The organism is Streptomyces sp. NPDC030991 (assembly GCF_055571235.1).
In genome coordinates this window covers 133266-190936 of sequence record NZ_JBVIFR010000010.1, presented here as the reverse complement: position 1 = coordinate 190936, position 57671 = coordinate 133266, and the positions used below count along the sequence as shown (strand labels likewise).

General features: G+C 73.7%; 24 protein-coding genes (2 of these 24 cut by a window edge). 20 read left to right on the top strand and 4 right to left on the bottom strand.

Translation table 11 applies throughout. From position 1 onward, the window contains the following. The 14 genes from ACZ45E_RS20575 to ACZ45E_RS20510 all read left to right on the top strand — a co-directional run. A protein-coding gene (locus ACZ45E_RS20575; RefSeq protein ID WP_468222480.1) for a type I polyketide synthase crosses the window boundary here: on the top strand, nt 1-308 show its final stretch. The gene continues 16795 nt to the left of window position 1, outside the view; 308 of the gene's 17103 nt are visible here — the last part of the coding sequence; its start codon lies off the left edge, out of view; its stop codon occupies nt 306-308. Then, nucleotides 305-11071, top strand: coding sequence for a type I polyketide synthase (locus tag ACZ45E_RS20570; protein ID WP_468222599.1), 10767 nt, complete (start codon nt 305-307; stop codon nt 11069-11071). Before ACZ45E_RS20575 ends, ACZ45E_RS20570 begins: the two co-directional genes overlap by 4 nt. Continuing rightward, nucleotides 11068-21930 carry a type I polyketide synthase gene (locus ACZ45E_RS20565; RefSeq protein WP_468222598.1) on the top strand — a complete coding sequence of 3621 codons (10863 nt, stop codon included), beginning with the start codon at nt 11068-11070 and terminating at the stop codon, nt 21928-21930. The genes ACZ45E_RS20570 and ACZ45E_RS20565 overlap by 4 nt, the downstream gene beginning before the upstream one ends. Nucleotides 21931-22026: 96 nt before the next feature. Next, a complete protein-coding gene (locus tag ACZ45E_RS20560; RefSeq protein ID WP_468222596.1) occupies nt 22027-27642 on the top strand; it encodes a type I polyketide synthase in 5616 nt (1871 codons plus the stop codon). Nucleotides 27643-27692: 50 nt separating this feature from the next. Beyond that, a complete protein-coding gene (locus ACZ45E_RS20555; RefSeq protein ID WP_468222478.1) occupies nt 27693-38339 on the top strand; it encodes a type I polyketide synthase in 10647 nt (3548 codons plus the stop codon). Between the two features lie 43 nt (nt 38340-38382). After that, nucleotides 38383-39180: an arylamine N-acetyltransferase gene (locus ACZ45E_RS20550; RefSeq protein WP_468222477.1), complete on the top strand. Its 798-nt coding sequence runs from the start codon at nt 38383-38385 to the stop codon at nt 39178-39180. Between the two features lie 2 nt (nt 39181-39182). After that, nucleotides 39183-40526 carry an NAD(P)/FAD-dependent oxidoreductase gene (locus ACZ45E_RS20545; RefSeq protein WP_468222475.1) on the top strand — a complete coding sequence of 448 codons (1344 nt, stop codon included), beginning with the start codon at nt 39183-39185 and terminating at the stop codon, nt 40524-40526. A gap of 7 nt (nt 40527-40533) precedes the next feature. Further along, nucleotides 40534-41592, top strand: a complete 1059-nt coding sequence (locus tag ACZ45E_RS20540) for a 3-dehydroquinate synthase family protein (protein ID WP_468222473.1) — start codon at nt 40534-40536, stop codon at nt 41590-41592. Then, nucleotides 41589-42878: a 3-deoxy-7-phosphoheptulonate synthase gene (locus ACZ45E_RS20535; protein ID WP_468222471.1), complete on the top strand. Its 1290-nt coding sequence runs from the start codon at nt 41589-41591 to the stop codon at nt 42876-42878. The genes ACZ45E_RS20540 and ACZ45E_RS20535 overlap by 4 nt, the downstream gene beginning before the upstream one ends. Then, a complete protein-coding gene (locus ACZ45E_RS20530; protein ID WP_468222470.1) occupies nt 42875-43687 on the top strand; it encodes a shikimate dehydrogenase family protein in 813 nt (270 codons plus the stop codon). The genes ACZ45E_RS20535 and ACZ45E_RS20530 overlap by 4 nt, the downstream gene beginning before the upstream one ends. 55 nt (nt 43688-43742) lie before the next feature. Beyond that, nucleotides 43743-44903 carry an aminotransferase class I/II-fold pyridoxal phosphate-dependent enzyme gene (locus ACZ45E_RS20525; RefSeq protein ID WP_468222468.1) on the top strand — a complete coding sequence of 387 codons (1161 nt, stop codon included), beginning with the start codon at nt 43743-43745 and terminating at the stop codon, nt 44901-44903. After that, entirely contained in the window at nt 44900-46003 is a 1104-nt protein-coding gene (locus tag ACZ45E_RS20520) for a Gfo/Idh/MocA family protein (protein WP_468222466.1), read from the top strand. The genes ACZ45E_RS20525 and ACZ45E_RS20520 overlap by 4 nt, the downstream gene beginning before the upstream one ends. A gap of 107 nt (nt 46004-46110) precedes the next feature. Continuing rightward, entirely contained in the window at nt 46111-46740 is a 630-nt protein-coding gene (locus ACZ45E_RS20515; RefSeq protein WP_468222594.1) for an HAD-IA family hydrolase, read from the top strand. Continuing rightward, nucleotides 46733-47656 carry an ROK family protein gene (locus ACZ45E_RS20510; RefSeq protein ID WP_468222464.1) on the top strand — a complete coding sequence of 308 codons (924 nt, stop codon included), beginning with the start codon at nt 46733-46735 and terminating at the stop codon, nt 47654-47656. The genes ACZ45E_RS20515 and ACZ45E_RS20510 overlap by 8 nt, the downstream gene beginning before the upstream one ends. 131 nt (nt 47657-47787) lie before the next feature. Here ACZ45E_RS20510 and mhpA read toward each other — a convergent pair whose 3' ends face one another. After that, complete coding sequence (mhpA, locus tag ACZ45E_RS20505) at nt 47788-49461, bottom strand: bifunctional 3-(3-hydroxy-phenyl)propionate/3-hydroxycinnamic acid hydroxylase MhpA (RefSeq protein WP_468222463.1); 1674 nt, start codon at nt 49459-49461, stop codon at nt 47788-47790. Nucleotides 49462-49740: 279 nt separating this feature from the next. Between mhpA and ACZ45E_RS20500 the strand changes: the two genes are divergently transcribed. Both ACZ45E_RS20500 and ACZ45E_RS20495 read left to right on the top strand, forming a co-directional pair. Continuing rightward, the gene (locus ACZ45E_RS20500; RefSeq protein ID WP_468222462.1) at nt 49741-51000 is read left to right on the top strand and encodes a cytochrome P450 family protein; all 1260 of its coding nucleotides are present in this window, start codon (nt 49741-49743) and stop codon (nt 50998-51000) included. Nucleotides 51001-51070: 70 nt separating this feature from the next. Continuing rightward, complete coding sequence (locus ACZ45E_RS20495) at nt 51071-51877, top strand: class I SAM-dependent methyltransferase (protein WP_468222461.1); 807 nt, start codon at nt 51071-51073, stop codon at nt 51875-51877. Here the strand turns inward: ACZ45E_RS20495 and ACZ45E_RS20490 are convergent. Continuing rightward, nucleotides 51874-52068 carry a ferredoxin gene (locus tag ACZ45E_RS20490; protein ID WP_468222459.1) on the bottom strand — a complete coding sequence of 65 codons (195 nt, stop codon included), beginning with the start codon at nt 52066-52068 and terminating at the stop codon, nt 51874-51876. The two genes, ACZ45E_RS20495 and ACZ45E_RS20490, sit on opposite strands and share 4 nt — an antisense overlap. A gap of 240 nt (nt 52069-52308) precedes the next feature. On the opposite strand from ACZ45E_RS20490, the gene ACZ45E_RS20485 reads away from it, so the two are divergent. From ACZ45E_RS20485 to ACZ45E_RS20475, 3 genes are read left to right on the top strand one after another with little or no spacing between them, the layout of a single operon-like run. Beyond that, nucleotides 52309-53094 (top strand): thioesterase II family protein, encoded by a 786-nt coding sequence (locus ACZ45E_RS20485; protein ID WP_468222457.1) that lies wholly within the window; start codon nt 52309-52311, stop codon nt 53092-53094. A 1-nt stretch (nt 53095) separates the two neighbouring features. Continuing rightward, nucleotides 53096-54436: a cation:proton antiporter gene (locus ACZ45E_RS20480; protein ID WP_468222455.1), complete on the top strand. Its 1341-nt coding sequence runs from the start codon at nt 53096-53098 to the stop codon at nt 54434-54436. A gap of 41 nt (nt 54437-54477) precedes the next feature. Beyond that, the gene (locus ACZ45E_RS20475) at nt 54478-55317 is read left to right on the top strand and encodes a metallophosphoesterase family protein (protein WP_468222454.1); all 840 of its coding nucleotides are present in this window, start codon (nt 54478-54480) and stop codon (nt 55315-55317) included. A 34-nt stretch (nt 55318-55351) separates the two neighbouring features. Here the strand turns inward: ACZ45E_RS20475 and ACZ45E_RS20470 are convergent, their stop codons facing one another. Then, complete coding sequence (locus ACZ45E_RS20470; protein ID WP_468222452.1) at nt 55352-56467, bottom strand: helix-turn-helix transcriptional regulator; 1116 nt, start codon at nt 56465-56467, stop codon at nt 55352-55354. A gap of 487 nt (nt 56468-56954) precedes the next feature. Between ACZ45E_RS20470 and ACZ45E_RS20465 the strand changes: the two genes are divergently transcribed. Then, nucleotides 56955-57443: a type II 3-dehydroquinate dehydratase gene (locus tag ACZ45E_RS20465; protein ID WP_468222451.1), complete on the top strand. Its 489-nt coding sequence runs from the start codon at nt 56955-56957 to the stop codon at nt 57441-57443. Here ACZ45E_RS20465 and ACZ45E_RS20460 read toward each other — a convergent pair. Beyond that, nucleotides 57391-57671: the 3' end of an NDP-hexose 2,3-dehydratase family protein gene (locus ACZ45E_RS20460; protein WP_468222450.1), read on the bottom strand. Its footprint extends 1096 nt past the window's final position; the window shows 281 of its 1377 coding nt (coding positions 1097-1377); its start codon lies off the right edge, out of view — the gene reads right to left on this strand; the stop codon is at nt 57391-57393. The genes ACZ45E_RS20465 and ACZ45E_RS20460 overlap by 53 nt on opposite strands.

The following is a 57671-nucleotide window of genomic DNA, read 5'->3' as shown; positions in this document are numbered from 1 at the left end:
TCTTCGACTACCCCACCCCGGAGGCGCTGGTCGGATATCTCCGCTCCGAGCTGCTGCGCGAGGACGACGACGGCCCCGACGCGCGCGAGGACGACCTCAGGCAGGTGCTGGCGTCCGTGCCGTTCGCCCGGTTCAAGGAAGCCGGGGTCCTGGAGGCCCTCCTCGGCCTCGCCGACGACAGCGGACCCGCCGCCGACCCCGCGCGGGAGCCGGCCGGCGAAGCGCCGACGGCCGGCGGCAACGAGGAACTGATCGACGCCATGGACGTTGCCGACCTGGTGCAACGAGCCCTGGGCAAGACGAGCTGACCCTGATGAACGAACCGTGGAGGATGGTTATGTCCGCGCCGGACAAGCAGGTCGTCGAGGCCCTGCGGGCCTCGCTGAAGGAGAACGCACGGCTTCAGCAGGAGAACAGCGAACTCGCGGCCGCGGCCACGGAACCCATCGCGATCGTCTCGATGGCCTGCCGGTACGCGGGCGGAGTCCGAAGCCCCGAGGACCTGTGGCGGGTGGTGTCCGAGGGCACCGACGTCTACACCGCCTTCCCCGAGGACCGCGGCTGGGACGTCGAGGGCCTCTACCACCCGGACCCGGACAACCCCGGTACGACGTACGTGCGTGAGGGCGCCTTCCTGCACGAGGCGGGCCGGTTCGACGCCGCGTTCTTCGGCATCTCGCCGCGCGAGGCCATGGCGATGGACCCCCAGCAGCGGCAGCTGCTCGAAGTGTCCTGGGAGGCCATCGAACGCGCCGGCATCGACCCGCACTCGGTGCGGGGCAGCGACATAGGCGTCTTCGCCGGCATGGTGCACCAGGACTACGCCCCCGACCTCAGCGGCTACGAGGACTTCCTCAGCCTGGAGCGCGCCCTCGGCACCGCGGGCGGTGTCGCCTCGGGACGCGTCGCCTACACCCTCGGCCTGGAGGGACCGGCGGTCACCGTCGACACCATGTGCTCCTCCTCGCTGGTGGCGCTGCACCTCGCCGCGCAGGCGCTGCGCCGCGGCGAGTGCTCGATGGCGCTCGTCGGCGGGGCCACGGTGATGGCGACACCGGGCGGCTTCGTCGGCTTCGCCCGGCAGCGGGCCCTCGCCTTCGACGGGCGCTGCAAGTCCTACGCGGCGGGCGCCGACGGCTCCGGCTGGGCCGAGGGCGTCGGCGTGCTGCTCGTGGAGCGGCTCTCGGTGGCCCGCGAGCGCGGCCACCGCGTCCTCGCGGTGGTCCGGGGCAGCGCCGTCAACCAGGACGGCGCCTCGAACGGCCTGACCGCGCCCAACGGCCCCGCGCAGCAGCGGGTGATCCGCAAGGCCCTGGCCGCCGCCGGGCTCTCCCCGGCCGACGTCGACGCGGTCGAGGGACACGGCACCGGCACCGTCCTCGGCGACCCGATCGAGGCGCAGGCGCTGCTCGCCACCTACGGACAGGGCCGCGACCCGCGAAAGCCCCTGTACCTCGGCTCGGTGAAGTCCGTCATCGGCCACACCCAGGCGGCGTCCGGCGTGGCCGGGGTCATCAAGACCGTGCAGGCGCTGCGCCACGGCGTGCTGCCCAGGACCCTGCACGTGGACGCGCCGACGCCCCAGGTCGACTGGTCCGCGGGCGCGGTGGAGCTGCTGACGCGGGCGCGGGAGTGGCCGCGTGAGGACCGTCCGCGCCGCGCCGGTGTCTCCTCGTTCGGCGCGAGCGGGACGAACGCGCACCTGATCCTGGAGGAGGCGCCCGCCGAGGAGACGGCGGAGCCCGCGGCGAAGGACCCGGGCGGCGTGGTGCCGCTGGTGGTGTCGGCGGGCACCGGCACGTCCCTGACGGCCCAGGCCGATCGCCTGGCTGCCTTTGTCGAGCACACCGACGGGGTGTCGCTGACGGACGTCGCGGGCGCCCTCGTGACGGGCCGCGCGGTCCTCGGGGAGCGCGCGGTCGTCCTGGCCGGCTCCCCGGCGGAGGCGCTCTCCGGGCTGCGCGCCCTGGCCGCCGGCGAGAGCGCGGCCGGTGTCGTCCGCGGTGCGGGGACACCGGGCAAGATCGTCTGGGTGTTCCCGGGCCAGGGCTCCCAATGGGTGGGCATGGGCCGGGAGTTGATGGACTCATCGCCCGTCTTCGCGGAGCGGATCGCGCAGTGCGCGACCGCCCTGGAGCGGTGGGTCGACTGGTCCCTTGTCGACGTGGTGCGCGGCGACGCCGACCCCGAGCTGCTCGACCGGGTGGACGTCGTCCAGCCCGCGAGCTTCGCCGTCGTGGTCGCCCTGGCGGCCGTCTGGTCGTCCGTGGGCGTCGAGCCCGACGCGGTGCTCGGCCACTCACAGGGCGAGATCGCGGCCGCCTGTGTCTCCGGCGCGCTGTCGCTCGACGACGCGGCCCGGGTGGTCGCGCTGCGCAGCCAGCTGATCGCCTCCGAACTGGCCGGGCGCGGCGGCATGGCCTCGGTCGCCCTGAGCGAGGACGAGGCGGTCGCCCGTCTGGAGCGCTGGGCGGACCGGGTCGAGGTCGCCGCCGTCAACGGCCCGCACTCCGTGGTGATCGCGGGCGACGCACAGGCCCTGGACGACGCCCTGGACACCCTGGAGGACCAGGGCGTACGAGTCCGGCGCATCGCCGTCGACTACGCCTCGCACTCGCGCCACGTGGAGCGGATACGGGACGCCCTCGCCGACGCGCTGGCCGGCCTCACCGCGCAGGCACCGGCGATCCCCTTCCTCTCCACCGTCACCGGCAGCCTGGTCGAGGAGGCCGGCGTGCTGGACGGCGGCTACTGGTACCGCAACCTGCGCGGCCAGGTGAAGTTCGGCCCCGCCGTCGCCGAGCTCATCGAGGACGGCCACGGCGTCTTCGTCGAGATCAGCGCCCACCCGGTCCTCGTCCAGCCCATCACGGAGATCGCGTACGCGGCCGAGGGCGACGCCGACGTACTGGCGACCGGCTCGCTGCGCCGCCAGGAGGGCGGCCTGCGGCGATTGTTCGCCTCGATGGCCGAACTGTTCGTCCGCGGCGTGCCCGTGGACTGGGCCGCGATCCTGCCCGCCCGCACCGGCGTGGCACCCGTCGACCTGCCCACGTACGCCTTCGACCAGCAGCACTTCTGGCTCCGGATGGGCGGCTCGGCCACCGACTCGGCCTCCCTCGGCCTGGTCGGCACCGACCACCCGCTGCTCGGCGCCGTGGTCCAGCTCCCGCACTCCGACGGCCTGGTCTTCACCTCGCGCCTCTCCCTCCAGTCGCACCCCTGGCTCGCCGGGCACGCCATCGGCGGCGTCGTCATCGTCCCGGGCACCGCCTACGTCGATCTCGCCGTCCGCGCGGGCGACGAGTTCGGCTACGGCGTCCTGGACGAGCTCGTCATCGAGGCGCCGCTGGCCCTGCCCGAGCGCGGCGGCGTGCGGGTCCAGGTCGCGGTGAGCGGCCCGGACGCGACCGGCCGGCGCACCGTCGACGTCTACTCGCTGCGCGAGGACGCCGCCGACGAGAACGGCACCGGCCCGTGGACCCGGCACGCCACCGGACTCCTGTCGGCCGACCTCAGGTCCCCGCAGGCCGAGACCGACTTCACCGCGTGGCCGCCGCCCGGCGCCCAGCCGGTCGACGTCGAGAACTTCTACGCCGACCTGACCGAGCGCGGCTACGCCTACGGCTCCGCCTTCCAGGGCATGCGGGCGGTGTGGCGGCGCGGCGACGAGGTCTTCGCCGAGGTCTCCCTGCCCGACGAACAGCGCGACGAGGCGGGCAAGTACGGCATTCACCCGGCGCTCCTCGACGCGGCGCTGCACACCAACGCCTTCGCCAACCCCGACGACGACCGCAAGGTGCTGCCGTTCGCGTGGAACGGTCTCGTGCTGCACGCCGCGGGCGCCTCCGCGCTGCGGGTACGCGTCGCACCGTGCGGCCCCGACGCGCTCTCGTTCCAGGCCGCCGACGAGACCGGCGGCCTCGTGGTGACCATGGACTCGCTGGTCTCCCTGCCGGTCTCCGCCGACCAGCTCGACGCCGCGGCGGCGGACGACGGCCGCGACTCCCTCTTCGGCGTCGAGTGGACCGAACTCCCCCCGGCCCAGAACACGGTGGCCGCACCCGCGTGGGCGCCGCTGACCACGGCCGAGGACGTGACGGCGCTCACCGCCGACGCGTCGGTGGCGGTCCTGGAGGCGGTGGGCGGGGACGGCGAGGACGCCGTGCTCGCCCTGTCCGTACGGGTACTCGGCGTCCTCCAGAGCTGGCTGGCCGCGGTGGGCACCGAACAGTCCCGGCTCGTCGTCGTGACCCGGGGCGCGGTGCCCGCCGGTGACGGCGTGGTGTCCGACCCGGCCGGATCGGCGGTGTGGGGTCTCGTGCGCGCCGCGCAGGCGGAGAACCCGGACCGGATCGTCCTGCTCGACACCGACCCGGCGGCCGGCACCGGCACCGAGGGACTCGAAGGGGTCCTGGGCGCGGCGCTCGCCGCCGACGAACCGCAGATCGCGGTGCGCGGCACCACGCTCACCGCACCCCGCCTCGCCCGCGTCACCGGGCAGGCCCCGGACGAACCCGACGTGTTCGGCCCGCAGGGCACGGTGCTGCTCACGGGCGGCACCGGCTCCCTCGGCGCCCTCCTCGCCCGCCACCTCGTGACCCGGCACGGCGTACGCCACCTGCTCCTCGCCGGCCGCCGCGGCCCCGCCGCCGAAGGCGTGCAGGAGCTGGTCGCCGAACTCGCCGAGCAGGGCGCCGAGGTCACCGTCGTGGCCGCCGACGTCTCCGAGCGGCGCGGCGTCGAGACCTTGCTCGCCGCCGTACCGGACGAGCACCCGCTGACCGGCGTGGTGCACCTCGCCGGTGTCCTGGACGACGGCGTCATCGCCACCCTCACCCCGGAGCGTCTCGCCGGCGTCTTCGCGCCCAAGGTCGACGCGGTGCGCCACCTCGACGAGCTGACCCGCGGCCTGGACCTGGACGCGTTCGTCGTGTTCTCGTCCGCCGCCGCCCTCATGGGCTCGGCCGGCCAGGGCAACTACGCCGCCGCCAACGCCTTCCTCGACGGACTGATGGCCGAGCGCCGCGCGGCCGGGCTGCCCGGACTCTCGCTGGCCTGGGGCCTGTGGGAGCAGAGCGACGGCCTGACCGCGCACCTCAGCGCCGTCGACCAGGCCCGCATGAGCCGCGGCGGCGTCCTCGCGCTGAGCCCGGCCGAGGGCCTGCGCATCTTCGACACGGGCCTGCACATGGGCCAGCCGCTCCTCGTACCGATCAAGCTGGACCTCAAGACGCTGCGCGGCCAGGCCGCGTCCGGCGGGGGAGTGCAGCACCTGCTGCGCGGTCTGGTCCGGGCCGGCCGCCGCACCGCGCGGGCCGCCGCAGGGGACAGCGGCGCCCTGGTCCGCAGGCTCGCCGGGCTCTCCCAGAACGAGCAGGAGAGCGTCCTGATCGCCCTCGTCCAGGCCGAGGCGGGCGCCGTGCTCGGCTTCACCAGCCCCGAACTGACGCAGGGCACCACCGGGTTCAGCGACATCGGCTTCGACTCGCTGACCGCCGTGGAGCTGCGCAACCGGCTCAGCGCCGCGACCGGCGTCAAGCTCCCCGCCACGCTCATCTTCGACTACCCGACCCCGCAGGCCCTCGCCCGCTACCTGCGCGAGGAGCTCGGCGACAGTACCGCCGCCGACGCCTCCGCCCCGGCCGAGGCCGCCGTCGCGGACCCCGGCGAGCCCATCGCGATCGTCGGCATGGCGTGCCGCCTGCCCGGCGGGGTCACCGGCCCCGACGCGCTGTGGCGCCTGGTGCGCGAGGGACGCGAGGGCATGTCCCCGTTCCCCGACGACCGCGGCTGGGACCTGGACACCCTCTTCGACGCCGACCCCGACAAGGCGGGCACGTCGTACTCCACCAAGGGCGGCTTCCTGGAGGGCGCCGGACTCTTCGACGCGGGCTTCTTCGGGATCTCGCCGCGCGAGGCGCTGGCCATGGACCCGCAGCAGCGGCTCCTCCTGGAGACCACGTGGGAGGCGCTGGAGAGCGCGGGAGTCGACCCGGCCTCGGCGCGCGGCGACAGCATCGGCGTCTTCTCCGGCGTCTCCATCCACGACTACGTCGAGTCCCTGACACACCTGCCCGCGGAGCTCGAAGGCTTCGCCACGACCGCCACCGCCGGGAGCGTGGCATCGGGCCGCGTCTCGTACGTCTTCGGCTTCGAGGGCCCGGCCGTCACCGTGGACACCGCCTGCTCGTCGTCGCTGGTGGCGATGCACCTGGCCGCGCAGTCACTGCGGCAGGGCGAGTGCTCGATGGCGCTGGCCGGCGGGGTCGCCGTGATGGGTTCGCCCATCGGTGTCCTCGGCATGTCGCGCCAGCGCGGCCTGGCCGCCGACGGCCACTGCAAGGCGTACGCGGACGACGCCGACGGCACCGTCCTCTCGGAAGGTGTGGCCCTGGTCGCCCTGGAGCGCCTGTCGGTGGCCCGCGAACGCGGCCACAAGGTCCTCGCGGTGCTCCGCGGCAGCGCCGTCAACCAGGACGGCGCCTCCAACGGCCTCACCGCCCCGAACGGACCCTCGCAGCAGCGCGTCATCCGCAAGGCGCTGGCCGGGGCCGGGCTCACCCCGTCCGAGGTGGACGTCGTGGAGGGCCACGGCACGGGCACGGTCCTCGGCGACCCGATCGAGGCGCAGGCGCTCATCGCGACGTACGGACGTGACCGTGACCCGCGACAGCCCCTGTACCTCGGCTCGTTGAAGTCCAACATCGGTCACACGCAGGCCGCCGCCGGCGTCGCCGGTGTGATCAAGATGGTGCAGGCGCTGCGCCACGGCGTACTGCCGCCGACGCTGCACGCGGGGGAGCGCACAACGAAGGTGGACTGGTCGGACGGCTCCATCGAGCTTCTGACGGAGGCGCAGGAGTGGCCGCGCGAGGGCCGACCGCGCCGCGCCGGTGTCTCCTCGTTCGGCATCAGCGGAACGAACGCGCACCTGATCCTGGAGGAAGCGCCCGAGGAGACGCCGAAACCCCGGGCGACGGACGACGGGGGTGTGGTGCCCCTGGTGGTGTCGGCGCGCGGTACCGCTTCGCTGGCGGGTCAGGCCGAGCGCCTCGCGGCATTCGTCGAGGGCGCCCCGGAGCTCTCACCTGCGTCGCTGGCCGACGCTCTGGTGACGACCCGGGCGTTGCTGGGGGAGCGGGCGGTGGTTGTGGCCGGTTCGCGCGAGGAGGCGCTGTCCGGGCTGCGAGCACTGGCGGCGGGGGAGAGCGCGGCTGGTGTCGTCTCCGGTGCGGGGACGTCCGGCAAGGTCGTGTGGGTGTTCCCCGGCCAGGGTTCGCAATGGGCCGGTATGGGCCGGGAGTTGTTGGACACCTCGCCTGTGTTCGCGGAGCGGATCGCCGAGTGCGCGGCCGCCCTCGACCCGTACATCGACTGGTCGCTCGTCGAGGTGCTGCGCGGAGAGGCTGCCCCGGAGCTGCTGGAGCGCGTCGATGTGGTGCAGCCGGCGAGTTTCGCGGTGATGGTGGGTCTGGCGGCGGTGTGGTCGTCGGTGGGTGTGCTGCCGGATGCGGTGCTCGGTCACTCGCAGGGTGAGATCGCGGCCGCCTGTGTGTCTGGTGCGTTGTCGTTGGAGGACGCGGCGCGGGTGGTGGCGTTGCGCAGTCAGGCGATCGGTGAGCGGCTTGCCGGGCGGGGCGGTATGGCGTCGGTCGCGCTGAGCGAGGACGAGGCTGTTGCGCGTCTGGTGCGGTGGGCGGACCGGGTCGAGGTGGCCGCGGTCAATGGTCCGAGTTCAGTGGTGATCGCCGGTGATGCCGAGGCTCTGGACGAGGTGCTCGAAGCCCTTACGGAGGACGGTGTCCGGGTGCGCCGGGTCGCGGTGGACTACGCGTCGCACACCCGCCACGTCGAGGACATCGAGCAGATCCTCGCCGAGAGGCTCTCCGGTATCGAGGCGCAGGCGCCATTGGTGCCGTTCTACTCGACGGTGACGGGCGGCTGGGTCGAGGACGCCGATGTGCTCAACGGGCGTTACTGGTACGGGAATCTGCGCGGTCAGGTCGGGTTCGGTCCGGCCGTCACCGAGCTGGTCCGGCAGGGCCACGGTGCGTTCGTCGAGGTCAGTGCGCACCCGGTGCTGGTGCAGCCGATCACCGAGATCCTGGACGGCAGCGAGACGGTCACCGCCTCGGTCGTGACCGGGTCACTGCGGCGCGAGGAGGGGGGTCTGCGCCGACTGCTGACCTCGATGGCCGAGTTGTTCGTCCGCGGTGTCCCCGTCGACTGGAGCGGAGTGCTCCCCGCCGGAACCACCGCGGCAGGCGTCGACCTGCCGACATACGCCTTCGACCACCAGCACTACTGGCTCCACACGGCACGGGCCACCACCGACGCGGCGTCGCTCGGCCAGGCGGCCGTCGACCACCCGATCCTCGGGGCGATGCTCCAACTGCCGCACTCCGAGGGCCTGTTGTTCACCTCGCGGCTTTCGCTCAAGTCACATGCCTGGCTGGCCGACCATCTCGTCGGCGGGGCCTTCGTCTTCCCCGCCACCGGCCTGGCCGAGCTGGCGGTACGCGCCGGTGACGAGGCCGGGTGCGGCGTACTGGAAGAGCTCGTGACCGAGGCGCCCCTGATCGTGTCCGAGCAGGGCGGCGTACGGATCCAGGTCGCCGTCGGCGGACCGGACGAGAACGGCACGCGCACCCTGGAGATCTACTCGCAGCGCGAGGACACCGCCGGCGACCGCGACACGTGGACACGGCACGCCACCGGCACGCTCTCGGCTCAGGCGCCCCACCGCGAGGCGGAGTTCGACTTCACCGTCTGGCCCCCGGCCGGCGCGGAGAGCGTCGACGCCGACGACTTCTACTCCGGTCCGGCCGCACAGGGCTACGAGTACGGCCCCGCTTTCCAGGGCGTCCGCGCGCTGTGGCGGCGCGGCGACGAACTCTTCGCCGAGGTCGCCCTGCCCGAGGAACACCGTAAGGACGCCGCCGGTTTCGGCATTCACCCGGCGCTGCTCGACGCCGCCCTGCACGCCCACACGCTGGGCGGCGCGGCGGCCGACGGTGACGGGATCCGCCAGCCCCTCGACTGGACCGGCCTGGTGCTGCACGCCGCCGGCGCCTCGGCGCTACGGGTCCGCCTGCGGCGCAGCGGCTCCGGACTGCTGGCGCTCGATGCGGCGGACGAGACCGGTGGCCTGGTGGTGTCGGCGGACTCGCTGTCCCTGCGGGAACTGACCGCCGAGCAACTGGCCGGCGCCGGGGACCCGGCCGTGACCGCCGAGTCGCTGTTCCAGGTGGACTGGACCCAACTGCCAGCACAGCAGACCCCGTCGGCGGCTCCGGAGTGGGTGTCGGTGGTCTGCGCGGAGGATGTGGCGGCGTTGTCCGCCGATGTGCCCGTGGTGGTTGTGGAAGCGGTGGGCGGTGACGGCGCGGATGCGGTGCTCGCTCTGTCCTCGCGGGTGCTGGGTGTGGTGCAGGCGTGGCTGGCTGGCGATGGTCTCGACGAGGCGCGGTTGGTGGTGGCGACGCGCGGTGCGGTGCCCGCCGGTGATGGTGGGGTGTCCGATCCTGCGGGGTCGGCGGTGTGGGGTCTGGTGCGTGCGGCGCAGGCGGAGAACCCCGGCCGGATCGTCCTGATCGACACCGATCCGGTGGCCGAGACCGGTACTGAGGGGCTCGTGGGCATCCTGGGTGCGGCGTTGGCCGGTGGTGAGCCGCAGGTCGCCGTGCGCGGGACGGTTCTGTCCGTGCCGCGTGTCGCGCGCGCTCACGTCGCTGACGGGGCGCGGGTGTTCGGTCCGGAGGGGACGGTTCTTGTCACGGGTGGTACGGGTTCGCTGGGTGCGCTGGCGGCCCGGCATCTGGTGGCGCGGTACGGCGTGCGGAGTCTGGTGCTTGCCAGCCGCCGGGGTCCGGAGGCCGAGGGGGCCGGGGAGTTGGTCGCCGAGCTGACCGGGCAGGGTGCGGTGGTCTCCGTCGTGGCCTGCGACGTCTCCGACCGTGACCAGGCGAAGGATCTGCTGGCCTCGATACCCGACCTGCGCGGAGTCCTGCACACGGCCGGTGTCCTGGACGCCGGTGTCATCGAAACACTGACACCGGAGCGCCTGGCGAGGGTGTTCGGGCCGAAGGTCGACGCCGTACGCCATCTCGACGAGCTGACCCGCGGCCTGGGTCTCGGCCTCGACGCATTCGTCGTCTACTCCTCCGTCTCGGGCGTCTTCATGGGTGCGGGCAGCGGCAGTTACGCGGCGGCCAACGCCTACCTCGACGGCCTGATGGCCAACCGCCGCGCGGCCGGGCTGCCCGGACTCTCCCTGGCCTGGGGGCTGTGGGAGCAGAGCGGCGGCGGCATGGCGGCCGACACCGACGACCTCGTCAGGTCCCGGATGGGCCGGCGCGGTGGTCTCCAGATCATGAGCCCGGCCGACGGCATGCGGCTCTTCGACGCCGCGGTCGGGTCCGCGCGGTCCCTGCTCGTCCCCGCCAAGCTGGACCTGCGCGCCGTACGCGCCGACGCGGCGGCCGGCACCGCAGTGCCGCACATGCTGCGCGGCCTGGTCCGCGCGGGCCGCCAGCAGGCGCGGGCCGGCTCCGTCAGGGACGGCGAACTGCTGCGCCGCCTCTCCCGGCTCAGCGCCGCCGAACAGGAGAAGACCCTCGTCGACCTGGTCCGCACCCAGGCCGCGCTCGTGCTCGGCCACGCCGGAGCGGACGGGGTGCCGGCGGACATCGCGTTCAAGGACACGGGCTTCGACTCGCTCACCGCCGTGGAACTGCGCAACAAGCTGCGCGAGGCGACCGGCCTGAAACTGCCCGCCACCCTGGTCTTCGACTATCCGAACCCGCAGACCCTGGGCCGCCACCTGCACACCGAACTCGTCCCGGACGGCACCGCCGGCCCGGACGTGGACGAGGTGCGGCTGCGGCACGCACTCGCCTCACTCCCGCTGGCGCGGTTCCGGGAGGCCGGACTGATGGAAGCCCTGGTCGGCCTTGCCGCCCTCGGCGACGGCGATCCGGCGGCCGCCGCGCCGGACGACGCGGGCGAGACGGCGGTCGCCGATCTCAACGTCGACGACCTCGTCCACCTGGCGCTCGGCGACAACTGACTCCGCGACACCGGACTGATTGGGGATTTCAAGTGAGTGCGTCGTACGAAAAGGTCGTCGAGGCGCTACGGGCATCGCTCGAGGAGGTCGGTTCGCTCAAGAAGCAGAACCGCCGGCTCATCGACGCGTCCCGCGAGCCGGTGGCCGTGGTGGGCATGGCATGCAGGCTGCCCGGGGAAGTGGCGGGTCCCGAGGACCTGTGGAGCCTGGTAAGGGACGGCCGCGACGCCGTGACCGGCTTCCCGGAGGACCGGGGCTGGGACCTGGAGGGCCTGTTCGACCCGGACCCCGAGCGCGCGGGTACCTCGTACACGGACCGGGGCGGCTTCCTCCACGAGGCGGGCCTCTTCGACGCCGGGTTCTTCGGGATCTCGCCCCGCGAGGCGCTGGCGATGGACCCGCAGCAGCGGCTGCTCCTGGAATCCTCCTGGGAGGCCCTGGAGAGCGCGGGCATCGACCCGCTCTCGCTGAAGGGCGCCGACGTCGGCGTGTTCACGGGGCTGTTCGGCCAGGGCTATGTCGCCCCCGGCGCCAGCGTGGTGACGCCCGAACTGGAGGGCTTCGCGGGCACCGGCGGTTCCACCAGCGTGGCGTCGGGCCGTGTCTCCTACGTCCTCGGCTTCGAGGGCCCGGCCGTCACCATCGACTCGGCGTGCTCCTCGTCCCTGGTGGCGATGCACCTGGCCGCGCAGTCGCTGCGGCAGGGCGAATGCTCCATGGCGCTGGCCGGCGGCGCGACGGTCATGGCCAACCCCGGCGCGTTCGTGGAGTTCTCCCGCCAGCGCGGCCTCGCCTCCGACGGCCGCTGCAAGGCGTACGCGGACGGCGCCGACGGCACCGGATGGGCCGAGGGCGTCGGCGTGGTCGTCCTGGAGCGCCTGTCGGTGGCCCGCGAGCGCGGCCACCAGATCCTCGCGGTGCTGCGCGGCAGCGCCGTCAACCAGGATGGCGCCTCCAACGGCCTGACCGCCCCGAACGGCCCCGCCCAGCAGCGCGTCATCCGTGGCGCGCTGGCCAACGCGGGTCTCACCGCGTCGGACATCGACGTCGTGGAGGGCCACGGCACGGGCACGGTCCTCGGCGACCCGATCGAGGCGCAGGCGCTGCTCGCCACGTACGGCAAGGACCGTGATCCCCAACAGCCCCTGTACCTTGGCTCGTTGAAGTCCAACATCGGTCACACGCAGGGTGCCGCCGGCGTGGCCGGTGTCATCAAGATGGTGCAGGCGCTGCGCAAGGGCGTGATGCCCGCGACGCTCCACGTGGACGCCCCGACGTCCCAGGTCGACTGGTCGGCGGGCGGGGTCGAGCTGCTGACCGAGGCCCGCGCATGGCCGGGCGAGGACAGCCGCCCGCGCCGGGCCGGCGTCTCCGCGTTCGGCGTGAGCGGGACGAACGCACACCTGATCCTGGAGGAGGCGCCCGCCGAGGAGGCGCAGGCCGGGACCACGGACGACGGCGATGTGGTGCCGCTCGTGGTGTCGGCGCGCGGCACCGCCTCGCTGGCGGGCCAGGCCGAGCGCCTCGCGGCGCTCGTCGAAGGCGCCCAGGGCACCGAGGAGGTGCCGCTTGCGGCGCTCGCCGGGTCCCTGGTCTCCCACCGCGCACTGCTGACCGACCGTGCGGTGGTCGTCGCCGGTTCGCGCGAGGAGGCGCTGTCCGGGCTGCGAGCGCTGGCGGCCGGGGAGAGCGCGGCCGGTGTCGTCTCCGGTTCGGGGGCGTCGGGCAAGGTCGTCTGGGTGTTCCCCGGGCAGGGTTCCCAATGGGTGGGCATGGGCCGGGAGTTGCTGGATTCCTCACCGGTGTTCGCCGAGCGGATCGCCGAGTGTGCGACCGCCCTCGACCCGTATATCGACTGGTCGTTGGTCGACGTGTTGCGCGGAGAGGCTGCTCCGGAGCTGTTGGAGCGGGTGGACGTGGTGCAGCCCGCGAGTTTCGCGGTGATGGTGGGCTTGGCCGCGGTGTGGTCCTCGGCCGGGGTGCGCCCCGACGCGGTGCTCGGCCACTCGCAGGGCGAGATCGCGGCGGCGTGCGTGTCCGGCGCGTTGTCGCTGCCGGCCGCGGCGAGTGTCGTGGCCCTGCGCAGCCAGGCCATCGCTGTGGAACTGGCCGGGCGCGGTGGCATGGCGTCGGTCGCCCTGAGCGAGGACGAGGCGGTCGCCCGTCTGGAGCGCTGGGCGGACCGGGTCGAGGTCGCGGCCGTCAACGGCCCGCACTCGGTGGTGATCGCCGGTGACGCGGAGGCGCTGGACGAGGCGCTCGCCTTCCTCTCCGCGGAGGGTGTCCGGGTGCGCCGGGTCGCCGTGGACTACGCCTCGCACACCCGCCACGTGGAGGACATCAAGAACATCCTGGCCGAGACGCTCTCCGGCATCGACGCGCAGGCGCCCGCGATCCCCTTCTACTCGACGGTGAAGAGCGGCTGGGTCGAGGATGCCGGTGTCCTGGACGGCGGCTACTGGTACGGGAATCTGCGCGGCCAGGTGAGGTTCGGCCCGGCCGTCGCCGAGCTGGTCCGGCAGGGACATGGCGCCTTCGTCGAGATCAGCGCGCACCCGGTGCTGGTGCAGCCGATCACTGAGATCCTGGACGGCAGCGAGACGGTCACCGCACCGGTCGTGACCGGTTCGCTGCGGCGTGAGGAGGGCGGCCCGCGCCGCCTGCTGACCTCGATGGCCGAGCTGTTCGTCCGCGGCGTCCCCGTCGACTGGGCCGGAGTCCTGCCCGCCGACGCCGCCGCATCGCGGGTCGAGCTGCCCACGTACGCCTTCGACCACCAGCACTACTGGCTCCACGAGACCGGGGCGGTGACCGACGCCGCCTCCCTCGGGCAGTCGGCCGCCGACCACCCGCTGCTCGGTGCCGTGGTGCGGCTGCCGCACTCCGACGGCCTGGTCTTCACCTCACGGCTCTCGCTCAAGTCCCACCCCTGGCTCGCCGACCACGCCGTCGGCGGCACCGTCATCCTCCCCGGCTCCGGCCTGGTCGAACTGGCCGTGCGCGCCGGTGACGAGGCCGAGTGCGGCGCCCTCGACGAGCTCGTGATCGAGACGCCGCTCGTCGTGCCCCCGCAGGGCGGCGTACGCGTCCAGGTCGCCCTGGGCGCACCCGACGACCACGGCGCCCGCACGGTCGAGGTCCACTCCCAGCGCGAGGACGCCCCCGAGGACGACGGAGCGTGGACGCGGCACGCCGCCGGCACGCTGGCGCCCGCACCCGCGGCGCCGGAGACCGACGCCGACTTCACCGCCTGGCCGCCGCCCGGCGCCGAACAGGTCGAGGTCGGCGACTTCTACCGCGACCTGACCGAGCGCGGCTACGGCTACGGCCCCGCCTTCCAGGGCGTACGCGCGGTGTGGCGGCGCGGCGACGAGGTCTTCGCCGAGGTCGCCCTCCCCGACGAACTGCGCCAGGAGGCCGGCAGGTTCGGCGTCCACCCCGCCCTCCTCGACGCGGCCCTCCAGGCCGCCACGATCGGGAACGCTGCGGGCGGCGAACCGGACGACTCCGGGGCGCCCGTCCTGGCCTTCGCGTGGAACGGCCTCGTGCTGCACGCCTCGGGCGCCTCGGCGCTGCGCGTCCGCATCGCGTCGAACGGCCCGGACGCCCTGTCCGTCCAGGCGGCCGACGAAGCCGGCGGGCTCGTGGTGACGCTGGACTCGCTGGTGTCCCGGGCCGTCTCCGCCGAGCAGCTGGAGACACCGGCGGGCGGGACGGCCGCCAACGCGCTCTTCCGCCTCGAATGGGCCGACCTGCCCGCGCCGCCCGACTCGGACCTCCCGCCGTCGTGGCTGCCGGTGACCTCGGCCGAGGACGTGGCGGCCGTGGCCGCGAGCGGCGCCGCACCGGCCGTCGCGGTCCTGGAGGCCATCGGCGGGGACGGCGACGACGCCGTACTCGCCCTGTCCACCCGCGTACTGGGCGTGCTGCAGGCGTGGCTGGCCGAGGACGGCCTGGAGGAGTCGCGGCTCGTCGTCGCGACCCGGGGCGCGGTGGCCGCGGGCGGTACCGCCGTCACCGACCCGGCCGGAGCGGCGGTGTGGGGCCTCGTACGCGCCGCACAGTCCGAGAGCCCGGACCGGCTCGTCCTCCTCGACACCGACCCCACCGCCGACGGCGGCGTGGACTCGGTCATCGACTACGTCCTCGGCCCCGTGACGGCCACCGGCGAACCCCAGGTCGCCGTCCGCGGCGGCTCGGCCATGTCGGTCCCCCGGCTCGCCCGACCCACCGGGCAGGCCGCCGACGAACCCGCGACGTTCGGCCCCGAAGGCACCGTCCTGATCTCCGGCGGCGGTTCGCTGGGCGGCGTCGTCGCCCGGCACCTCGTCACCCGGCACGGCGTACGGCGGCTGGTCCTGGCCAGCCGCAGGGGCCCGGCGGCCGACGGCGCCCGCGCACTCGCGGACGAACTCGCCGAGAGCGGCGCGGCCGTCTCGCTCGTCGCCTGCGACCTCTCCGACCGCGACAGGACAGAGGCGCTCCTCGCCTCCCTGCCCGACCTGCGGGGCGTCGTGCACACGGCCGGCGTCTTCGACGACGGGCTCATCGCGGACCTCACCCCGGAGCGCCTCGCCAAGGTGTACGCGCCGAAGGCCGACGCCGTACGCCACCTCGACGCGCTCACCCGCCACCTGGACCTGGACGCGTTCGTCGTCTTCTCCTCCGTGGCGGGCCTCTCCGGAGGCGCGGGTCAAGGCAACTACTCGGGCGCCAACGCCTTCCTCGACGGCCTGATGAGCACCCGCCGCGCGGCGGGCCTGCCCGGCCTGTCCCTGGCCTGGGGGCTGTGGGAACAGTCCCTCGGCATGGCGAGCCACCTCAGCGCGGTCGACCAGGCGCGGGCCGGCCGCAGCGGAGTCCTGGAGATCACGGCGGCCGACGGCATGGCACTGTTCGACACCGCCCTCGCCTCCGACGAGGCACTTCTCGTACCGGTCAAGCTCGACCTGAGGAGCGTGCGGGCCGACGCGGCGGCGGGCGCCGCCGTACCGCACCTGCTGCGCGGTCTCGTCCGGGCCGGCCGGCAGCAGGTCCGCGCGGCGAGCACCGCCGGCGGCAGCCAGCTCTCCGACCGGCTGGCCGGGCTCACGGCCGCCGCGCAGGAGGAGTTGCTGCTCGACCTGGTACGCACCCAGGCCGCGGTCGTCCTCGGCCACAGCGGCGCGGACGCCATCCGCCCGGACATCGCGTTCAACGAGGCCGGCTTCGACTCGCTGACCTCGGTCGAACTGCGCAACAGGCTGCGCGAGGCCACCGGCCTGAAACTGCCTCCCACGCTCGTCTTCGACTACCCGAGCCCTCTGGTCCTCGCCCGGTTCCTGCGCGGCGAGTTCGACGAGCCCGCGGCGGTCGAGCCCGAGACGCGAGCGGCCGCCACCGGCGACACGGACGAGCCGCTGGCCATCGTCGGCATGGCGTGCCGCCTGCCGGGCGGTGTCACCTCGCCGGAGGAGCTGTGGAAGCTCGTCGTCGACGGGGTCGACGCGATCTCCGACTTCCCCGAGGACCGCGGCTGGGACCTGGAGGGCCTCTTCGACCCGGACCCGGACCACGCGGGCACCTCGTACGTCAGCCAGGGCGGATTCCTGCGCGGCGCGGGCCTGTTCGACCCCGGGTTCTTCGGGATCTCGCCGCGCGAGGCGCTGGCGATGGACCCGCAGCAGCGGCTCCTCCTGGAGACCTCCTGGGAAGCGCTCGAAGGGGCGGGCATCGACCCGTTCGCGCTCAAGGGCACGGACATCGGCGTGTTCTCCGGCGTCTCGGGCCAGGGCTACGGGACCGGGGCCATCGCCCCGGAGGTGGAGGGTTTCGCGGGTACGGGCCTCGCGTCGAGCGTGGCGTCGGGCCGTGTCTCGTACGTCTTCGGCTTCGAGGGCCCGGCGGTGTCGGTCGACACGGCCTGCTCCTCCTCGCTCGTGGCCATGCACCTCGCAGCGCAGTCGCTGCGGCAGGGCGAGTGCTCCATGGCGCTCGCCGGCGGTGCGATGGTGATGGCGACCCCCGCCACCTTCATGGCGTTCTCGCGCCAGCGCGGCCTGGCCGGCGACGGCCGGTCCAAGGCGTTCGCGGACGGCGCCGACGGCATGGGCCTGTCCGAGGGCGTGGGCGTCGTACTCCTGGAGCGCCTGTCGGTGGCCCGCGAACGCGGCCACCAGGTCCTCGCGGTACTGCGCGGCAGCGCCGTCAACCAGGACGGCGCCTCCAACGGCCTCACCGCCCCGAACGGACCCTCGCAGCAGCGCGTCATCCGCAAGGCGCTCGCCAACGCGGGCCTCTCGGCGGCGGACGTCGACGTGGTGGAGGGCCACGGCACCGGCACGGCGCTCGGCGACCCGATCGAGGCACAGGCGCTGCTCGCCACGTACGGCAAGGACCGCGACCCCCAACAGCCCTTGTGGCTCGGCTCGTTGAAGTCGAACATCGGCCACGCGCAGGCCGCGTCCGGCGTCGCCAGCGTCATCAAGATGGTGCAGGCACTGCGCCACGGTGTACTGCCGCCGACGCTGCACGCGGACCGGCGCACGTCCCAGGTCGACTGGACGGCGGGCGCGGTGGAGCTGCTCACGGAGGCCCGCGAGTGGTCGGCCGACGGCCGTCCGCGCCGGGCCGGAGTCTCCTCGTTCGGCGTCAGCGGGACGAACGCGCACCTGATCCTGGAGGAGGTCCCGGACGAGGACGGAACGCCCGCCCCGGAGCCGCAGCAGCCGCTGGTCTCCGCGGACGTGGTGCCGCTGGTGGTGTCGGCGCGCGGTACCGCTTCGCTGGCGGGGCAGGCCGAGCGCCTCGCGTCGTTCGTCGAAGACGCTCGGGAGCTCTCGCCTGCGTCGCTGGCGGCGTCCCTCGTGTCCCAGCGCACTCTGCTGGGGGAGCGGGCGGTGGTTGTGGCCGGTTCGCGCGAGGAGGCGTTGTCCGGTCTGCGAGCGCTGGCGGCTGGGGAGAGCGCGGCTGGTGTCGTCTCCGGTTCGGGGGCGTCGGGCAAGGTCGTGTGGGTGTTCCCCGGTCAGGGCTCGCAGTGGGTGGGTATGGGCCGGGAGTTGTTGGACACCTCGCCTGTGTTCGCGGAGCGGATCGCCGAGTGCGCGGCCGCCCTCGACCCGTACGTCGACTGGTCGTTGGTCGACGTGTTGCGCGGAGAGGCCGCCCCGGGGTTGCTGGAGCGCGTCGATGTGGTGCAGCCGGCGAGTTTCGCGGTGATGGTGGGTCTCGCGGCGGTGTGGTCGTCGGTGGGTGTGCTGCCGGATGCGGTGCTCGGCCACTCGCAGGGCGAGATCGCGGCCGCCTGTGTCTCCGGCGCGTTGTCGCTGGAGGACGCGGCCCGTGTGGTGGCGTTGCGCAGTCAGGCGATCGGTGAGCGGCTTGCCGGTCGGGGCGGTATGGCATCGGTCGCGTTGAGCGAGGCGGAGGCGGTTGCGCGTCTGGTGCGGTGGGCGGGCCGGGTCGAGGTGGCCGCGGTCAATGGTCCGAGTTCGGTGGTGATCGCCGGTGACGCGGAGGCGTTGGACGAGGCGCTCGAAGCCCTTACGGAGGACGGTGTCCGGGTGCGGCGGGTCGCGGTGGACTACGCGTCGCACACCCGCCACGTCGAGGACATCGAGCAGGTCTTGGCCGAGAGGCTCTCCGGTATCGAGGCGCAGGCGCCATTGGTGCCGTTCTACTCGACGGTGACGGGCGGCTGGATCGAGGACTCCGGTGTCCTGGACGGCGGTTACTGGTACGGGAATCTGCGCGGTCAGGTCGGGTTCGGTCCGGCCGTCACCGAGCTGGTCCGGCAGGGCCACGGCGCGTTCGTCGAGGTCAGCGCGCACCCGGTGCTGGTGCAGCCGATCAGCGAGATCCTGGACGGTGCCGAGGACGTTGGCGGCACGGTGGTGACCGGGTCGCTGCGCCGCGAAGAGGGGGGTCTGCGGCGGCTGCTGACCTCGATGGCCGAGCTGTTCGTCCGCGGCGTTCCCGTCGACTGGAGCGGGGTGCTGCCCGCCGGGTCCGCGCGCCTCGCCCTGCCGACGTACGCCTTCGACCACCAGCACTTCTGGCTCCACACGGCCCCGGCCCACACCGACGCGAACTCCCTCGGACTCGCCGGAGCCGGTCACCCGCTGCTCGGCGCCGTGGTGCGGCTGCCGCACTCCGACGGCCTGGTCTTCACCTCCCGCCTGTCGCTCAAGTCGCACCCCTGGCTGGGCGACCACGTGGTCGGCGGTCTGGTCCTCATCCCCGCCACCGGCCTGGTGGAGCTGGCGGTACGCGCCGGTGACGAGGCCGGGTGCGGCGTACTGGAAGAGCTCGTGACCGAGGCGCCCCTGATCGTGCCCGAGCAGGGCGGCGTACGCGTCCAGGTCGCCGTCGGCGGACCGGACGAGAACGGCACGCGCACCCTGGAGATCTACTCGCAGCGCGAGGACACCTCCGGCGACCGCGACACATGGACACGGCACGCCACCGGACTCCTGTCGGCCGCGGCCACGACGCATGCCACCGACTTCGACTTCGCCGCCTGGCCCCCGGCCGGCGCCGAACAAGTGGAGCTGGACACCACCGAGTTGTACGAGGGACTCCTTGAGCGCGGGTACGCGTACGGCCCCGTGTTCCAGGGCGTCCGCGCGGTGTGGCGGCGCGGCGACGAACTCTTCGCCGAGGTCGCCCTGCCCGACGACGAGCGCAAGCAGGCCGGCGGCTTCGGCCTCCACCCCGCGCTGCTCGACGCGGCCTTGCAGGCAGGGACGTTCGCCGCTTCGGACGCGCCCGGCGAGGAGGGCGCCGGGCAACCGGTGATGCCCTTCTCCTGGAACGGCCTGGTGCTGCACGCCGCGGGCGCCTCTGCGCTGCGCGTGCGGGTCGCGCCGAACGGCGCGGACGCACTGACGGTCGCGGCGGCGGACGAGACCGGCAGCCCCGTCCTGACGATGGACGCGCTGGTCATGCGCGCCGTCTCCATCGACCAGCTGGGCGCCACGGCGGCGCAGGAGAGCCGCGACTCACTGTTCGCGGTCGAGTGGACCGACCTCTCCGCGGCCCGGTCCTCGGAGCCCGCCCCGCCGTGGGTGCCGGTGACCTCGGGCGACGACGTGACGGCCCTGACCGGGGGCGGCGCTGTACCGGCGGCCGTGGTCGTGGAGGCCGTCGGCGGCGACGGGGACGACGCCGTCCTCGCGCTGACCTCCCGGGTGCTGGGCGTGGTCCAGGCATGGCTGGGCGCCGAGGGCGTCGAGGAATCGCGCCTGGTGGTCGTCTCCCGGGGCGCGGTCGCCGCGGGGGACGGCGTGGTGTCCGACCCGGCCGGATCGGCGGTGTGGGGCCTGGTGCGCGCCGCCCAGTCCGAGAACCCCGACCGGATCGTCCTGATCGACGCCGACCCCGGCGCCGACGGCGGCCTGGAACCGGTCCTCGACTCCGTACTCGCCGACGTGCTGGCGGGCGGCGAACCGCAGGTCGCGGTGCGCGGCGCCGCCCTCGCCGTGCCCCGGCTCGCCCGGGTCGCCGACGGGACCGTCCGCCCGCGGGAGGTGTTCCGGGCCGACGGGACCGTCCTGGTCTCGGGCGGCGGCTCGCTCGGCGCCCTCGCGGCCCGGCAGTTGGTCACCCGCAACGGAGTGCGCCACCTCGTCCTCGTCAGCCGCCGCGGCCCGGCCGCGCCGGGCGTACCGGAGCTGGTCGCGGAACTCACCGAGCTGGGCGCGACGGTCTCCGCCGTCGCCTGCGACGTGTCGGACCGTACCCAGGTCGAGGCGCTGCTGACCGCGGTCCCGCAGGACCACCCGCTGCGCGGCGTGGTGCACACGGCCGGCGTGTTCGACCCGGGTGTGATCGGCGCGCTGACCCCGGAGCGGCTGGCCACGGTCTTCGCGCCGAAGGTCGACGCCGTACGCCACCTCGACGCGCTCACCCGCGGCCTGGACCTCGACGCGTTCGTCGTCTACTCCTCCGCCTCGTCCGTCTTCATGGGTGCGGGCAGCGGCAACTACGCGGCGGCCAACGCCTTCCTGGACGGCCTCATGGCCCACCGCCGCGCGGCGGGCCTGCCCGGACTCTCCCTGTCCTGGGGCCCGTGGGAGCAGGTCACCGGCATGGCAGGCAACATCGACGACCTCACCAGGACCCGGATGGGCCGGCGTGAGGGGCGCGGTGGCGTGCTGGCGCTGCCGTCCGCCGAGGGCATGGAGCTGTTCGACGCCGCGCTGGGCTCCGAGCACGCGCTCCTCGTCCCGCTCAAGCTGGACCTGCGGGCGGTCCGCGCCGACGCGGCGGCGGGCGGGGGAGTGCCGCACCTGCTGCGCGGTCTCGTCCGCGCGGGCCGCCAGCAGGCACAGTCCGCCGGCAGCGGCGGCGAGCGGCGGCAGCTGGCCGACCGGCTCGCCGGGCTGCCCACCTCGAAGCAGGAGGCACTGCTCCTCGACGTGGTCCGCGCACAGGCCGCGGTCGTCCTCGGGCACAGCGGCGCCGAGAGCGTCCGCCCGGACACCGCGTTCAACGAGGCCGGGTTCGACTCGCTGACCTCGGTGGAGCTGCGCAACCGGCTCCGGGAGGCGACCGGCCTCAAGCTCCCCGCCACGCTCGTCTTCGACCACCCGACCCCGCAGGCGCTCGCCCGTTACCTGCGGGCCGAACTCGCCGTTGACGAGGCCTCGCCCGCCGACGCGGTCCTCGCCGGTCTCGCCGGCCTGGAAGCGGTCATCGAGTCCGCGGGCCCCGACGCGGAAGCACGCGACCGGATCACCGCGCGCCTGCGCGAACTGCTGCGGGCCGCCGAGGCCGCGGACGCCGCGGGCCCGGCGGGAGCGGCGGACACCTCGGGCGAAGGGGACCTGGAGAACGCCAGCGACGAGGAACTGTTCGCGCTCTTCGAGCAGCTCGACTGAACCACCGCCATGCGGGCCGGCCCCCTGGCGGTCCGGCCCGCACGGCACGCACGTACCTCGCGCAAACGTGTACGACCCCGCACGGACAGTGCGGACATCCACATAGGGCAATCGCGCACATCCACCACCTGGGGGTTGAATCAAGTGGCCGACGAGACAGAACTCCGCGACTATCTCAAGAGGGCCATCGCCGACGCCCGCACGGCCCGCAAGCGGCTGCGCGAGGTCCAGGACCAGGCGCGCGAGCCGATCGCCATCGTCTCCATGGCGTGCCGTTACCCCGGTGGCGTCTCCTCGCCCGAGGAGCTGTGGCAGCTGGTCGTCGACGGCGGCGACGCCGTCGGTGACTTCCCCGACGACCGGGGCTGGGACCTGGAGGCCCTGTTCGACGCGGACCCGAACCACACCGGGACGTCGTACGTCACGCAGGGCGGATTCCTGCGCGGCGCGGGCCTCTTCGACGCCGGGTTCTTCGGGATCTCGCCGCGCGAGGCGATGGCCATGGACCCGCAGCAGCGGCTGCTGCTCGAAACGTCCTGGGAGGCGCTGGAGCGCGCGGGCCTCGACCCCGTCTCGCTCAAGGGCACCGACGTGGGGGTCTTCTCCGGCCTCTCCGGCCAGGGTTACGGGGCCGGCGCCGGCGTGGTGACCCCGGAGTCCGAGGGTTTCGCGGGCACGGGCGCCTCGACCAGTGTGGCGTCGGGCCGGGTCTCGTACGTCCTCGGCTTCGAGGGCCCCGCGGTCTCCCTGGACACCGCGTGCTCCTCGTCGCTGGTGGCGATGCACCTGGCGGCGCAGTCGCTGCGGCAGGGCGAGTGCTCGATGGCGCTGGCCGGCGGCGCGATGGTGATGTCGACGCCCGGGAACTTCGTGGCGTTCTCGCGCCAGCGCGGCCTGGCCGCCGACGGCCGCTGCAAGGCGTTCGCGGACGGCGCCGACGGCATGGGCCTGGCGGAGGGCGTGGGCGTCGTACTCCTGGAACGGCTCTCACTGGCCCGCGAGCGCGGCCACAAGGTCCTCGCGGTACTGCGCGGCAGCGCGGTCAACCAGGACGGCGCCTCCAACGGTCTCACCGCCCCGAATGGGCCCTCGCAGCAGCGCGTCATCCGCAAGGCGCTCGCCAACGCGGGTCTCTCGGCGGCGGACGTCGACATGGTGGAGGCCCACGGCACGGGCACCGCCCTCGGTGACCCGATCGAGGCGCAGGCGCTGCTCGCCACGTACGGCAAGGACCGCGACCCGCGAAAGCCGCTGTATCTCGGCTCGTTGAAGTCCAACATCGGTCACACGCAGGCCGCGGCGGGCGTGGGCAGCGTCATCAAGATGGTCGAGGTGCTGCGGCACGGCACGATGCCCGCCACGCTGCACGTGGACGCGCCCACGACCGAGGTCGACTGGACGGCGGGCGCGGTGGAGCTGCTGACGCAGGCGCGCAAGTGGCCGCGCGAGGGCCGTCCGCGCCGCGCCGGTGTCTCCTCCTTCGGGGTCAGCGGGACCAACGCGCACCTGATCCTGGAGGAGGCGCCGCCCGTGGAGGAGGCGCCGGAGGTGGCCGCGACCGCACCCGCCGGGGTCGTACCGCTGGTCGTGTCGGCGCACAACGCCGATTCGCTGCGGGGCCAGGCCGAGCGGCTCACCGCCTTCGTCGAGGGGACCGACAGCGCGTCCCCGGCGGACATCGCGGCGGGGCTGGCCACGGGCCGCGCCGTCCTGGCCGAGCGCGCCGTGATCGTGGCTGGTACGCGTGCGGAGGCGCTGTCCGGGCTCCGGGCGCTGACAGCCGGCGGGAGCGACGCCGGTCTGGTCGCCGGGGGCGCGGGCTCGGGCGGCCCCGGCAAGGTCGTGGGGGTGTTCCCGGGCCAGGGCTCCCAATGGGTGGGCATGGGCCGGGAGTTGATCGACTCCTCACCAGTCTTCGCCGAGCGGATCGCGGAGTGCGCGACCGCTCTTGACCCGTATATCGACTGGTCGTTGGTCGAGGTGTTGCGGGGTGAGGCTGCTCCGGGGTTGTTGGAGCGCGTCGATGTGGTGCAGCCGGCGAGTTTCGCGGTGATGGTGGGTCTCGCCGCGGTGTGGGCGTCCGTGGGCGTCGAGTTCGACGCCGTGCTCGGCCACTCGCAGGGCGAGATCGCGGCGGCGTGTGTGTCCGGCGCGTTGTCGTTGGAGGACGCGGCCCGTGTGGTGGCGTTGCGCAGTCAGGCCATCGGTGAGCGGTTGGCCGGGCGCGGCGGTATGGCGTCGGTGGCGCTGAGCGAGGACGAGGCGGTCGCCCGTCTGGTGCGGTGGGCGGGCCGGGTCGAGGTGGCCGCCGTCAACGGCCCGCACTCGGTGGTGATCGCCGGTGACGCGGAGGCGTTGGACGAGGCGCTCGCCTCCCTCTCTGCGGAAGGTGTCCGGGTGCGCCGGGTCGCGGTGGACTACGCCTCGCACACCCGCCACGTCGAGGACATCGAGGAGGCCCTGGCCAAGACCCTGTCCGGCATCGACGCGCAGGCGCCCGCGATCCCCTTCTACTCCACGGTGACGGGCGGCTGGGTCGAGGACGCGGATGTGCTCAACGGGCGTTACTGGTACGGGAATCTGCGCGGCCAGGTGAGGTTCGGCCCGGCCGTCGCCGAGCTGGTCCGGCAGGGGCATGGCGCGTTCGTGGAGGTCAGCGCGCACCCGGTGCTGGTGCAGCCGATCACTGAGATCCTGGACGGCAGCGAGACGGTCGCGGCCCCAGTCGTGACCGGGTCGCTGCGGCGTGAGGAGGGTGGCCCGCGCCGCCTGCTGACCTCGATGGCCGAGCTGTTCGTGCGCGGCGTCCCCGTCGACTGGGCCGGAGTCCTGCCCGTCGGCGCCGCCGCATCGCGGGTCGAGCTGCCCACGTACGCCTTCGACCACCAGCACTACTGGCTCCAGGGCTCCGCGGCCGGCGGCGACGCGGGCTCCCTCGGACTCGCCGGGACCGACCACCCGCTGCTCGGCGCGGTGGTGCGACTCCCGCACTCCGGCGGCCTGCTGTTCACCTCGCGGCTCTCGCTCAAGTCCCACCCCTGGCTCGCCGACCACGCCATCGGCGGCCTGCCGCTCCTCCCGGGCACCGGCCTGGTGGAACTCGCCGTGCGCGCCGGTGACGAGGCCGGCTGCGGCGTACTGGAAGAACTCGTCATCGAAGCGCCCCTGATCGTGCCCGAGCACGGTGGCGTGCGGCTTCAGGTCGCCGTCGACGCGCCCGGCGAGCACGGTTCGCGCACCGTCGAGATCTACTCCCAGCGCGAGGACGCGGGCGACGAGCAGCCGTGGACGCGGCACGCGACCGCCACGCTGACCGCCTCGGCCCCGAACCCGCCCACGGACTTCGACTTCGCCGCCTGGCCGCCGCGGGGCGCCGAGACCGTCGCGGTCGACGACTTCTACGCCGAACTGCGCGCCCGCGGCGTCGGCTACGGCCCCGCCTTCCAGGGCGTACGCGCGGTGTGGCGGCGCGGCGACGAACTCTTCGCCGAGGTCGCCCTCCCCGACGAACAGCGCAAGGACGCCGACAGGTTCGGTATCCACCCCGCCCTGCTCGACGCGGCCCTCCAGACCGGTTCGTTCCGCGCAGCGAGCGACGCGGCGGCGGAGGGCGAGCCCGGGCAGCCGCTGCTCGCGTTCTCCTGGAACGGCCTGGTGCTGCACGCCTCGGGCGCCTCGGCGCTGCGCGTGCGCGTCGCGCCGAACGGTCCTGACGCCCTGTCGGTCGACGCGGCCGACGAGACCGGTTCGCTGGTCGTGACCATGGAGTCGCTGGTGTCGCGGGCGATCTCCGCCGAGCAGTTGGAGACCGCGGCGGACTCGGCGGCGGCCGACTCCCTGTTCCGGGTGGACTGGACCGAACTGCCGCAGCCCCCGAAGCCGGCGGCCGCTTCCGCGTGGACGCCGGTGGTCACCGCGGACGATCTCGCGGCGCAGGCCCCCGAGATACCGGTGGTGGCCGTGGTCGAAGCCGTCGGCGGGGACGGCGCGAACGCTGTACTCGACCTGCCCGTACGGGTGTTGAGGGTCGTGCAGACCTGGCTGGACGTGGACGGACCGGAGGAGTCGCGGCTCGTCGTCGTGACCCGGGGCGCGATGCCCGCCGGTGACGGCGTGGTGTCCGACCCGGCCGGATCGGCGGTGTGGGGTCTCGTGCGCGCCGCGCAGGCCGAGAACCCGGACCGGATCGTCCTGCTCGACACCGACACCGACAGTGGCCTCGGTACCGACACCGGCACCGGCAGTGGCTTCGGGCGGCTCCTGGGCGCGGCCCTCGCCACGGGAGAGCCGCAGCTCGCGGCGCGCGGCCCGGCCCTTCTCGTGCCCCGGCTCACCCGCGCCACCCCTGCCCAACTCCGCGACGGAACAACGGCGTTCAAGCCGGAAGGCACCGTCCTCGTCTCGGGCGGCGGCTCGCTGGGCGAGCTCATCGCCCGGCACCTGGTCGTCGCGCACGGTGCACGTCACCTGATGCTCGCCAGCCGCCGCGGCCCCGACGCCGCCGGCGTGCCGGAGCTGGTCGCCGAACTCACCGGGCACGGCGCGACCGTCTCCGTCGTGGCCTGCGACGTCTCCGACCGCGCCCAGGTGAAGTCCCTGCTCGCCTCGGTGCCGGCCGCGCACCCGCTGACCGCCCTGGTGCACACGGCCGGGGTGTTCGAGGCGGGGCTCGTCGGGACCCTGACCCCGCAGCGCCTGGCCCGGGTCTTCGCGCCGAAGGCCGACGCCGTACGCCACTACGACGAGCTGACCCGGGGCCTGGACCTGGACGCGTTCATCGTCTACTCCTCCGCCTCGTCCGTCTTCCTGGGCGCGGGCAGCAGCGGCTACGGGGCGGCCAACGCCTACCTGGACGGCCTGATGGCCCAGCGCCGCGCGGCGGGCCTGCCCGGCCTCTCCCTCTCCTGGGGCACCTGGGCGTACGCCACCAACATGACCACCCACCTCAGCACCGACGACCAGGCGAGCATGAGCCGCCGCACGAGCCGGGACGGCGTCGTGGCCCTCGAACCCGCGGAGGGCATGGAACTGTTCGACGCCGCGGTCGGCTCCGACGAGTCGCTGCTCGTGCCGGTCAAACTGGACCTGCGGGCGGTCCGCGCCGACGCGGCGGCCGGCGGTACGGTGCCGCCGCTGCTGCGTACGCTCGTACCGGCGGGGCGGCAGCAGGCGCGCGCGGCCGGCGCGAAGGACGGGGACCTGCTGCGGCGTCTGTCCGGGCTGGCCGACGAGGAGCAGGAGGCGCTCCTGCTGGACCTGGTGCGCACCCAGGCCGCGGTCGTGCTCGGGCACAGCGGGCCGGACGGTGTCCGGCCGGACACCGCGTTCAAGGACGTGGGCTTCGACTCGCTCACGTCGGTGGAGCTGCGCAACCGGCTGCGCGAGGCGACCGGCCTCAAGCTCCCCGCCACGCTCGTCTTCGACCAGCCGACACCGCTCGTGCTCACCCGTCATCTGCGGGACGCGCTCGGCATCGGCGACGACGTGCTCTCCCGGGTGACCGCAAAGATAGAAGACGTCGAGTCGTTGCTTGCTGCCGTGAGCCTCGACGAATCCATGAGCGCGACTATCGCGCTCCGTCTTCAGGGCCTGGTGGCCCGCTGTAATGGGGTCGTCGAGCGGACGGACGTCGCCACGGTGGCCGAGAAGCTGGACAACGCGTCGGCCGACGAAGTCCTCGACTTCATCCATGAGGAACTCGGGCTCGTGTGAATCCGGTTCAGGGCATCCGGCTCCATCAACATTCTCGTGAGGACTGACGCATGGCCACGGACGAGCAACTCCTCAACACCCTCAAGCGCGTCACCACCGAACTGCACAACCTGCGCAAGCAGGGCGCGTCGCACGCGGGCGAGCCCATCGCCGTCGTCGGCATGGCCTGCCGGCTGCCGGGCGGCGTGAGTGGCCCGGAGGACCTGTGGCGGTTGGTGCGCGAGGGCGGCGACGCCGTGTCGGGGTTTCCCGACGACCGCGGCTGGGAGCTGGACGGCCTGTTCGACCCGGACCCCGAGAACCCCGGCACCTCCTACACCGACCAGGGCGGATTCCTGCGCGGCGCGGGCCTGTTCGACCCCGGCTTCTTCGGGATATCCCCGCGCGAGGCGCTCGCCGTCGACCCGCAGCAGCGCCTCCTCCTGGAGACGTCCTGGGAGGCCCTGGAGCAGGCGGGCATCGACCCGCTCTCGCTCAAGGGCACCGACGTGGGCGTCTTCTCCGGGGTGTCCAGCCAGGGGTACGGCTCCGGGAGCGGCGGGGTCGCGCCCGAGCTGGAGAGCTTCACCGGCACCGGCGTGGCGTCGAGCGTGGCCTCGGGCCGCGTCTCGTACGTCTTCGGCTTCGAGGGGCCGGCCGTCTCCGTGGACACGGCCTGCTCGTCGTCGCTGGTCGCCATCCACCTGGCCGCGCAGGCACTGCGCCAGGGCGACTGCTCGCTGGCGCTGGCCGGCGGCGCGATGGTGATGGCGACGCCCGGCACGTTCGTGGTCTTCTCCCGGCAGCAGGGCATGGCATCCGACGGCCGCTGCAAGGCGTTCGCGGACGGCGCCGACGGCATGGGCCTCTCCGAGGGCGCCGGTGTCGTCGTCCTGGAACGCCTTTCGGTGGCTCAGGAGCGCGGCCACAAGATCCTCGCGGTACTGCGCGGCAGCGCCGTCAACCAGGACGGCGCCTCCAACGGCCTCACCGCCCCGAACGGACCCTCCCAGCAGCGCGTCATCCGCAAGGCGCTCGCCGGCGCCGGACTGGTCCCGGCGGACGTCGACATCGTGGAGGCGCACGGCACCGGCACGGCGCTCGGCGACCCGATCGAGGCGCAGGCGCTGCTCGCCACGTACGGGCAGGGCCGCGACCCGCGAAAGCCGCTGTACCTCGGCTCGTTGAAGTCGAACATCGGGCACACGCAGGCCGCCGCCGGTGTCTCAAGCGTCATCAAGATGGTCGAGGCGCTGCGCCACCGCGTACTGCCCCCGACACTGCACGCGCAGGTCCCGACGACCGAGGTCGACTGGTCGGCCGGCGCGGTGGAGCTGCTCACGGAGGCCCGCGAGTGGCCGGACGAGGGCCGCCCGCGCCGGGCCGGTGTCTCCTCGTTCGGCATCAGCGGCACCAACGCGCACCTGATCCTGGAGGAGGCGCCCGAGGACGCGGCGCCGGAGCCCACCGCGCAGGAGACGGCGCCCGGCGGCGTGCTGCCCCTGGTGGTGTCGGCCCGCAGCGAGCGGTCCCTGGCGGGCCAGGCCGAGCGGCTCGCCGGACTCCTCGCGGACGCCGGCGAGACACCCCTGCCGCGCGTGGCCCGCGCCCTGCTCGCGGAGCGCGCCCTGCTGACCGAACGCGCGGTGGTCCTGGCCGGTTCGCACGAAGAGGCCCGCGCCCGGTTGACGGCGCTGGCGCGGGGCGAACGTCCGGCCGGTGTCGTGACCGGCAGGGCCGCCGGCTCGGGCGGCCCCGGCAAGGCCGTCTGGGTCTTCCCCGGCCAGGGCTCGCAGCGCGTGGGCATGGGCAGCGAACTGTACGACCGCCACCCGGTGTTCGCCCGCGCCCTGGACGAGGCGTGCGCGCACCTGGACGCGGCCCTCGCGGGCCGCGTCGACCACCCGGTGCGGGACGTGGTCCTCGGCAGGCTGAGCGGCAGCGCGGACCTGCTGAACCAGACGGTCTTCACCCAGGCGGGCCTGTTCGCCGTCGAGACCGCCCTGTTCCGGCTCGTGGAGTCCTGGGGCGTGCGCCCCGACGCGGTCGTCGGCCACTCGATCGGTGAGATCACCGCGGCGCACGCGGCGGGCGTCCTGTCGCTGGCCGACGCGGCGCGCCTGGTCGCGGCCCGGGGCCGCATGATGCAGGCCCTCGAGCCGGGCGGCGCGATGGTCGCGGTGGCCGCGAGCGAGGCGGAGGTCGCAGGACTGCTCGGCGACGGAGTCGAGATCGCGGCGGTCAACGGCCCGTCCTCGGTGGTCCTCTCCGGCGACGAGGACGCGGTCCTCGCGGCGGCCGGGCAACTGCGCGAGCAGGGCCGCAAGACGAAGCGCCTGGTGGTCTCGCACGCGTTCCACTCCCGGCGGATGGAACCCATGCTGGCCGGTTTCACCGCGGAGCTCGCCGGCCTGGAATGGCACGCCCCGCGCATCCCGGTGATCTCCAACGTGACCGGGCGCCTCGCCGCGCCCGGCGAACTCGCCTCCCCCGAGTACTGGGCGTCCCACGTACGCCGGCCGGTGCGGTTCGCCGACGGCATCGCGGCGGCCGTCGGTCTCGGCGGCGCCCTCTTCGTGGAGCTGGGCCCGGGCGCGGCCCTGACCGGCCTCGTCGAGGAGACGGCCACCGCCGCGGGCGCCGAGGCGACCTGTGTGGCGGCGCTGCGCGACGGCCGCCCGGAGGAGCAGAGCCTGCTCGCCGCACTGGCCGGACTCTTCGTGCGGGGCACCCCGCTCGACTGGGGCACGCTGCTCCCGGCCACCGCCGCCACGACGGCGCGCGTGGACCTGCCGACGTACGCCTTCGACCACGAGCACTACTGGCTCAGGACCGCGGAGGCGGCCACCGACGCGGCCTCGCTCGGACAGACCGCGGCCAACCACCCGCTGCTCGGCGCGGTGGTGCGACTCCCGCACTCCGACGGCCTGTTGTTCACCTCACGGCTGTCGCTCAAGTCGCACCCCTGGCTCGCCGACCACTCCGTCGGCGGCGTGGTGCTCGTCCCGGGCACTGGCCTGGTGGAGCTGGCGGTACGCGCCGGTGACGAGGCCGGCTGCGGCGTCCTGGAAGAGCTCGTGATCGAGGCGCCGCTGGTCCTGCCGGAGCAGGGCGGTGTACGCGTGTCGGTCACCGTGGGCGCGCCGGACGGTTCCGGTGCGCGCCCCGTCGAGGTGCACTCCCTGCGCGAGGACGCCTCCGGCGACGGCGAGACGTGGACCCGGCACGCGGCCGGCACCCTGTCGGCCCCCGCGGCGACCCGGGCCGCGCCCTTCGACTTCACCGCCTGGCCGCCGCCCGGCGCCCGGCACGTCGACGTCGGCGACTTCTACGCCGGTCTCGCCGAGCGCGGCTACGGCTACGGCCCCGCGTTCCAGGGCCTGCGGGCGGTGTGGCGGCGCGGCGACGAGATCTTCGCCGAGGCCGCCCTGCCCGAGGAGCACCGCGACGGCGCCGACCGGTTCGGCCTCCACCCGGCGCTCCTCGACGCCGCCCTGCACGCCGGGATGTTCGGCGCCGGACCGGACACGGCCTCGCAGGACGCCGCCTCGCAGGACGCCGCAGGGGAGGAGACCGGGCAGCCGGTTCTGCCGTTCGCCTGGAACGGCCTGTCGCTGCACGCCGGGGGCGCCGCCGCCCTGCGGATCCGGCTGACCTCCGCCGGACCCCGCGCCGTGGCGCTCCAGGCGGCCGACGAGACCGGCGGCCTCGTCGTGACCCTGGACTCCCTGGTGTCCCGGCCGGTCTCCGCCGAACAGCTGGAGACGGCGGCGGGCCCGACGGCGGCGGCCGAGTCGCTGTTCGAGGTGGACTGGACCGAACTGGCCCTGCCCGAGGCCCCGCCGACGGCTCCGGAGTGGGTGCCGGTGGTCTGCGCGGAGGATGTGGCGGCGTTGTCCGCCGATGTGCCGGTGGTGGTCGTGGAGGCGGTGGGCGGTGACGGCGCGGATGCGGTGCTCGCTCTGTCCTCGCGGGTGCTGGGTGTGGTGCAGGCGTGGCTGGCGGCCGATGGTCTCGACGAGGCGCGGCTGGTGGTGGCGACGCGGGGTGCGGTGCCCGCTGGCGACGGTGGGGTGTCCGATTCCGCGGGGTCGGCGGTGTGGGGTCTGGTGCGTGCGGCGCAGGCGGAGAACCCCGACCGGATCGTCCTGATCGACGCCGACCCGGCCGCCGAGGACGGCGTACTGCCCGTACTCGGACTCGCCCTCGCGTCCGGCGAGCCCCAGACCGCCGTGCGCGGCAGGACGCTCTCGGCCCCTCGCCTCGTCCGCTCCACCGCGCAACCCCCGTCCGCCGAGACCCTGTTCACCCCGGACGGCACCGTTCTGATCACCGGCGGTACGGGATCCCTCGGCGCGCTCATGGCCCGGCACCTCGTCACCCGGCACGGCGTACGCCACCTGGTCCTCGCCGGCCGCCGCGGCCCCGACGCCACCGGCGCACGGGAGTTGACCGCGGAGCTGACCACCCTCGGCGCGACCGTCTCCGTCGTGGCCTGCGACGTCTCCGACCGCGACCGGACGGCCGCCCTGCTGTCCTCGATATCCGGCGAACACCCCCTGCGCGGCGTCATCCACACCGCGGGCGTACTGGACGACGGCGTCCTCGGGGCGCTCACCCCCGAGCGCCTGGCCACGGTATTCGCACCGAAGGTCGACGCCGTGCGCCACCTCGACGAACTCACCCGCCACCTGGACCTCGACGCGTTCGCCGTGTTCTCGTCGGCCTCGGGCGTGTTCGGCTCGGCGGGCCAGGGCAACTACGCCGCCGCCAACGCCTTCCTCGACGGCCTGATGGCCGAGCGCCGCGCGGCAGGGCTGCCCGGACTCTCGCTGGCCTGGGGCCTGTGGGAGCAGGACGCGGGCATGACCGCGCACCTCGGCGACACCGACCAGGCGCGGGCGGACCGCAGCGGTGTCCTGGCGATCTCGGCCACCGAGGGCACAGAGCTGTTCGACACCGCCCTCGCCTCCGGCCGGGCGCTGCTCGTACCGATCAAGATGGATTTGCGCGGTGCACGGGCGGGCGCCGCCGCCGGCACCCCGGTCCCGCACCTGCTGCGCACCCTCGTACCGGAGGGCCGCCGGCAGGCGCGGGCCGCCGCCGGGAAGGACAGCGACCTGCCCCGCCGCCTCGCCGGCCGCACCGAGGCGGAGCGGGAAACCCTCCTCCTCGACCTGGTGCGCACCCAGGCCGCGCTCGTGCTCGGCCACGGCGGCGCCGAGGGCGTACGGCCGGACACGGCGTTCAACGAGGCCGGGTTCGACTCGCTGACCTCGGTCGAACTGCGCAACCGGCTGCGCCAGGCGACCGGCCTCAAGCTCCCGGCGACGCTGATCTTCGACTACCCGACCCCGCAGGCCCTCGCCCGCTACCTGCGCGAGGAGTTCGGCGACACGGCGGCGCCCGGCGCGGTCACCACGACGCCGGTCACCGCCACCGACCCGGACGAGCCCATCGCGATCGTCGGCATGGCGTGCCATCTGCCCGGCGGGGTCACCGGCCCCGACGCGCTGTGGCGCCTGGTGCACGAGGGGCGCGAGGGCATGTCCGACTTCCCCGGCGACCGCGGCTGGGACCTGGACGACCTGTTCGACGCCGACCCGGAGAGCGTCGGCACCTCGTACGCGACCCAGGGCGGCTTCGTCCAGGGCGCGGGCTCCTTCGACTCCGCCTTCTTCGGGATCTCGCCGCGCGAGGCGCTGGCGATGGACCCGCAGCAGCGGCTGCTCCTGGAGACCACGTGGGAGGCGCTGGAAAGCACGGGCGTCGACCCGGCCGTCCTCAAGGGCACGGACGTCGGCGTGTTCTCCGGCGTCTCCAACCAGGGGTACGGGGCCGGGGTCGTCGCGCCGGAACTCGAAGGCTTCGCGAGCACGGGCACCGCTTCGAGCGTCGCGTCCGGCCGCATCTCGTACGTCTTCGGCTTCGAGGGCCCGGCCGTCACCGTGGACACCGCCTGCTCGTCGTCGCTGGTGGCGATGCACCTGGCCGCGCAGTCGCTGCGGCAGGGCGAGTGCTCGATGGCGCTGGCCGGCGGGGTGACCGTCATGGCGACCCCCGTCAGCTTCGTGGAGTTCTCCCGCCAGCGCGGCCTGGCCGGCGACGGCCGCTGCAAGGCGTACGCGGACGGCGCGGACGGCACCGGATGGGCCGAGGGCGTCGGCCTGGTGGTCCTGGAGCGCCTGTCGGTGGCCCGCGAACGCGGCCACCAGATCCTGGCAGTGCTGCGCGGCAGCGCCGTCAACCAGGACGGCGCCTCCAACGGCCTCACCGCCCCGAACGGACCCTCGCAGCAGCGCGTCATCCGCAAGGCGCTCGCCAACGCGGGCCTCTCCACGGCGGACGTCGACGTCGTCGAGGGCCACGGCACCGGCACGGCGCTCGGCGACCCGATCGAGGCACAGGCACTGCTCGCCACGTACGGCAAGGACCGCGACCCCCAACAGCCCTTGTGGCTCGGCTCGTTGAAGTCCAACATCGGTCACACGCAGGCCGCCGCGGGCGTCGCCAGCGTCATCAAGATGGTGCAGGCACTGCGCCACGCGGTACTGCCGCCCACCCTCCACGTGGACGCCCCTTCGTCGCAGGTGGACTGGTCGGCGGGCGCGGTGGAGCTGCTCACGCAGGCGCGGGAGTGGTCGAGCGAGGGCCGTCCGCGCCGCGCCGGTGTCTCCTCCTTCGGTATCAGCGGGACCAACGCACACCTCATCCTGGAGGAGGCGCCCCCGGAGGCCGCCCGTCCCGTGCCGCACGCGACCGGCGTCGTACCGCTGGTGGTGTCCGCACGCAGCGCGGCCGCCCTGGCGGGACAGGCCGACCGGCTCGCCGCTCTCCTGGAGAGCGCCGAGGAGACACCGCTCGCCGGTGTCGCCGGGGCGCTGGTCGCCCGCCGGGCCCTGCTCGGCGAGCGGGCGGTGATCGTGGCCGGCTCGACCGAGGAAGCGGCCGCTGGGTTGCGGGCGCTGGCACGGGGCGAGAACCCGGCGGGCCTGGTCACGGGCAGGGTCGGAGTCACGGGCGGCCCGGGCAAGGTCGTGTGGGTGTTCCCCGGCCAGGGCTCGCAATGGGCCGGTATGGGCCGGGAGTTGCTGGACACTTCGCCGGTGTTCGCCGAGCGGATCGCGGAGTGCGCGGCCGCCCTCGACCCGTATATCGACTGGTCGCTGGTCGAGGTGTTGCGGGGCGAAGCGGCCCCGGAGCTGCTGGAGCGGGTGGACGTGGTGCAGCCCGCGAGTTTCGCGGTGATGGTGGGGCTGGCCGCCGTCTGGTCATCGGCCGGGGTACGCCCCGACGCGGTGCTCGGCCACTCGCAGGGCGAGATCGCGGCGGCCTGTGTCTCCGGTGCGCTGTCGCTGGAGGACGCGGCCCAGGTGGTCGCCCTGCGCAGCCAGGCCATCGCTGGGGAACTGGCCGGTCGCGGCGGCATGGCGTCGGTCGCCCTGAGCGAGACCGAGGCGGTCGCCCGTCTGGAGCGCTGGGCGGACCGGGTCGAGGTCGCCGCCGTCAACGGCCCGCACTCGGTCGTGATCGCCGGTGACGCGGAAGCCCTGGACGAAGCGCTCGCCTACCTCTCTACGGAGGGTGTCCGAGTGCGCCGGGTCGCCGTTGACTACGCCTCCCACACCCGCCACGTCGAGGACATCAAGAACACCCTCTCCGAGACGCTCTCCGGCATCGACGCGCAGGCGCCCGCGATCCCCTTCTACTCGACGGTGAAGAGCGGCTGGGTCGAGGATGCCGGTGTCCTGGACGGCGGCTACTGGTACGGGAATCTGCGCGGCCAGGTCAGGTTCGGCCCGGCCGTCGCCGAGCTGGTCCGGCAAGGACATGGCGCGTTCGTCGAGATCAGCGCGCACCCGGTGCTGGTGCAGCCGATCACCGAGACGGCGTACGAGAGCGGCGCGGACGTGGTCGTCACCGGGTCGCTGCGCCGCGACGAGGGCGGCCCGCGCCGCCTGCTGGCCTCGATGGCCGAGCTGTTCGTCAGCGGTGTCCCCGTCGACTGGGCGGACGCCCTGCCCGCCGGCGCCACCGAATCCGGCGTCGAGCTGCCCACGTACGCCTTCGACCACCAGCACTACTGGCTCCACTCGACGGAGACCCGCACCGACGCGACCTCCCTCGGGCTCGCGGGCACCGACCACCCGCTGCTCGGCGCCGTGGTGGAGCTGCCGGGGTCCGACGGGCTGGCGGCCACCTCACGCCTCTCGCTCAAGTCGCACCCCTGGCTGGCCGACCACCGCGTCGGCGGCGTGGTGCTCGTCCCGGGCACGGGCCTGGTCGAACTGGCGGTACGCGCCGGTGACGAGGCCGGCTGCGGCGTCCTGGAAGAACTCGTCATCGAGGCACCCCTGGTGGTGCCGGAGCAGGGCGGCGTACGCGTCCAGGTCGCCGTGGGCGGCCCGGACGGGAACGGCTCCCGCACCGTGGAGGTGTACTCGCGCGCCGAGGACGCCGAGAGCGGCGCGGACGCCTGGACCCGGCACGCCAGCGGAATGCTGACCGCCGCGCCGCAACCGGGCGGTGACGCGGCCGGGTTCGATTTCACGGCCTGGCCGCCGCCCGGCGCGGAACCGCTGGAGACCACCGGTGGCTACGACCTGCTCACCGGCGTGGGCTACGGCTACGGCCCCGCCTTCCAGGGCGTCCGCGCCCTGTGGCGGCGCGGCGACGAGATGTTCGCCGAGGTCGCCCTGGCCGAGGAACACCGCAAGGACGCCGCCGGGTTCGGCATTCACCCGGCGCTGCTCGACGCCGCCCTGCACGCGCCGCTGCTGCGGATCGCGAGCGCGTCGGCGGACGACAGCGACGGCGAGCCCGGTGCGCGGGGGCAGGAGTTGAGGCTGCCGTTCGCGTGGAACGGTCTGGTGCTGCACGCCGCCGGGGCGTCCGCGCTGCGGGTGCGCCTCGCCCAGCCGGAGCCCGGCGCGCTGTCGCTGGCCGCGGCGGACGAGACCGGCACCCTGGTCGTGTCGATGGAGTCGCTGACGTCCCGGGTGGTCTCCGCCGAGCAGCTGGACGCGGCGGCGGGCGCCCCGCGCAACGACTCGCTGTTCCACGTCGAGTGGAACGAACTGCCGGTGCCCCACGGGCCGGAGCCCGTGGCGTCGTGGGTCCTCGTGGCCACTGCGGAGGACGTGGCGACCCTGGCCGACGACGTGGAGTCGGGCGCCGCCGGGGCCCCGGCCGCGGCGGTCCTGCGGGCCGTCGGCGGCGAGGGCGAGGGAGCCGTGCTCGAACTGGCCACCCGCGTCCTCGAAGTCGTGCAGTGCTGGCTGGACGGGCCCGGCCTGGAGGAGACGCGGCTCGCCGTGGTCACCCAGGGCGCCGTCCCCGCCGGTGATGGTGGGGTGTCCGATCCTGCGGGGTCGGCGGTGTGGGGTCTGGTGCGTGCGGCGCAGGCGGAGAACCCCGGCCGGATCGTTCTGATCGACACCGATCCGGTGGCCGAGACCGGTACCGAGGGGCTCGTGGGCATCCTGGGTGCGGCGTTGGCCGGTGGTGAGCCGCAGGTCGCCGTGCGCGGGACGGTTCTGTCCGTGCCGCGTGTCGCGCGCGCTCACGTCGCTGACGGGGCGCGGGTGTTCGGGCCGGAGGGGACGGTTCTTGTCACGGGTGGTACGGGTTCGCTGGGTGCGCTGGCGGCCCGGCATCTGGTGGCGCGGTACGGCGTGCGGAGTCTGGTGCTTGCCAGCCGCCGGGGTCCGGAGGCCGAGGGCGCCGGGGAGCTGGTCGCCGAGCTGACCGGGCAGGGTGCGGCGGTCTCCGTCGTGGCCTGCGACGTCTCCGACCGCGACCAGGCGAAGGATCTGCTGGCCTCGATACCCGACCTGCGCGGCATCCTGCACACGGCGGGCGTGACCGACGACGGCGTCATCGGCATGCTGACCCCGGAGCGCCTGGCCCGGGTCTTCGCGCCGAAGGTCGACGCCGTACGCCATCTCGACGAGCTGACCCGCGGCCTGGACCTCGACGCGTTCGTCGTCTACTCGTCCGTCTCGGCCGTCTTCATGGGCGCGGGCAGCGGCAGTTACGCGGCGGCCAACGCCTACCTCGACGGCCTCATGGCCAACCGCCGCACGGCCGGACTGCCGGGTCTCTCTCTGGCCTGGGGGCTGTGGGAGCAGAGCGGCGGCGGCATGGCCGCCGGTACCGACGACATCGTCAAGGAGCGGCTGAACCGGCGCGGCGGACTCCAGGCGATCACCCCCGCCGAGGGCATGGAACTGTTCGACGCCGCCGTCGCGTCGGGCCGGGCCCAGCTCGTCCCCGCCAAGCTGGACCTGAGGTCGCTGCGACAGCAGGCCGGGGCCGACGGGTCGGTGCCGCACATGCTGCGCGGCCTGGTCCGCGCGGGCCGGCAGCAGGCCCACGCGGCGAGCGCCGCCGAACAGGGCAGGGCCCTGACGGAACGGCTTGCGGGACTCTCCGCCACCGAACAGGCGCGGTTGCTGCTCGACCTGGTGCGGGCGCAGGTGGCCGCGGTCCTGGGCCACGGTGCCTCGTACCGGATCGACGCGGACCAGGGGCTGTTCGAGGTCGGCTTCGACTCGCTGACCTCGATCGAACTCCGCAACCGGCTCCGCGACCTCACCGAGAGGAAGCTCTCGCCCAACCTCGTCTTCGACCACCCGACCGCGGGCATGCTCGCCGCTCACCTGCACGAGCTGCTGTGCGGCAAGGAGTCGGCGCGGCCCGTGGCCGTCTCGGTGTGACCCTCCGACCTCTCCAACTCCCTTTGAGAGAAGGTGAAGAAACGTGTTCGACGTCGACAGGTACCTCCAGCGGATCGACTGCGCCGGAGAGACCGGCGTGGACCTCGCGACGCTGCGGAAACTGCACAAGAACCACCTGATGACGATTCCGTACAACGGGGCCACGCAGGACTTCAGCGACGGACCCGCGCTCGTCGACCTCGACGAGGACGCCACGTTCGAGACGAGCATCGCCCAGGGCCGGGGCGGCACCTGCTTCCAGCTGAACCGGCTGTTCGCCCGGCTGCTCACGGAGCTGGGCCACGACGTCACAGTGCTGGCGGCCAGCACCGCCGAGGGCTGGGACGCCTCCGGCCTCGACGTGGAGCACATGTTCAACCTCGTCGCCCTGGACGGCGAGGAGTGGCTCGTCGACGTCGGCTACCCCGGCCCGTCCTTCATCGAGCCGCTGCGGCTCTGCGACTCGGTGCAGAGCCAGTACGGCTGCCAGTTCCGGCTGGTCGAGCGCGGGTCCAGGATCGCTCTACAGCGGCGCGGCAGGATCACCCGGTGGAGCGTGGTCTACAGCTTCGCGACGACCCCCCGCAAGTGGAACGACTGGCAGGACATGGAGGACTTCCTCGTCCGGGAGATCGCGGCGGAGACCGGGCCCCAGGACGGCACCAAGATCCTGTGCGGCCGGACCTTCGACAACGGTCAGGTCGTCCTGAAGGGACGCCGGCACCTGACGGTGCGCGACGGCCGCGACGAGATCCGCACCATCACGGACGACGCCGAGCACCAGCGGCTGGTCTCCCACCTGCTGTCCGGCTCCTACCAGCAAGCTCCTCGAAAGGGATGATGATGGCGAAGGAAACAGCCGATGTGATCGTGATCGGCGCGGGACCGGCCGGTTCGGTCGCCGCCTACGTGCTCGCCAAGCAGGGGCACTCCGTGCTGCTCCTGGAGAAGGAGCTGAACCCCCGGTTCCATATCGGTGAGTCCCTGCTGCCGTACATGATGGGCCTCTTCGAGCGGATCGGCCTGCGCGACGTGGTCGCCTCCCAGGGCTACGTCCCCAAGTTCGGCGGCGAGTTCATCGACCCGACCGAGAAGAAGTTCTTCGAGGGCGTGTTCCGCGCGGACTTCACCAAGCAGGGCGAGGGCCGGCACGACAACGCGTTCCAGGTACAGCGCGCCCGCTTCGACCGGATGCTGGCCGAACAGGCCGAGGCCGCCGGCGCGAAGCTCGTCCTCGGCGCCAACGTGGGCGAACTGCTCATGGACGGCGACCGCATGGTCGGCGTCCGCTACGAGCACGACGGCGAGCGCCACGAGGCACACGCCAGTTACGTGGTCGACGCCAGCGGCCGCACCGGCCGGATCGCCAACCGCTTCGGCCTGCGCAAGACCCTGGAGAAGCTCCGGATGGTCGCGGTCTACCGCCACTACACCGGCCTCGACGAGAGCAACAACCCGGGCGTCGAGGGCGACATCCAGGTCGGCGCCCACGACGACGGCTGGGTCTGGGCGATCCCGCTCACCAAGGAGAGCATCAGCGTCGGCACGGTCATGCCGCGCGACGTGCTGCGCGCCTCCACGCCGGAGAAGGTCTTCGAGGAGCACGTGTCCCGCATCCCGCGGATCACCGCGCGCCTGACCGGCACCGAGCCCGCCATGGACCTCAAGATCGAGACCGACTACTGCTACCACGCGGACACGGTCACAGGACCGGGCTGGCTCATGGTCGGCGACGCCGGCTGCTTCGGGGACCCGATGTTCTCCGGCGGCGTCCTGGTGGCCACCGCCACCGCCGTCCGCGCCGCCGAGACGCTCGGCGAGGCCCTGGCGGACCCGTCGGCCGAGGAGCGGCTGCTCGACCGCTACGCCAACTACTTCAAGACCGGCTACGACACCTACATCCGCCTCATCCACGCCTACTACGACGGCGAGCTGGTCGCGATGGCCGCCGACGCCGCCCGCTCCACCGACCGGGACACCCTGGAGCGGTACCTCATGCGCCTCATCGGCGGAGACTTCTGGAGCGAGCACAACTCGGTGGCCGCCGAGATGCGCCGGCGCAAGGAGTGGGACACCTTCGAGCCGTTCCAGCGCGTCTACGGCTGCCCCTCCTACCCGCACCTGGACGAGCAGGACCGCAAGGAGCGCTCGGAGGCGCGCGTCCTGCGGGTGACGGCGGGCCGGTAGACACGTCATGGCAACCATTCCGCTGCGGCTCCGAGACCATTCGTACGACGTGCTCATCGGCCCCGGGGTGCGTACGTCGCTCGCCGGGATCGTCCGGAAACTGGGCGCCGAACGCGCCGTCGTCGTGTCGGCCCGCCCGGCGGAATGGGTGCCCGACACCGGGGTGAAGACCCTGCTGATCCCGGCGCGGGACGGCGAGCGGGACAAGACGCTCGCCACCGTGGAAGCGCTCTGCGGCGCCTTCGTGGACTTCGGGCTCACCCGCTCCGACGTCGTCGTCTCCTGCGGCGGCGGCACCACCACCGACGTGGTCGGCCTCGCCGCCGCCCTCCACCACCGGGGGGTGCCCGTCGTGCACCTGCCGACGTCCCTGCTCGCCCAGGTGGACGCCGGCGTGGGCGGCAAGACGGCGGTGAACCTGCCGCAGGGCAAGAATCTGGTCGGCGCGTACTGGCAGCCCAGCGCGGTCCTCTGCGACACCGACTACCTGTCCACCCTGCCCCCGCGCGAGATGCGCAACGGCTACGGGGAGATCGCCCGCTGCCACTTCATCGGCGCCCCCGACCTGCGCGGACTGCCGCTCGCCGAGCAGATCGCCGCCGGCGTGCGGCTCAAGGCCCGCGTCGTGGCGGCGGACGAACGGGACTCCGGACCACGCCACATCCTCAACTACGGCCACACACTGGGCCACGCGCTGGAGAAGGCGACCGGCTACGCACTGCGCCACGGCGAGGCGGTCGCCATCGGCACGGTCTTCGCCGGCCGTCTCGCCGGCGCCCTCGGGCGCATCGGCGAGGCGCGCGTGGCGGAGCACCTGGACGTCGTGCGGTCCTACGGGCTGCCCACCGCGGTGCCCGCCGAGACCGGGGCCGAGACCCTGATCGAGCTGATGCGGCACGACAAGAAGGCGTTCGGCGCACTCGCGTTCGCCCTCGACGGACCGCACGGCGCGGAACTGGTCGGCGACGTGCCGCAGGAGGTCGTCAGGGACGTCCTCGACAGCATGCCGCGGGCGCCGCTGGCCGAACTCACCGCCATGCCCACGGCCGCGACGGCGCTGTCATGAGCCCTCCGCCCGGGCCGACGACGCTCGACGGCCCGCAGGACGACCCGCTGCTGGCGGCCCGGCTCTCACGGGCACTGGCCCGCCCGGCCGCGCAACAGCCGCACTGGCCCGACCCGCGGCGGGCCGCGGAAGTGGTGGAGACGCTGCGCCACGCCGCGCCGATCGTCGCGGCCGCCCGCACGGCACGACTGCGCGAGGAACTCGCCGCCGTCGCCCGCGGCGAGGCGTTCGTCCTCCAGGGCGGCGACTGCGCCGAGTCCTTCGCGGAGAACACCGACGCCCACAAGAGTGCCAACCTGCGCACGCTGGTGGAGATGGCCGACGTGCTCGCCCGCCGCACCGGCCTGCCCGTCGTCAGGATCGCCCGGGCGGCCGGACAGTACGCCAAGCCCCGCTCCCACGACGTGGACGCCCAGGGCCTGCCCTCCTACCGCGGTGACATCGTCAACTCCGCCGAACCCACCCGGGCCGCCCGCACCCCCGACCCCGGCCGGATGCTGCGCGCCCACGCCGACGCGGCGCGGACCGCGGCGCTGCTCCGCCGCCTCGGCGACGGCGCCCTGCCCGGGGCGGCGGAGGTGTACGTCAGCCACGAGGCGCTGCTCCTCGACTACGAGCGGTCCGCGCTGCGGGTGGACGACAGCGGGCCCGAGCCGCGGCTGTCCAGCGGGCTGGGGCACTTCCTGTGGATCGGCGAGCGCACCCGCCACCTCGACGGCGCGCACCTCGCGTTCGCGGAGCTGCTGGCCAACCCCGTCGGCCTGAAGATCGGCCCGGCCACCACCCCGGAGCAAGCCGTCGAGTACGTGCGCAGGCTGGACCCGTACGCCGAGCCCGGACGGCTCACCCTGATCAGCCGCATGGGACACACCCGCGTCCGGGACATACTGCCGCCGATCGTCGAGAAGGTCGCCGCGTCGGGCCACGAGGTGGTCTGGCAGTGCGACCCCATGCACGGCAACGCGTACACGGCGGCGAACGGATACAAGACCCGGCACGTCGACGCGGTCACCGACGAGATCGCCGGGTTCTTCGAGGTGCACCGCCGCGTGGGCACCCACCCCGGAGGCGTCCACCTCGAAGTCACCGGCGACCACGTCACGGAGTGCGTCGGCGGCGCCGGGGGAGTGACGGAGAACGATCTGCCCACCTGCTACCGCACGGCCTGCGACCCGCGCCTCAACGCGGACCAGGCCCGCGAACTCGCCCACACCGTGGCCGCGTTGGCGGCCGAGCACGTCCTGCCTGTCCTGCCTGCCCTGCCCCGGAAGGCGGCGCTGCGATGACCGCACCTCCCCCCGCCCCGGCCATCCGGGGCACGACCCGCCTGTACGCCGTCCTGGGCGACCCCGTCGCCCAGGTCCAGGCGCCCGCGCTGCTGAACCCCGTCCTCGCCGGGCTTGGCATCGACGCCGTGGTCGTCCCGGTGCACGTCCGGCCGGAACACCTGGAGCGGGTCGTGCGCGGCCTGCAACGCGTCGAGAACCTCGACGGCATGTTCGTCACCGTGCCGCACAAGGCCGCCGTGGCCCGCCTCGCCGACCGGCGCGGCACGACCGTGGACATCGTCGGCAGCGCGAACGTACTGCGCCGCGAGGCCGACGGCGGCTGGCTCGCCGAGAACTTCGACGGCTCCGGCTTCGTCGCGGGCCTCACCGGCGCCGGACACCGGCCGCAGGGCGCCCGCGCCGCCCTCGTCGGCACCGGCGGCGCGGGCAGCGCCGTCGCCGCCGCGCTGCTGGCGGCCGGCGTCGCCCGCCTCTCCCTCTACGACACGGACACGGACAGACTCCACGCGCTCGCCGCCCGCCTGACCGCGCGCTGGCCGGACCGGGTGCACGTGCTGGACGGCCCCGCACCGGCCGACGCGGACCTCGCGGTCAACGCCACCCCGCTCGGGCTGCGCGCGGACGACCCGCTGCCGTTCCCGGTCGCGGAGCTGGCGCCGCACTGCGTCGTGGCCGACATCGTCATGAAGCCCCGCGAGACCCGCCTGCTGCGCGAGGCCGCCGCCCGGGGCCACCGGATCCACCACGGCATCCACATGCTCGAGGCGCAACTGACCGCATACCGGGCCTTCTTCGCACTGCGCTGAACAAGCTTGCGCTGGAACCACACCGAATCGAATCGCATCCGATTTTTGGAGAATCATGAACGTGCGACAGGCGCCGGAGTACCCCCAGTGGCCGCAGTACGACGCGACGGAGCGGGAGGGACTCGTCCGCGCGCTCGAACAGGGCCAGTGGTGGCGGATGGGCGGCAGTGAAGTCGACTCCTTCGAGCGCGAGTTCGCCGAGTTCCACGGCGCGCCCCACGCGCTCGCCGTCACCAACGGCACGCACGCCCTCGAACTCGCCCTCCAGGTCATGGGGGTCGGCCCGGGCTCCGAGGTCATCGTCCCGGCCTTCACCTTCATCTCCTCGTCGCAGGCGGCACAGCGGCTGGGGGCCGTCGCGGTCCCGGTCGACGTCGACCCGTACACGTACAACATCGACGTGGCGGCGGCCAGGGCCGCGGTGACCGAGCGCACCCGGGTGATCATGCCCGTGCACATGGCCGGGTTCCTGGCCGACATGGACGCCCTGGCCGAACTCTCCGCCGAGACCGGGGTCGCGCTGCTCCAGGACGCCGCCCACGCCCACGCCGCACGGTGGCGGGGCAAGCGCGTCGGCGAGCTCGGCTCGGTCGCCGCGTTCAGCTTCCAGAACGGCAAGCTGATGACCGCGGGCGAGGGCGGCGCCGTCCTCTTCCCCGACAGCGAGCTGTACGAGAAGGCGTTCCTGCGCCACAGCTGCGGGCGGCCCCGCACCGACCGCCACTACAAGCACGAGATAGCCGGCTCCAACCTGCGCCTCAACGAGTTCTCCGCAGCCGTCCTGCGGGCCCAGCTCGGCCGCCTCGAAGGGCAGATCAGGACGCGTCAGCAGCGCTGGGCCGTGCTCTCCCCGCTCCTGGAGAAGATCGACGGCATCGACCCGCAGCGCCCCGACGAGCGCACCGACTTCCCCTCCCACTACATGGCGATGTTCCGCGTCCCCGGCATCGGCGAGGCCGACCGCAACGCCCTGGTCGACCGGCTCGTGGCGGCCGGTGTGCCGGCCTTCGCGGGCTTCCGTGCGATCTACCGCACCGCCGCCTTCTGGGAGATGGGCGCCCCCGACGAGACCCCGGACCAGGTGGCCGAGCGCTGCCCGCACTCCGAGGCCATCAGCCGGGAGAGCGTCTGGCTGCACCACCGCACGCTCCTCGCCGACGAGCAGGCCCTCCACCTGACGGCCGAGATCGTCGCGGACGCCGTGGCCGCCGTATGAGCGTGCGGACAGCCGTCGTCGGTCTCGGCTGGGCGGGGCGGGAGCTGTGGCTGCCCCGGCTGGTCCGGCACGCCGACTTCGACGTGGTGGCCGTCGTGGACCCCGCACCGGCGGCGGGGGCCGCGTCCGCCGCCGCCCCCGGCGTCCCCGTGCACGCCACCGCTGACGCCCTCACCCCGGACACGGCCGACCTCGCCGTCGTCGCCGTCCCCAACCACCTGCACGCCGCCGTCGCCGCCGACCTGCTCGCCCGGGGCGTCCCCGTCTTCCTGGAGAAACCGGTCTGCCTGACCTCGGCCGAGGCCGGCCTGCTGGCCGACGCCGAACGGGCGGGCGGCGCCACACTGCTCGCCGGCAGCGCCGCCCCGCACCGTGCCGACGTGGCCGCCCTGGCCCGCCTGGTACCGGAGCTCGGCCGGATCCGCCACGTCGACCTGGCCTGGGTACGGGCCCGCGGCATCCCACGGGCCGGCGGCTGGTTCACCCAGCGCAGCAAGGCCGGCGGCGGGGTCCTCCTCGACCTCGGCTGGCACCTGTTCGACACGCTCGCGGCGCTGCTCGGACCGGCCCGCTTCACCCAGGTCGTCGGCGCGACCTCGCACGACTTCGTCGCCGCCGGTACGTGGAGCGCGGCCTGGCGCGCGGACGAGCCCGCCGCCGGGACCGGCGACGTCGAGGACACCGCCCGCGGCTTCCTCGTGCGCGACGACGGCGTCTCGGTCTCCCTGCACACCGGCTGGGCCTCGCACGAGGCCCGCGACACCACCCGGGTCCGGATCGTCGGCAGCGCCGGGACCGCCGAGCTGCGCTGCACCTTCGGCTTCAGCCCCAACCGCCTGCCCCGCCCGGAGCTGACGGTGACCCGCGAGGGCACCACCACGTCCGTGCCGGTCCCCGACGAGCCCATCGGCAGCGAGTACGGGCGCCAGCTCGACGGCCTCGCCGCCCTGCTGGCCGACCCGGACCGCCGCGGCAGGGCCGCCGCCGAAGCCCGTACGACGGTCGGGGTCATCGAGGACCTCTACGCGTCGGCCCACCGCGCGCACGAGCGGACCGCCGCGCCCGCCCCCTACCAGGACCCGACCCCCAGCAGGAGGTGAAGAAGCCGGTGACCACACCAGTTTCGACCGAACGAGACGACATCGGCGCCCCGGGCGGGGGCCGCACGGCCACCGTCACCAGCACGCCCCCGCGCGTCAGACACGCCGTGGTCTTCGACCTGGACGGGGTGCTCGTCGACAGCTTCGCCGTGATGTACGAGGCGTTCGCCGTCGCGTACAAGGAGGTCGTCGGCGACGGCCCGGCGCCGTTCGACGAGTACACGCGCCACCTGGGGCGCTACTTCCCCGACATCATGCGGATCATGGGCCTGCCCCTGGAGATGGAGGAGCCGTTCGTCCGCGAGAGCTACCGGCTCGCCGCCCAGGTGCCGGTCTTCGACGGCGTCGTGGAGCTGCTCCTCACCCTGCGGGTGCGCGGACTCAGGCTCGCCGTGGCCACCGGCAAGAGCGGGCAGCGGGCGCGCTCCCTGCTCGACACGCTGGGGCTGCTGCCCTTCTTCGACCACGTCATCGGCTCGGACGAGATCGACCACCCGAAGCCGGCCCCCGACATCGTGGAGCGGGCCCTGGAGCTGATGGGCTTCTCGCCCGAGCAGGCCATCATGGTCGGCGACGCCGCGACCGACATCGCCAGCGCCCACGGCGCCGGGGTGACCTCGGCCGGCGCGCTGTGGGCGCTCTCCGACCCCGCCGAACTGCTCGCCGCCCAACCGGCGGTCGTCCTCACCCGCCCCGCCGACCTGCTGGCCCTGTGCCCGTCCGTGCCCGGTGACTGACGACGGGCGGGGCGGCACCGGAACGGCACACCACCTCGGTGTCGACATCGGCGGCACCAAGGTCGCGTTGCGGGTGGAGGCGGGCGCGCGGTGCGTGGACGAGTCCGTCTTCGCCTGGGGCCCCCGCCAGGACGCCGGCCGCGACCTCGGCCGGCTCGCCGCGCACATCGCTGACGTGAGCGAGCGGCTCGGCGTGCCCTTCACCGCGGTGGGCCTCGCGATGCCGGCCACCGTCGGACCCGACCAGCGGGTCACCGCCTGGCCGAGCCGTCCCGAGTGGACCGGCACGGACCTGGGCGCCGCCCTGCGCGCGCTCTTCCCCGCGACCCCCTTCGGCTGGGCGGACGACGGGGACCTCGGCGCCCTCGCCGAGGCACGGGCCGCAGGCCGCACGGACCTCCTCTACCTGGGGGTCGGCACCGGCGTCGGCGGCGGCCTCGTCCTGCGGGGCGAACTCTGCCCGGGGCTCGGCCGGGGCTCCTTCGAGATCGGGCACACGATCGTCGAGCTGGACGGCCCGCCGTGCGTGTGCGGCCGCCGCGGCTGCCTCCAGGCGATCGCCTCGGGCCCGGCCACGCTGCGGCACGCGGCCCGGCTGCGGGGGAGCGACGTCACCTTCGACGCGCTGCGCCGGGCCTGGGACGAGGAAGAGCCCTGGGCTCTCGCCGCGTTGCGGCGCACCTGCCGCGCCCTGGCCGCCGCCGCGGTGAGCGTCCAGGAGCTGCTCCACCCCGAACTCCTGCTGATCGGGGGCGGTTTCGCGGGCGGCTTCCCGGGCCTGCACACCCTCGTCGCCGAGCAGCTCGCGGAGCTGGCCCGCCCCGGACTGCCCCGGCTCGACGTCGGCGCCGCCGCGCTCGGCTCGCTGTCGTCGCTGCGGGGCGCGGTCGCGCTCGCCCGCCTGATCCAACCCTGACGGGCGCCCCGCCCCGGGCCAGCGCGTCCGGCTCAGCGCGCCCGGCTCAGCGCGTCCGGCTCAGCGCGTCCGGCTCAGCCCGCCCGGGGCAGCCTCCCCGGCTCAGCCCTCCCGGGTCAGCCTCCCCGGCCTCAGCCCGCCCGGCGCAGTTCCGCGTCGGGCGCCCGCACGCCGAGCCGGCCCCGCAGGTCGTCGATGAGCGCGGCGGTGGCCGCCGGGCCGTTCGCGGTGCCGAAGACGTGGTAGTCCGGCCGGACCAGCACGGCGGTCGCGTCGTGCTCGGCGAGGTAGGTCCCGTAGAAACCGTCCACGTCGCTCACCTCGGTCACGCCGCCGGTCACGTCGGTCAGGCCGGTCACCTCGGACGGGTGCTGTGCGCCGGCCGCGCTCCTCCCCGGCCCCGGCGGCGACAGACGCACCACATGGGTGCCGAGCGCCGCGAGGAAGGACCACCGGTCCTCGCCGAGCGCGGGGCGTGGATCGTCCGACGTGAGCAGGGTGAACCCGCGGCCCACGACCTCGTCGAAGAGCCCCGTGCCGCCCGGCCCGCTCACCCGCCCCTGCGGCACCACCGCGCCGGCCGACGCCCCGCTCAACAGGCCCCGCGTCAGCGGCTTCGCCGGTTCCGGTGTCCCCGGCCGGGTACGGCCGCGGCGGCCCGCGAGCACCGTGGCGTCCCGCTCCTCGGCGGCCGTCGGGTCCGTGACGCAGATCATCCGGCCCAGCTGGACCGAGGAGAGGATCGACTCCTTGACGTGCTGTCGGCGTTCCTCGGTGTAGGTGTCGAGGACGGAGTCGTCGGCCAGGCCGCGCAGCGTCAGATCCAGCTTCCACGCCAGGTTGGACACGTCCCGGATCCCCGAGCACATGCCCTGTCCGGCGAAGGGCGGCATCAGGTGCGCCGCGTCACCGGCGAGCAGCACCCGGCCCGACCGCCAGGCGTCGGCCCAGGTGGCCCGGAAGATGTAGGTGGTGCTGCGCAGCAGTCTGGCCGTGTCCCGGGTGACACCGAAGGGCTTGAGGAGGCGCCAGGCCGTCTCTTCCTTGTTCAGCTCGGCGCTGCTCTCGCCCGGCAGCCGCATGAACTCCCAGCGGCGGTGCCCCGGGCCGCTGCCGACCAGCGTGGTGGGTCTCGCCGGGTCGCAGATCTGGAGGTTGGTGGGGGTGAACTCGCGCGGCTCGCGCAGTTCGACGTCGCACAGCAGCCACTCGTAGGAGAACCCGAGATCGGTCAGCGGGACACCGAGGTGCTCGCGTACGAAGCTGTTGGCGCCGTCGCAACCCACGACATAGCGGGCGGAGACGGTGCGGGGTGTTCCGTCGGCGGCCTCCGCGGTCAGCGTCACCCGCTGCCCGTGGTCGACGATGTCCACGACCCGGTGTCCGCGCAGCACCGTGACGCCGGGCAGCTCCGCCGCCCGGGCCGCGAGCAGCTCCTCCAGGGCGGGCTGGTGCATGGTGTTGGCGTCCGGCCAGCCGTAACGCCCCTGCGGGGAGAAGGCGATGTCCAGCAGCGTCTCGCCCCCCGCGGTACGCCACTGGTAGCCGCCGGCCGGCTCCGTGATCCGGCCGATCCCCTCGCGGATCCCGGTGGCCGCGAGGAGCCGGGCCGTCTCGCCGTCGAAGCTGGTCGCCCGCGGGAGCAGGTACGGCCTCGGCCGGCGCTCCAGGACGGTCACGCGCAGGCCGCGCTGGGCGAGCAGCACCGAAAGGGCGGCGCCGATCGGCCCGTTGCCGACGACGGCCACGTCCGTGTCCGTGTCCGTCGGGGGCGCGTACGTGTCGTGCGGGCGCGTGATGGCCATGGTGATCCCTCTTCGCAAGGTGTCGGAAATAACCGCGAGGGCAGGAAGTGGAGCGCGGCGGAAAGGGTGCTGGACGCGATTCCCGTGCGGTGGCGCCCTATCAGATCGGGGGATGCCGAACCGGAAGCGCCCGTTCTACTGTGTGGTACTGCCATCCACATTACGGATCGGCGCGGAACCCTTGCTCGACCGACGGTCGAGCCGCCCTGGTGCGGCCCTGTTCCGGTCATTCCCGCAAAGGTGTTCAGCCCTTTCCCCGGACGCAGAAAAGGGAGACGTATGACCGTCACCGCCGAGACCACGGCCGAACCGGTCGAGCTGCTCTCGCCGGAGCTGGTATCCGATCCGTTCGCCGGATACGCCGCGCTGCGCGAACAGGCCCCGACGCTCACCGGGGCGATGCTGGGCGGCCCGCCGATGTGGCTGGTCACTCGCTACGACGACGTGCGCCGGGTCCTCACCGACCCGCTGTTCCGCAACGACCCGGCGTCGGTGCCGAACGCGCCGGCCACCCGGACCACGATCATGAAGCAGCTCAACATCCCGTCCGACCTGGTCGACTACCTCGACGACAAGCTCATGCAGATCGACGGCGACCACCACCGCCGGCTGCGCGCCCTGGTCTCGCGGGCGTTCACCCCGCGCCGGGTGGCCGCACTGCGCCCGCGCGTCGAGCAGATCACCGCCGAACTGCTCGACGGGCTGGCCCGGCAGGGAGGCGACGGCACACCGGTCGACCTCATGGAGTCGTTCTGCTACCCGCTGCCGTTCACCGTCATCTGCGAGCTGGTCGGAATCGACGAGGCCGACCGCGGGCCCTGGTACGAGTGGGGTGACTGCCTCGGCTCGCCCACCGAGCACCGCGAACGCATCCCGGCCGTCATGCGCGAGTGCGTCGACCACATGCTGGCGGTGATCGCGCGCCGCAGGGCCGAACCCCGCGACGACCTCATCACCGCCCTCGTGCAGGCCCGGGAGGACAACGGCGACCGACTCTCCGAACAGGAGATGGTCACCCTGGTCTTCACCCTCGTCATCACGGGGCACGAGACGACGACGCAACTGCTCGCCACCGCCGTGCTCGCCCTGCTGGACCACCCGGACCAACTCGCGCTGGTACGCCGGGACCCCGCCCGGTGGCCGCAAGCCGTCCACGAACTCATGCGCCTGGGCCCCACCCAGTGGGGGATGCCCCGCTATCCGTCCGAGGACGTCGAACTCGGCGGCACGACGATCCCGGCGGGGGCCACGATCCTGCCCCTGATCCTGCCCGCGAACACCGACCCGCGCCGCTTCGACGACCCCGGGCGGCTGGACATCGGCCGGGACCACGGAAGCGGCCGGGACCATCTCGGGTTCGGGCGCGGGGCGCACCACTGCCTCGGCCGGCCGCTCGCCCTGCAAGAGGCGGAGGTGGCGCTGCACGCACTGTTCACCCGGTTCCCCGCGCTCTCCCTCGCGGTGGAGCGGGAGCAGATCTCCTACGTGCCGCGGCCCGGGGTCACCCGGTGCGAGCGGCTCCCGCTGCGACTCACCTGAACGCCCGTACCCCTTACCCGACTTACCCGACTTACCCGACGATGTTCCCGACAGAGACAGGACTTCACCGATGACCGAAACCAACACGTGGGTGGCCGAGGAGTACGTGAAGGTGAACTCGCCGCACGTCAAGACGGCGCTGGCCGCGCTCGCGCTCGCCGGCGACGCACTGGAGCTGGGCGGCACCTTCGCCGAGATCGGCTGCGGCGCGGGTGAGATCGCACGCACCGTCGCCGAGCGCGGCTTCGAGGTCTGGGCCAGCGACGCGTCCCCGTCCATGGTGGAAGCCACCCGGCAGCTGTGCGCCGGGCTCCCCGTGCACACCGAGGTCCGCACCGTCGAGCAACTCGACCTGCCGCAGGGTCGGTTCGATGTCATCCACTCCTCCTGGGTGCTGCACTGGGTCTCCGAGGCGCAGGAGCCGCTGCGCCGCATGGCCCGCGCGCTCCGCCCCGGCGGCCACCTCGTCCTGCAGTGGACCGGCGCCCAGCCGCGCAGCGAGGGCACCGGCCTCTTCGGGATCCTGCGCCGGCTCGCGGACAGCCCGCGCTGGAAGGACCTGTTCGCCGAGGTGCCGCCCGCGATGCGCGACTACCCGGCCGACGACGTGGCCGCCCTGCTGACGGAGGCCGGGCTCGAACTCACCCACTACGTGCCCGAACTCCCGCACCCGTTCAGCAGGAAGGAGGGCGTCGCCCTGACCGCAGACGAACTGGCCGAGATGCGTACGCGCTTCCGGCGGACCTGGTTCGCCTCCCAGGCCGAGGTCCTCGGCGACCGGGTCGACGAGTTCCTCGACGAGGCGCTGGAGACGCTGGTCCAAGCGGGGAAGACGGACCCGCACCACGCCCGCATCGTCGCCCGCCGCCCGCTCTAACCGGCGACGGACAGCGCCTGGGCCGGGCAGAGGTCGACGGCCTCGCCGACCGCCGGCAGCAGCTCCCCCGCGGGCTCGGCGTTCAGCACGACGACCACGCCGTCGTCCTCGCCCTGGTCGAACAGGTCCGGCGCGACGCGCACGCATTGGCCCGCGCCGACACATCTGCCGGTGTCCGCGACTATCTTCACGGTGGTCGCCTCCTACGGAAATGGACGGGGATCCGCCGGCCATGATGCCCGAGGCGGACCGAATGGATGAGACCGTGCCGGTGAAACGTGTAGCGCTTCTCCAGTGACGCTCAAGCGCACGCAAGCAAAGCTTGTTCCGGAAATGAAGCGCTCGCGGCAGAACCGAGGTGGTGGCCCTGACAGGTCCCGCGACGGGGCAGCGGCGTGCCGTATGACGATTCCTGGAAGGAATTTCTGGCCGTGCCTCAAGCACCGGTTCAATTCGGAACATGGATCCGCCAATTCCACCCGACGCAGGACACCCGTGTCCGCCTCGTGTGCCTGCCGCACGCCGGCGGGTCCGCGAGCTTCTACTTCCCGCTGTCCAGGGCGCTTTCGCCCACGGTGGACGTGCTGGCGGTGCAGTACCCGGGCCGGCAGGACCGGCGCCAGGAGCCGAACATCAGCAGCCTCCCCGAACTGGCCGACCGCATCTTCGAGTCGGTCCGCCACCTCGACGACCGGCCGCTGGCCCTGTTCGGGCACAGCATGGGCGCCGTCCTCGCCTACGAGGTCGCGCTCCGCCTCCAGGACGCCGGACTCCCCGAACCTGTACGCCTCTTCGCCTCCGGCCGACGCGCCCCCTCCCGGGACCGTGACGAGCGGTTCCACCTGAGCTCGGACGCGGAACTCCTGGCCGAGGTGCGCAGGCTGGGCGGCTCCCACACGGCGCTCCTCGACGACCCCGACGTACGGGAAATGATCATGCCGTCGATCCGCAGCGACTACCACGCCGTGGGCAACCACCGCTGCACCCCCGGCCGGCAGCTGACGTGCCCCGTGACGGTGCTCACCGGCGACAGCGACCCCCGCGTCACGATCGACGAGGCGGCCGCCTGGGAGGACCACACCACCGGCCCGACGGAGCTCCAGGTCTTCCCCGGCGGGCACTTCTTCCTCTCCGACCAGAACACCCGCGTGACCGGACTCGTCGTGGACCGTCTGACCCTCCAGGCCGCCACCGCGCCGCGCGAAGGCGGGATCTGAGATGACCGAGGCGAGTTCCGCGCCCGTCCCCACCATCCCGGCCCACTCGCTGCTGGTGTTCCTGCTCCAGCTGGCGGTGCTGCTCCTGCTGGTCATGGTCCTCGGGCGGCTGGCGGCCCGGTTCAAGATGCCCGCGATCGTCGGTGAGCTGCTCGCCGGTGTCATCGTCGGCCCCTCGATCCTCAGCCACATATGGCCCGGCCTCGCCGACTGGCTGCTGCCGAAGGACCCCGGCCAGATGCACCTGCTCGACGCGGTGGGGCAGGTGGGCGTCGTCCTGCTCGTCGGCATCACCGGCATGGAGCTGAAGTTCGACCTCGTCAAGCGGCGCCGCGCCACCGCGGTCCGGGTCAGCCTCGCCGGTCTGCTGCTGCCCCTGGGGCTCGGCATCGGTGTGGGGTTCCTGCTGCCCGCCTCGCTCATGCCGGACGGCACCGACCCGACGGTCTTCTCACTCTTCCTCGGCGTGGCCATGTGCGTCACCGCGATCCCCGTGATCGCCAAGACGCTCATCGACATGAACCTGCTCCACCGCGACGTCGGCCAACTGACGCTGGCCGCCGGCGTGATCGACGACGTCGTCGGCTGGTTCCTGCTCTCCATCGTGTCGGCGATGGCGACGGCCGGGGTGAGCACCGGAACGCTCACCACGTCCGTGCTCTACCCCGTGGGCGTCGTGCTGGCCGCCTGGCTGGTGGGCCGCCCCCTGGTGAAGGCGGCGCTCCGCGCGGCGGGCCGCTCCGCCTCGCCCGCACCCACCGTCGCCGTGTCGGCCCTGATCGTGCTGCTCGGCGCGGCGGCGACGCAGGCGCTGCACCTGGAGGCGGTCTTCGGCGCGTTCGTGTGCGGTGTCCTCATCGGCACCAGCGGCGAGACGGACCCGGAGAAGCTGGCCCCGCTGCGCGTCACGGTCCTCGCCTTCCTCGCACCGGTCTTCTTCGCCACGGCCGGCATCCGGATGGACCTGACCGCGCTGGCCAGGCCGACCGTCCTTGCCACGGCCTGCGTGGTGCTCGGCGTGGCGATCCTCGGCAAGTTCGTGGGCGCCTACATCGGCGCGAAACTGAGCGGACTGGGCCGCTGGGAGGCTCTCGCGCTCGGCGCCGGCATGAACTCCCGCGGGGTGATCGAGGTCGTCGTCGCCATGGTGGGCCTGCAACTAGGGGTGCTCAGCGCGGAGACGTACACCATCATCATTCTTGTGGCGATCGTGACATCGCTGATGGCGCCGCCCATACTCCGTATCGCCATGGCCCGCATCGACGAGAACGCCGAGGCGGAGTTCACCCTGGCCGAGACCAGGACACCCGACCTGGCCGCCCCGCCGCCCGCCTCGGTGTGACGGGCGCGGCCGGCCGGACCGAGCGCGCGAAGGAGCCAGAGGTGACCTCGACGGCCCACGGCGGCGGACAGCTGCTGGCCATCAGCGACCTGCACGTCGGCTACCCCGACAACCGTGCGCTGATCGAGCGGATGGCACCGGAGTCCGACGACGACTGGCTGCTGGTGGCCGGTGACGTGGCGGAGACCGTCGCCGACATCCGCTGGTGCCTGAAGACCCTCGCGGGCCGCTTCCGCAAGGTCGTCTGGGTCCCCGGCAACCACGAACTGTGGACCCACCCGCGGGACACGGTCACCCTGCGCGGCGTCGACCGCTACGAGCACCTGGTCGAGCTCTGCCGCGAACTGGACGTCACGACCCCCGAGGACCCCTACCCGGTCTGGCAGGGGCCGGACGGCCCGGTGGCCGTGGCACCGCTCTTCCTGCTCTACGACTACTCGTTCCTGCCCGAGGGATGCGCCACCAAGGAGGAGGGGCTGGCCTACGCGCACAGCACCGGCGTCCTGTGCAACGACGAGAACCTGCTGCATCCCGACCCGTACCCGAGCCGGGACGCCTGGTGCCGGGCCCGGGTCGCGGAGACCGCCCGCAGGCTCGCCGAACTCCCCGACGACCTGCCGGTCGTCCTCGTCAACCACTACCCGCTCGACCGGCACCCGACGGAGGTGCTGTGGTACCCGGAGTTCGCCATGTGGTGCGGCACCCGGCTGACCGCCGACTGGCACCGCAGGTTCCGCGTGGCCGCCATGGTCTACGGCCACCTCCACATCCCACGCACCACCTACCACGAGGGCGTCCGCTTCGAAGAGGTCTCCGTGGGGTACCCCCGCGAGTGGCGGAAGCGGCAGGGCCCGCCGGGAATCCTGCGCCGGATCATGTGACCGCGCGGCGCCCCGGGGGTTCGAGGACAGGCCCTCAGTGCGCCGGGGCGGTCGCGCCCGACAGCTGGCTCCAGGTCCGCGTCAGCTCCACCCGTGAGGCCACGTTCATCTTCCGGAAGATCTTCTTCAGGTGAAAGGCCACGGTGTGCCCGGAGATGAACAGGCGCTCGCCGACCTGGGAGTTGGTGAAGCCCTGGCTCACCAGCTCGGCGACGGCGGCCTCGGTGTTGGTGAGCGTGCCCGGGCTCCCGCCGCGCTGGCCGGGGTACTGCGGGCAGCGGCCCCGCCGCACGCCGAGCGAGCGCAGCCGGCTCACGACCCTGCGGGCGTCGCGCGGCGCGGCGGCGTTCCCGTAGCCGTCCGCGGCCGCCTCCAGGGCCTCGACCGCCCGCTGACGCTCCGCGGGCCGCGCGGCGAAGAGCTTCCCGGCGTCCTCGCAGGCGGACGCGGCGGCCCACGGGTCCAGATGCGCGGCGCCCGCTGCGGCGATCCGCTCGGGGTCACGCTCCAGGAGCCCCACGGCGTGCGTCGCCGCCGCCGCGACGGACCGCAGCGTGCGGTTGCGCGCGGCGAGTTCGCCGGCCGCCGTGGCCACCCGCCGGGCGAGCGCCTCGTCGCCCAGGTGCCGGGTGGCCCTGACGAGCCACGCGGCGGCGGCGGGCTGGGACGCCAACAGCTCCAGAAGCAGCCGGTCGTCCGTGACGATGCCCACGACGAGCTGGGCCGCGCTGGTCGCGCCGCCCTGCACCTCCAGGAGCTGAGCCGCGGCCCACGCGCACTGGCTGGGCCGGTGGGCCGTCTGCCCTAGCAGCGCGCAGTCCCGCAGCTGATTGGCGAACTCCGTGCTCACGCTCATGCTGCCCTGCCGCAGCGCGCTCAGCGCCATCACGGTGTGCGCGTCGGGCAGGATGCGGTGCAGGCCCGTCCGCTGCGCCTGGTCGGCGCCCCGGCCCGCGAGAGCCACGGCGGCGGTGACGTCCCCCTCGGCGAACGCGAGGTCCGCCGCGCAGAGCAGCGAGGCCGCCCCGACGCCGGCGCCCGTCTCGGACCGGGCCGCCGTCAGCGCGTCCACGTCGGCGAGGACCCGCGCCGCGGAGGAGAGATCGCGGATCCCGACGAGCAGGGAGGCGTGCCAGATCTTTGCCAACACCTTGCAATTTCCGGTGCATTCGGGTTCTGTGTGACCGGCGGAGGCCGCCAGTCGAATTCCTTCTTCGAGTTCACCGTCGGCCCAGGCGGTAAAAGACGACTCGGTCAGGCGGGCGATTTCGCAGAAGTCGTCGCGGCAGACGCGTATGACAGAGAAAACGGGGGGCAGGCGCAGGCTCAGGCGAAACGGAGAATCGAGCATCACATCTCCTGTCATGGGGTCCGTGCCGTCCGAGTGGGGGCGGTGCGGTGCGCCGACCAGGGTAGGTCGGGGGCGCTCCGGGGCGGCTTGCCGTGTGGGCGGGCTCGACCGGCGCCCGAGCCGCGTTCGAGCGGCGTGTCGGCGCGCCCGCGTCCGCGCAGGTCCGGGCGGTCCCTGAACTATCAGCTCTGAGAGTGGCGTACCGCGAACGGCGGCGACAGCATGGGGGCCGTCCGGAGTCCGCGGTCGGATCGCGCGGACGTGTGCGAATACCGAGGTGGCCACAGTGAGTACCGTGCTTCTCCTGAACGGACCCAATCTGGGAATTCTGGGACGGCGTGAGCCGGAGATATACGGCACCGATACGCTGGCCGATATCGAGGCGGCGGTCGCCGAGGAAATAGCCGTCCGGGGCTGGGAAGTGCTGTCCGTGCAGCACGATTCGGAAGGGGATCTCGTCGGCGCCCTGCACCGGCACAGCGACAACACCGTCGGTGCCATCGTCAACCCCGGTGCCCTGATGATCGCCGGCTGGAGTCTGCGCGACGCGCTCGCCAGCTACGCACCGCCGTGGATCGAGGTCCACCTCAGCAACGTATGGGCCCGCGAACAGTTCCGGCACGAGTCGGTGATCGCACCGCTGGCCAGCGGCGTCGTGGTCGGCCTCGGAGCCTTTGGATACCGGCTGGCCGCCCAGGCCCTCCTGCACCTGTCCGGTGGCGCTACGCCGCCGTCAGCATCAGCGCCGTCATCAGGCAACGGGCCTGCACGTTGAGGTAGTTGCCGTGCCGCAGCAGCTCGTGCGCCTGCGGTACCGACACCCAGCAGAAGTCCGCCGGCGGGTCCACGGGATGCGCCGCGTCCACCTCGACGATCAGATTGCGCGTCACCGCGTGGTGGAAGCGACCGCCCTCCTCGGACTGCTCGGTGTCGAACAGCACCCGTCCGGAGCGCGGATCGAGCAGGGTCTCCAGGAACTCGGGGCGGCGCGCGCCCCGTTCGT

What these genes read in the sequence shown, in the direction of transcription:
- ACZ45E_RS20555 (WP_468222478.1), top strand. Translation starts at nt 27,693, where the DNA reads ATGGCCACGGACGAGCAACTCCTCAACACCCTCAAGCGCGTCACCACC.
- ACZ45E_RS20545 (WP_468222475.1), top strand. Translation starts at nt 39,183, where the DNA reads ATGGCGAAGGAAACAGCCGATGTGATCGTGATCGGCGCGGGACCGGCC.
- ACZ45E_RS20540 (WP_468222473.1), top strand. Translation starts at nt 40,534, where the DNA reads ATGGCAACCATTCCGCTGCGGCTCCGAGACCATTCGTACGACGTGCTC.
- ACZ45E_RS20535 (WP_468222471.1), top strand. Translation starts at nt 41,589, where the DNA reads ATGAGCCCTCCGCCCGGGCCGACGACGCTCGACGGCCCGCAGGACGAC.
- ACZ45E_RS20530 (WP_468222470.1), top strand. Translation starts at nt 42,875, where the DNA reads ATGACCGCACCTCCCCCCGCCCCGGCCATCCGGGGCACGACCCGCCTG.
- ACZ45E_RS20525 (WP_468222468.1), top strand. Translation starts at nt 43,743, where the DNA reads ATGAACGTGCGACAGGCGCCGGAGTACCCCCAGTGGCCGCAGTACGAC.
- ACZ45E_RS20520 (WP_468222466.1), top strand. Translation starts at nt 44,900, where the DNA reads ATGAGCGTGCGGACAGCCGTCGTCGGTCTCGGCTGGGCGGGGCGGGAG.
- mhpA (WP_468222463.1), bottom strand. Translation starts at nt 49,461, where the DNA reads ATGGCCATCACGCGCCCGCACGACACGTACGCGCCCCCGACGGACACG.
- ACZ45E_RS20500 (WP_468222462.1), top strand. Translation starts at nt 49,741, where the DNA reads ATGACCGTCACCGCCGAGACCACGGCCGAACCGGTCGAGCTGCTCTCG.
- ACZ45E_RS20495 (WP_468222461.1), top strand. Translation starts at nt 51,071, where the DNA reads ATGACCGAAACCAACACGTGGGTGGCCGAGGAGTACGTGAAGGTGAAC.
- ACZ45E_RS20480 (WP_468222455.1), top strand. Translation starts at nt 53,096, where the DNA reads ATGACCGAGGCGAGTTCCGCGCCCGTCCCCACCATCCCGGCCCACTCG.